The organism is Natronorubrum bangense (assembly GCF_004799645.1).
Taxonomy (GTDB): domain Archaea; phylum Halobacteriota; class Halobacteria; order Halobacteriales; family Natrialbaceae; genus Natronorubrum; species Natronorubrum bangense.
On record NZ_CP031305.1, the window covers coordinates 224,131 to 281,801 of the forward strand.

At 62.4% G+C, this 57,671-nt stretch carries 51 protein-coding genes (2 of these 51 only partly in view); 31 read left to right on the forward strand and 20 right to left on the reverse strand.

Annotated elements, in window-relative coordinates; translation table 11 throughout:
* From DV706_RS01130 to DV706_RS01140, 3 genes are all read left to right on the forward strand, one after another.
* Window positions 1-96 carry the 3' portion of a DUF7518 family protein gene (locus DV706_RS01130; protein ID WP_006067899.1) on the forward strand. The gene continues 213 nt to the left of window position 1, outside the view, so 96 of the gene's 309 nt are visible here — the last part of the coding sequence; its start codon lies beyond the left edge, outside the window; it ends in the stop codon at window positions 94-96.
* Between the two features lie 80 nt (window positions 97-176).
* Window positions 177-3,761 (forward strand): chromosome segregation protein SMC, encoded by a 3,585-nt coding sequence (smc, locus tag DV706_RS01135; RefSeq protein WP_006067900.1) that lies wholly within the window; start codon window positions 177-179, stop codon window positions 3,759-3,761.
* On the forward strand, window positions 3,733-4,749 hold the full coding sequence (locus DV706_RS01140) for a segregation and condensation protein A (protein WP_049890001.1): 1,017 nt from the start codon (window positions 3,733-3,735) through the stop codon (window positions 4,747-4,749). The genes smc and DV706_RS01140 overlap by 29 nt, the downstream gene beginning before the upstream one ends.
* Before the next feature lie 56 nt (window positions 4,750-4,805).
* On the opposite strand, the gene DV706_RS01145 is transcribed toward DV706_RS01140, so the two are convergent.
* On the reverse strand, window positions 4,806-5,420 hold the full coding sequence (locus DV706_RS01145) for a DUF7344 domain-containing protein (protein WP_049890002.1): 615 nt from the start codon (window positions 5,418-5,420) through the stop codon (window positions 4,806-4,808).
* Between the two features lie 315 nt (window positions 5,421-5,735).
* Between DV706_RS01145 and DV706_RS01150 the strand changes: the two genes are divergently transcribed.
* From DV706_RS01150 to DV706_RS01160, 3 genes are all read left to right on the forward strand, one after another.
* On the forward strand, window positions 5,736-7,199 hold the full coding sequence (locus tag DV706_RS01150; protein ID WP_006067903.1) for an MATE family efflux transporter: 1,464 nt from the start codon (window positions 5,736-5,738) through the stop codon (window positions 7,197-7,199).
* Between the two features lie 338 nt (window positions 7,200-7,537).
* Window positions 7,538-8,701 (forward strand): glutamate-cysteine ligase family protein, encoded by a 1,164-nt coding sequence (locus tag DV706_RS01155; protein WP_006067904.1) that lies wholly within the window; start codon window positions 7,538-7,540, stop codon window positions 8,699-8,701.
* A gap of 74 nt (window positions 8,702-8,775) precedes the next feature.
* A complete protein-coding gene (locus DV706_RS01160) occupies window positions 8,776-9,480 on the forward strand; it encodes a type 1 glutamine amidotransferase (protein WP_006067905.1) in 705 nt (234 codons plus the stop codon).
* Window positions 9,481-9,564: 84 nt separating this feature from the next.
* Here the strand turns inward: DV706_RS01160 and DV706_RS01165 are convergent, their stop codons facing one another.
* Window positions 9,565-10,266, reverse strand: a complete 702-nt coding sequence (locus DV706_RS01165) for a phosphoribosyltransferase (protein WP_006067906.1) — start codon at window positions 10,264-10,266, stop codon at window positions 9,565-9,567.
* 233 nt (window positions 10,267-10,499) lie between these two features.
* On the opposite strand from DV706_RS01165, the gene thiC reads away from it, so the two are divergent.
* From thiC to DV706_RS01180, 3 genes are all read left to right on the forward strand, one after another.
* The gene (gene thiC, locus DV706_RS01170; RefSeq protein ID WP_006067907.1) at window positions 10,500-11,945 is read left to right on the forward strand and encodes a phosphomethylpyrimidine synthase ThiC; all 1,446 of its coding nucleotides are present in this window, start codon (window positions 10,500-10,502) and stop codon (window positions 11,943-11,945) included.
* Between the two features lie 211 nt (window positions 11,946-12,156).
* Window positions 12,157-13,509, forward strand: coding sequence for an alpha/beta hydrolase (locus DV706_RS01175; protein WP_006067908.1), 1,353 nt, complete (start codon window positions 12,157-12,159; stop codon window positions 13,507-13,509).
* A 66-nt stretch (window positions 13,510-13,575) separates the two neighbouring features.
* Window positions 13,576-14,475: a PhzF family phenazine biosynthesis protein gene (locus DV706_RS01180; protein WP_006067909.1), complete on the forward strand. Its 900-nt coding sequence runs from the start codon at window positions 13,576-13,578 to the stop codon at window positions 14,473-14,475.
* 280 nt (window positions 14,476-14,755) lie between these two features.
* Here the strand turns inward: DV706_RS01180 and DV706_RS01185 are convergent, their stop codons facing one another.
* Window positions 14,756-15,472 (reverse strand): helix-turn-helix domain-containing protein, encoded by a 717-nt coding sequence (locus tag DV706_RS01185; RefSeq protein ID WP_006067910.1) that lies wholly within the window; start codon window positions 15,470-15,472, stop codon window positions 14,756-14,758.
* Between the two features lie 247 nt (window positions 15,473-15,719).
* On the opposite strand from DV706_RS01185, the gene DV706_RS01190 reads away from it, so the two are divergent.
* The 4 genes from DV706_RS01190 (at window position 15,720) to DV706_RS01205 (ending at window position 20,377) form a co-directional block, all read left to right on the forward strand.
* Window positions 15,720-16,577 (forward strand): SDR family NAD(P)-dependent oxidoreductase, encoded by an 858-nt coding sequence (locus DV706_RS01190; protein ID WP_006067911.1) that lies wholly within the window; start codon window positions 15,720-15,722, stop codon window positions 16,575-16,577.
* Between the two features lie 2 nt (window positions 16,578-16,579).
* Entirely contained in the window at window positions 16,580-18,607 is a 2,028-nt protein-coding gene (locus DV706_RS01195) for an AMP-binding protein (RefSeq protein WP_006067912.1), read from the forward strand.
* Window positions 18,608-18,713: 106 nt separating this feature from the next.
* Window positions 18,714-19,685, forward strand: coding sequence for a deoxyhypusine synthase (locus DV706_RS01200; RefSeq protein WP_006067913.1), 972 nt, complete (start codon window positions 18,714-18,716; stop codon window positions 19,683-19,685).
* A gap of 203 nt (window positions 19,686-19,888) precedes the next feature.
* Window positions 19,889-20,377, forward strand: coding sequence for a cupin domain-containing protein (locus DV706_RS01205; protein ID WP_006067914.1), 489 nt, complete (start codon window positions 19,889-19,891; stop codon window positions 20,375-20,377).
* Window positions 20,378-20,435: 58 nt separating this feature from the next.
* Here the strand turns inward: DV706_RS01205 and DV706_RS01210 are convergent, their stop codons facing one another.
* Complete coding sequence (locus DV706_RS01210; protein WP_006067915.1) at window positions 20,436-22,664, reverse strand: LUD domain-containing protein; 2,229 nt, start codon at window positions 22,662-22,664, stop codon at window positions 20,436-20,438.
* A complete protein-coding gene (locus DV706_RS01215; protein WP_006067916.1) occupies window positions 22,661-23,185 on the reverse strand; it encodes an LUD domain-containing protein in 525 nt (174 codons plus the stop codon). The genes DV706_RS01210 and DV706_RS01215 overlap by 4 nt, the downstream gene beginning before the upstream one ends.
* A 656-nt stretch (window positions 23,186-23,841) precedes the next feature.
* Here DV706_RS01215 and DV706_RS01220 point away from each other — a divergent pair.
* Complete coding sequence (locus DV706_RS01220; protein WP_006067917.1) at window positions 23,842-25,629, forward strand: L-lactate permease; 1,788 nt, start codon at window positions 23,842-23,844, stop codon at window positions 25,627-25,629.
* A gap of 187 nt (window positions 25,630-25,816) precedes the next feature.
* Here the strand turns inward: DV706_RS01220 and DV706_RS01225 are convergent, their stop codons facing one another.
* The gene (locus DV706_RS01225; RefSeq protein ID WP_006067918.1) at window positions 25,817-26,434 is read right to left on the reverse strand and encodes a helix-turn-helix transcriptional regulator; all 618 of its coding nucleotides are present in this window, start codon (window positions 26,432-26,434) and stop codon (window positions 25,817-25,819) included.
* 270 nt (window positions 26,435-26,704) lie between these two features.
* On the opposite strand from DV706_RS01225, the gene DV706_RS01230 reads away from it, so the two are divergent.
* From DV706_RS01230 to gatB, 5 genes are all read left to right on the forward strand, one after another.
* Complete coding sequence (locus DV706_RS01230) at window positions 26,705-28,483, forward strand: L-lactate permease (RefSeq protein ID WP_006067919.1); 1,779 nt, start codon at window positions 26,705-26,707, stop codon at window positions 28,481-28,483.
* 240 nt (window positions 28,484-28,723) lie between these two features.
* Window positions 28,724-30,481 carry an L-lactate permease gene (locus tag DV706_RS01235; RefSeq protein WP_006067920.1) on the forward strand — a complete coding sequence of 586 codons (1,758 nt, stop codon included), beginning with the start codon at window positions 28,724-28,726 and terminating at the stop codon, window positions 30,479-30,481.
* Between the two features lie 86 nt (window positions 30,482-30,567).
* On the forward strand, window positions 30,568-33,648 hold the full coding sequence (locus tag DV706_RS01240) for an FAD-binding and (Fe-S)-binding domain-containing protein (RefSeq protein WP_006067921.1): 3,081 nt from the start codon (window positions 30,568-30,570) through the stop codon (window positions 33,646-33,648).
* Window positions 33,649-33,726: 78 nt separating this feature from the next.
* Complete coding sequence (locus DV706_RS01245) at window positions 33,727-34,404, forward strand: LiaF transmembrane domain-containing protein (protein ID WP_006067922.1); 678 nt, start codon at window positions 33,727-33,729, stop codon at window positions 34,402-34,404.
* Window positions 34,405-34,471: 67 nt separating this feature from the next.
* Window positions 34,472-35,968 (forward strand): Asp-tRNA(Asn)/Glu-tRNA(Gln) amidotransferase subunit GatB, encoded by a 1,497-nt coding sequence (gatB, locus tag DV706_RS01250; protein WP_006067923.1) that lies wholly within the window; start codon window positions 34,472-34,474, stop codon window positions 35,966-35,968.
* Window positions 35,969-36,046: 78 nt separating this feature from the next.
* Here gatB and DV706_RS01255 read toward each other — a convergent pair whose 3' ends face one another.
* On the reverse strand, window positions 36,047-36,502 hold the full coding sequence (locus tag DV706_RS01255; RefSeq protein WP_006067924.1) for an acyl-CoA thioesterase: 456 nt from the start codon (window positions 36,500-36,502) through the stop codon (window positions 36,047-36,049).
* 132 nt (window positions 36,503-36,634) lie between these two features.
* On the opposite strand from DV706_RS01255, the gene DV706_RS01260 reads away from it, so the two are divergent.
* The 3 genes from DV706_RS01260 (at window position 36,635) to DV706_RS01270 (ending at window position 38,791) form a co-directional block, all read left to right on the forward strand.
* The gene (locus DV706_RS01260) at window positions 36,635-36,769 is read left to right on the forward strand and encodes a hypothetical protein (RefSeq protein WP_006067925.1); all 135 of its coding nucleotides are present in this window, start codon (window positions 36,635-36,637) and stop codon (window positions 36,767-36,769) included.
* 99 nt (window positions 36,770-36,868) lie between these two features.
* A complete protein-coding gene (locus DV706_RS01265) occupies window positions 36,869-38,161 on the forward strand; it encodes an NAD(P)/FAD-dependent oxidoreductase (RefSeq protein ID WP_006067926.1) in 1,293 nt (430 codons plus the stop codon).
* Between the two features lie 150 nt (window positions 38,162-38,311).
* Window positions 38,312-38,791 carry a cupin domain-containing protein gene (locus DV706_RS01270; protein ID WP_049890019.1) on the forward strand — a complete coding sequence of 160 codons (480 nt, stop codon included), beginning with the start codon at window positions 38,312-38,314 and terminating at the stop codon, window positions 38,789-38,791.
* 34 nt (window positions 38,792-38,825) lie between these two features.
* Here DV706_RS01270 and DV706_RS01275 read toward each other — a convergent pair whose 3' ends face one another.
* Together DV706_RS01275 and artA are read right to left on the reverse strand one after the other, a co-directional pair.
* Window positions 38,826-39,536: a metallophosphoesterase gene (locus DV706_RS01275; protein WP_006067928.1), complete on the reverse strand. Its 711-nt coding sequence runs from the start codon at window positions 39,534-39,536 to the stop codon at window positions 38,826-38,828.
* A gap of 2 nt (window positions 39,537-39,538) precedes the next feature.
* A complete protein-coding gene (artA, locus tag DV706_RS01280; protein WP_049890003.1) occupies window positions 39,539-40,555 on the reverse strand; it encodes an archaeosortase A in 1,017 nt (338 codons plus the stop codon).
* 176 nt (window positions 40,556-40,731) lie between these two features.
* On the opposite strand from artA, the gene DV706_RS01285 reads away from it, so the two are divergent.
* Complete coding sequence (locus DV706_RS01285; RefSeq protein ID WP_006067930.1) at window positions 40,732-41,511, forward strand: DUF7839 domain-containing protein; 780 nt, start codon at window positions 40,732-40,734, stop codon at window positions 41,509-41,511.
* Between the two features lie 57 nt (window positions 41,512-41,568).
* Here DV706_RS01285 and DV706_RS01290 read toward each other — a convergent pair whose 3' ends face one another.
* The gene (locus tag DV706_RS01290; RefSeq protein ID WP_006067931.1) at window positions 41,569-42,468 is read right to left on the reverse strand and encodes a glycosyltransferase family 2 protein; all 900 of its coding nucleotides are present in this window, start codon (window positions 42,466-42,468) and stop codon (window positions 41,569-41,571) included.
* Between the two features lie 147 nt (window positions 42,469-42,615).
* On the reverse strand, window positions 42,616-43,323 hold the full coding sequence (locus tag DV706_RS01295; RefSeq protein ID WP_006067932.1) for a class I SAM-dependent methyltransferase: 708 nt from the start codon (window positions 43,321-43,323) through the stop codon (window positions 42,616-42,618).
* A gap of 342 nt (window positions 43,324-43,665) precedes the next feature.
* Here DV706_RS01295 and DV706_RS01300 point away from each other — a divergent pair, with 342 nt between their 5' ends.
* The 4 genes from DV706_RS01300 to DV706_RS01315 all read left to right on the forward strand — a co-directional run bounded on the left by DV706_RS01300 (window position 43,666) and on the right by DV706_RS01315 (window position 46,437).
* Window positions 43,666-43,947 carry a helix-turn-helix domain-containing protein gene (locus DV706_RS01300; RefSeq protein ID WP_006067933.1) on the forward strand — a complete coding sequence of 94 codons (282 nt, stop codon included), beginning with the start codon at window positions 43,666-43,668 and terminating at the stop codon, window positions 43,945-43,947.
* A 113-nt stretch (window positions 43,948-44,060) separates the two neighbouring features.
* Window positions 44,061-44,846, forward strand: coding sequence for an MBL fold metallo-hydrolase (locus DV706_RS01305; RefSeq protein ID WP_006067934.1), 786 nt, complete (start codon window positions 44,061-44,063; stop codon window positions 44,844-44,846).
* A 29-nt stretch (window positions 44,847-44,875) separates the two neighbouring features.
* The gene (locus DV706_RS01310) at window positions 44,876-45,583 is read left to right on the forward strand and encodes a YkgJ family cysteine cluster protein (protein ID WP_006067935.1); all 708 of its coding nucleotides are present in this window, start codon (window positions 44,876-44,878) and stop codon (window positions 45,581-45,583) included.
* Window positions 45,584-45,711: 128 nt separating this feature from the next.
* Window positions 45,712-46,437, forward strand: a complete 726-nt coding sequence (locus DV706_RS01315) for a heptaprenylglyceryl phosphate synthase (RefSeq protein WP_006067936.1) — start codon at window positions 45,712-45,714, stop codon at window positions 46,435-46,437.
* 17 nt (window positions 46,438-46,454) lie between these two features.
* Here DV706_RS01315 and DV706_RS01320 read toward each other — a convergent pair whose 3' ends face one another.
* From DV706_RS01320 to DV706_RS01330, 3 genes are all read right to left on the reverse strand, one after another.
* Window positions 46,455-47,819, reverse strand: a complete 1,365-nt coding sequence (locus DV706_RS01320) for a hypothetical protein (RefSeq protein WP_006067937.1) — start codon at window positions 47,817-47,819, stop codon at window positions 46,455-46,457.
* Between the two features lie 182 nt (window positions 47,820-48,001).
* A complete protein-coding gene (locus DV706_RS01325) occupies window positions 48,002-48,406 on the reverse strand; it encodes a TRAM domain-containing protein (protein ID WP_006067938.1) in 405 nt (134 codons plus the stop codon).
* Between the two features lie 121 nt (window positions 48,407-48,527).
* The gene (locus DV706_RS01330; RefSeq protein WP_006067939.1) at window positions 48,528-50,255 is read right to left on the reverse strand and encodes a radical SAM protein; all 1,728 of its coding nucleotides are present in this window, start codon (window positions 50,253-50,255) and stop codon (window positions 48,528-48,530) included.
* A gap of 114 nt (window positions 50,256-50,369) precedes the next feature.
* On the opposite strand from DV706_RS01330, the gene DV706_RS21610 reads away from it, so the two are divergent.
* A complete protein-coding gene (locus DV706_RS21610; protein WP_006067940.1) occupies window positions 50,370-50,528 on the forward strand; it encodes a DUF7559 family protein in 159 nt (52 codons plus the stop codon).
* Window positions 50,529-50,736: 208 nt separating this feature from the next.
* Window positions 50,737-51,186 (forward strand): Hsp20/alpha crystallin family protein, encoded by a 450-nt coding sequence (locus tag DV706_RS01335; RefSeq protein WP_006067941.1) that lies wholly within the window; start codon window positions 50,737-50,739, stop codon window positions 51,184-51,186.
* A gap of 24 nt (window positions 51,187-51,210) precedes the next feature.
* Here the strand turns inward: DV706_RS01335 and DV706_RS01340 are convergent, their stop codons facing one another.
* Together DV706_RS01340 and DV706_RS01345 are read right to left on the reverse strand one after the other, a co-directional pair.
* Window positions 51,211-52,395, reverse strand: coding sequence for an NAD(P)/FAD-dependent oxidoreductase (locus tag DV706_RS01340; RefSeq protein WP_006067942.1), 1,185 nt, complete (start codon window positions 52,393-52,395; stop codon window positions 51,211-51,213).
* Between the two features lie 165 nt (window positions 52,396-52,560).
* The gene (locus tag DV706_RS01345) at window positions 52,561-53,340 is read right to left on the reverse strand and encodes a DUF7388 family protein (RefSeq protein WP_006067943.1); all 780 of its coding nucleotides are present in this window, start codon (window positions 53,338-53,340) and stop codon (window positions 52,561-52,563) included.
* 198 nt (window positions 53,341-53,538) lie between these two features.
* Here DV706_RS01345 and DV706_RS01350 point away from each other — a divergent pair, with 198 nt between their 5' ends.
* The gene (locus DV706_RS01350) at window positions 53,539-54,219 is read left to right on the forward strand and encodes a DUF502 domain-containing protein (RefSeq protein ID WP_006067944.1); all 681 of its coding nucleotides are present in this window, start codon (window positions 53,539-53,541) and stop codon (window positions 54,217-54,219) included.
* A gap of 154 nt (window positions 54,220-54,373) precedes the next feature.
* Here DV706_RS01350 and DV706_RS01355 read toward each other — a convergent pair whose 3' ends face one another.
* From DV706_RS01355 to DV706_RS01365, 3 genes are all read right to left on the reverse strand, one after another.
* A complete protein-coding gene (locus DV706_RS01355; protein ID WP_049890020.1) occupies window positions 54,374-54,964 on the reverse strand; it encodes an NUDIX hydrolase in 591 nt (196 codons plus the stop codon).
* Between the two features lie 64 nt (window positions 54,965-55,028).
* On the reverse strand, window positions 55,029-55,505 hold the full coding sequence (locus DV706_RS01360) for a DUF7109 family protein (protein WP_006067946.1): 477 nt from the start codon (window positions 55,503-55,505) through the stop codon (window positions 55,029-55,031).
* Between the two features lie 26 nt (window positions 55,506-55,531).
* Window positions 55,532-56,692 carry a glycosyltransferase family protein gene (locus DV706_RS01365; RefSeq protein ID WP_006067947.1) on the reverse strand — a complete coding sequence of 387 codons (1,161 nt, stop codon included), beginning with the start codon at window positions 56,690-56,692 and terminating at the stop codon, window positions 55,532-55,534.
* A gap of 169 nt (window positions 56,693-56,861) precedes the next feature.
* On the opposite strand from DV706_RS01365, the gene DV706_RS21375 reads away from it, so the two are divergent.
* Window positions 56,862-57,032, forward strand: coding sequence for an HVO_0758 family zinc finger protein (locus tag DV706_RS21375; RefSeq protein ID WP_006067948.1), 171 nt, complete (start codon window positions 56,862-56,864; stop codon window positions 57,030-57,032).
* 143 nt (window positions 57,033-57,175) lie between these two features.
* Here the strand turns inward: DV706_RS21375 and DV706_RS01370 are convergent, their stop codons facing one another.
* Window positions 57,176-57,671 carry the 3' portion of a metal-dependent hydrolase gene (locus DV706_RS01370; RefSeq protein ID WP_006067949.1) on the reverse strand. Its footprint extends 59 nt past the window's final position, so 496 of the gene's 555 nt are visible here — the last part of the coding sequence; the start codon falls outside the window, past its right edge; the stop codon is at window positions 57,176-57,178.

Sequence of the window (57,671 nt, forward strand, 5' to 3'; positions counted from 1 at the left end):
GACGTGGCCGAAGCCACGGCTGATGCAGACGTCGAAGACGAGACGACGACCGACGAAGCGGAAGACTCAGGTAGCGACGACATTATTGTCGCATAACTGCGTGGCGGCGTCGCGACCCACACTCGACTCGCGACCGTCCGGCCATGATTCCCTGCTGTGACGAAGTTGGCTAAAGTATGTATATCAAGGCACTCGTTCTGGACAATTTCAAGAGCTTCGGCCGCAAGACGAAGATTCCGTTTTACGAGGATTTCACTGTCGTCACTGGACCGAACGGCTCCGGCAAATCGAACATCATCGACGCCGTCCTCTTCGCGCTCGGACTGGCTCGAACCCGCGGTATTCGCGCCGAAAAGCTGACCGATCTGATCTACAACCCCGGTCACGAAGACGGCGACCGGTCGGCCGGCCCCCGTGAGGCGACCGTCGAAGTCGTGTTGGACAACAGCGACGAGACGTTGACTCGCTCGCAGGTCGTCAACGCCGCCGGCAGCGACGACGTCGGCGACGTCGACGAGATTCGCATCCGCCGGCGAGTCAAAGAGACCGAGGACAACTACTACTCCTACTACTATCTGAACGACCGCTCGGTCAACCTCTCCGATATTCAGGACCTGCTCGCACAGGCTGGTGTCACACCCGAGGGCTACAACGTCGTCATGCAGGGCGACGTCACCGAGATTATCAACATGACGCCGCATGCTCGTCGAGAGATCATTGACGAGATCGCCGGTGTCGCGGAGTTCGACGCGAAAAAGGAAGACGCGTTCGAGGAACTCGAGATCGTCGAAGAGCGGGTCGACGAAGCTCAACTTCGTATCGAGGAGAAACGCGACCGACTCGCCCAACTCGAAGACGAGCGACAGGAAGCCCTGCGATACCGACGGTTGCGGCGTGAACAAGAAGAGTACGAGGGCTACAAGAAGGCCAGCGAACTCGAGGAGAAACGCGACGAACTCGCGAGCGCCGAAAACCGTGTCGATGATCTCGAGGAGGAGTTGACGGACCTCCAGCGTGAACTCGACGAACGGCAGGGGAAAGTCGTCCGCTTACAAGAAGACCTCGAGGACTTAAACGCCGAAATCGAGCGCAAAGGCGAGGACGAACAGCTCCGGATCAAAAGCGACATCGAGGAGATCAAAGGCGAGATCTCCCGACTCGAGGACAAGATCGAGACCAGCGAGGGCGCGATCGAAGACGCCGAATCGAAGCGCCGCGAGGCGTTTGTCAAGATCGACCGCAAACAGGAACAGATCGAAGAGCTCGACGGCGAGATCCGCGAGCACAAACTCGAGAAAGCACAGGTCAAAAGCGAGATTCAGGACCGGGAGGCCGAACGCGAGTCACTCGAAGCAGAGATCGACGCCGTCGACACCGAGTTCGACGAGCTGAAAGCCGACCTCGCCGAGCGCAAAGACGAACTGGAGACGGTCAAAACCGAGAAAAACGACCTCCAGCGCGAACAGGACCGCCTGTTAGACGAAGCCCGACGGCGTTCGAACGAGATCAGCGAGAAAGAGTCGACGATCGAGCAACGCCGCGAGGAAATCCCTGAGATCGAGAGCAGACGGGCCGACCTCGAGCGCGAACTCGAGAAGGCCGAGACGAACCGCGAGAACATCGCGGGCGTCGTCGACGACCTCAAACGCGAAAAGCGACGGCTCCAGTCGGACGTCGACGACATCGACGATAAAATCCAGGCGAAACAACAGGAGTACGCCGAACTCGAGGCCAACGCGGGCAAAAGCGGCGACTCCTCGTTCGGTCGCGCGGTGACGACGATTCTGAACGCAGGGATCAACGGCGTCCACGGCGCGGTCGCCCAGCTTGGGACCGTCCCCGGCGAGTACGCCGTCGCCTGTGAGACGGCCGCAGGCGGGCGACTCGCGAACGTGGTCGTCGACGACGACGTCATCGGCCAACAGTGTATCGACCACCTCAAATCGCGCAACGCAGGCCGGGCGACGTTCCTCCCGATGACGGACATGCACAAGCGCCGGCTCCCCAACGCCCCGAGCGATCCCGGCGTGGTCGACTTCGCGTACAACCTCGTCGAGTTCGACGGCCAGTACGCCGACGTCTTCTCGTACGTCCTCGGCGACACGCTGGTCGTTGAAGACCTCGAGACCGCCCGCTCGTATATGGGCGACTATCGGATGGTCACACTCGACGGCGACCTCGTCGAGAAAAGCGGCGCGATGACCGGCGGCTCCGGCGGCGGCTCACGCTACTCCTTTACCGGGGGCGGCGAGGGCCAACTCGAGCGCGTCGCCACACAGATCACCGACCTCCAGGACCAGCGTGAGTCCCTTCGCGAGGAGCTTCGTGGCGTCGAAGAGCGCCTCGACGATGCCCGCGACCGCAAGACCGATGCCGCAGACGAAGTGCGCTCGATCGAAACCGAACTCGAGAGTCTCGCGGACAAACGCAAATCGATCGAAGCCGAGATCGACACCCTCCAGAACGACCTCGCCGACCTCGAGGGCGAACGGGAGTCCGTCGACGAACGGATGACCGAACTCTCAGGCGAGATCGAGACGAAGACAGCGGAAGTCGAGGAGATCGAAGCCGAGATCGACGACCTCGAGACCGAACTCGCAGACTCGAAGATTCCCGAACTGACCGCGGAAATAGAGGCCCTCGAGGACGAAATCGATGAGCGCGAAGACCGCATCGCGGATCTCGACAGCACACTCAACGAACTGAGCTTAGAGAAGGAGTACGGCGAGGACGCGATCGAAGACCTCCACGACGACATCGAGACGGCTCAGAATCGGAAAGCCGAACAGGAAGCTCGAATCAACGACTGTGAGGACGCTATCGCCGAAAAGCGCGAGACACTCGAGGACAAACGGGAGGCCGTTGCCGAACTCGAGGACGAACTCACCGACCTCAAAGCGGAGCGCAGTGACCTCAAAGAGGAACTGTCCACGGCCCGAACCAAACGCGACCAGCAACAGGATCGGGTCAACGCCGTCGAGAGCAAACTCGAGGATGCACGCAGTCGGCTGAGCGACCTCGAGTGGGAAATCGAGAGTCTCGAGGCCGAGGTCGGCGAGTACGACCCCGAGGACGTGCCCGACCACGAGACGGTTCTCGAGATGATCGAGGTGTTGCAGGCGGATATGGAGGCGATGGAGCCGGTGAACATGCTTGCGATCGACGAGTACGACGACGTGCGGGAGGATCTCGAGGAACTCGAGGACGCGAAAGCGACGCTGGTCGAGGAAGCCGAGGGGATCCGCGATCGGATCGAACAGTACGAGACGCTGAAGAAACAGACGTTTATCGACTCCTACGACGAGATCGCCGAGCAGTTCACGGAGATTTTCGAGAAGCTTTCGGAGGGGACCGGGACGCTGCATCTGGAGAACGAGGCCGATCCGTTCGACGGTGGGTTGACGATGAAAGCCCAGCCCGGCGACAAGCCGATTCAGCGACTCGATGCGATGTCCGGTGGCGAGAAGTCGCTGACGGCGCTGGCGTTTATTTTCGCGATCCAGCGCCACAACCCGGCCCCGTTCTACGCGTTAGACGAGGTCGACGCCTTCCTCGATGCCGTCAACGCCGAGCGGATCGGCCAGATGGTCGATGAACTCTCCGAGAAAGCGCAGTTCGTCGTCGTCTCGCATCGCTCTGCGATGCTCGATCGATCCGAGCGAGCCATCGGGGTGACGATGCAACAGGACAACGTGAGTGCGGTGACCGGAATCGATCTCAGCAGCGACGGCGATGGAGAGGAGGTGCCGGCAAGTGACTGAGGAGAACGACGATATTCCGCTGCAGATCGCCGGCCACGAAGACCGCGAGCGACCGGGACAATCTGACTCGGACACAGCTCTCGTCACCGATGCTGGCTCGAGTGACGAGGCTCGAGCATCCCCTTCAACGGTCCTCGAGTTTTCCGAAGATGACGAAAACGAAACGGGAACCGATAGCGACGACGTCGAGCCCGTCGAACTGCTGGTCCAACTCGCCAAAGACGGCGAGATCGATCCCTGGGATATCGATATCGTCGCAGTGACCGACAAGTTCCTCGAGGCACTCGACGAGGCCGACCTGCGGACCTCCGGTCGCGCGCTGTTTTACGCGAGCGTGCTTTTGCGGATGAAAAGCGACGAGCTGTTCACGCCGGACGAACCCGAGGAAGCGGAGCTACCGCCGTGGGAGGCGCCCTTTGCAGACGACGGACCGATGGACAGCGGTGATGGCGACGGCGGGCCGGCTCCCGGCTTCGACCCTATCGAGAGCCTCGAGGCGGAGATGGAACGTCGCCTCGATCGCAAACACGCCCGTGGAAAGCCGGAGACGCTCGACGAACTGGTTCGGGAGCTCCGAAGCGCCGAACGGGAGACGCGATGGAAGGAGTCTCGAAGTTACGACACGAGCGACTCGCCGCGTGGGTACGACCGCGGGATGCAGGAGCTGAACTACCACTCGGGCGATGATTTCCGCGTCGACGACGAGCCCACAAGCGACGACGTGACGCATACGACCCACGAAGAAGACATCGAAACGGTCATCGATAACGTCGAAGGAGAACTCGCTGGCCAGTACGACCAGGGCCGCGAGGAAGTGTTGTTCGCCGAAATCGAAGGCGTCGGCGGCTCACGCGTGATGACGTATCTGGCGTTGCTCTTTCTGTCTCACCGCGGTCGAGTCCGTCTCGAGCAAGACGAGCTGTTCGGCGACCTCTGGGTGCAAGACGCGACAGTGGCGACGGACTCGAGCGAATCGATCGCCGACTGATCGCACAGTAGAACCCGATTTCGCACGATCCTCCCCGCTTGAGCGACGACAAGCGGTTACTCAGCGGTTCCAGCTCCCAGAAGCGAGTCGCCGTGGTTCGTCCCGATCGTTGCGAGCACGAAGAGAATGGTGATGATGGTGCCGAGCATCACGCCGGGAAGCGCGAGCACACCAAGCAGGGAGGCGACCAGCAGACTCGTACTCGCAGCGATCGCCGTCGCGTAGTAGTCGCTGACGAAATACCCGATGATCGACCGTTCGGCGTCGTCGTCGGGTGCATCATCCCGATACGGCTCGAGATGCGGGCGAAAGATCTCTATGCGATCCGTCGCTCGAACGATACCGCGGGACTTGTTGTACTCGATGACGCCTTTTTTGTCGAGTTTCGGAAGGTGTGACTGGTACAGCGGAATGTAGACACGCTGGCGTTGGGTGGACGTCAACTCCGCAACTGTCGTCTCGTGCTCGAGGGCGGCGACGTGTTCGGCGATGTCGCGCATTTTGACGGACTCCGCATCCATATCGAGCAGGTAGCGAATGGTGTCTCGCCTGCGGTTCGTCTGTAAGAGATGAAAGATTTCGTCCTGAGAGAGTTCCGGGGACTCCTCGAGTGAGGGCGAACCAGCAGCACTGTTTGAACTGCGGGGAGGGAGGACTGATTGGGGACTCATACGCTTCACTCTGAGCAGGATTTCATGACAACGCAAACCTTTCTATATTCAGAGATTCCTTTGTACTTTTATCCTATTTCAGAAATATATCCAATCTTGAGAAGAAATATACACAATCAGTACTGTTTTCCAAAACGGACGGTCGGCCGGAGACACGACAAACACCTCCGTGCTGACGGTCTGGACAGCGGACGATCCGGTCCGTCAGTAACGTGTTGACGTAGCTGAACGAACGCCACTGCGTGACGAGTCGGTGGTGAGTGCAGATATCATATCTCACGAGTCGTGAAGTACGATGAGCCGTACTGTTGAGATATGTCCTCCGGCGAGGTGTCGGACGAGAGTAGCCTCACGGAGGGGAGTCTCGTTCGGCCGATGTTCAAGCTGGCCTGGCCGCTCGTGGTCATCCAGCTGTTGCAGGTCGCCTACAACGTCGGCGACACGTTCTGGCTCGGGGCGCTTTCGCCCGACGCCGTCGGTGCGGTGAGTCTCGCCTTTCCGCTGCTCTTTTTAGTGATCGCGGTCGGGGCCGGTTTCACGACCGCCGGCTCGATTTTGCTCGCCCAGCACACAGGGGCTGAAAGTGGCAAAGGTGGTCTCATCGCCGGGCAGACGATCTCGTTTATTTCGCTGATCGCGATCGTCCTCGGTATCGTCGGGTACTTTGCGACAGATCCGATGCTCGAACTCCTCCCTGCCGACAGCGACACGCAGACTGCGATCCTCCCACTAGCTGGCGACTATCTGCGGATCTTCTTCCTCGGGGTTCCCTTCGTGTTCGGTTTTTTCGTCTTCGCTGCGCTCATGCGGGGGTACGGCAACACCCGTGCACCGATGCGGGTGATGGTCATCAGCGTCGTCGTCAATCTCGTGCTCGATCCACTGCTGATTTTCGGTGTCGGGCCGCTGCCTCGCCTCGAGATCGAAGGTGCTGCCGTCGCGACCGTCGTCTCCCGAGGCCTCGCCACGGTGATCGGCTTCTATCTGCTGTACTACACGACGACTGGCCCCACCATCGAACTGCATCATCTCCGCCCGCGACTCGAGTACGTCACCGAGATTACCAGACTCGGCGTCCCGACAGCGCTCGAGCAGTCGATGACAGCGCTGGCGCTGGTCGCAATGACAGCGATGGTCGTCACGTTCCCGCCGGCGGTCGTCGCAGCCTACGGGCTGGGTAACCGGCTGATCTCGCTTGCTTTCCTGCCCGCGATGGGGATGGGGCAAGCGACGGACTCGATCGTCGGCCAGAACTTAGGCGCTGGGCGGGCTGACCGGGCAGCGAAGGCGACGTGGCTCGCTTCGGGCGTCATTGGGGGGATCATGGCCGTCGCCGGCGCACTCGCCATTCTCTTTCCGGAGCCGTTCGTCGCGGTGTTTCTCACGGCCGAGGAAGCCGGCCGAGCCGAAACGCTCGCCTACGGCGTCACATACCTCCAGTTTGCCGCGTTCGCCTTCGTCTTCATGGGCATCATGCAGGTCATGCTCGGGGCGTTTCGGGGGGCTGGTAACACGAAGACGGCGCTCGTCTTTTCCGTGCTGGGGCTGTGGATCGTCCGCGTTCCAGTTACCTACTATCTGATCTTCGTCGCCGGCTGGGGTACCACGGGCATCTGGACGGGCGTCGTCGTGGGCGACGTCGTCGGCGCACTCGCTGCTGTCGCGTGGTTTACGCGTGGCACCTGGAAGGAGTCGCTAGTGAATGAGGCGGACGAGGACTCGAAGACAGCGCAACTGGAGGCGACAGAGTCGGACGATACCGAATCGGTCGCGGAGTGACGCGTTCGAGACTCGGTCGATCGAAATCCTGCACACCGTAAACATCGGCACATCCGCCCGTATACCCGACTCTGTGAACAGTATTGCTGCATATAAGGACACCCCATTGAATATATACACAGAACTTATTATGACCATCCATTTCACACACAGACATGTGTGAGTAATACGCATGATTCGAGGACGAGATTCAACGACCGCGTCGACCTCTTGTACGGCTACTGGAGAGGGTCTCCCATGACCACCCCAGACGGGGTTACAGTCGAGCCCACAACGGTGGGAGAGAGGATCACATAGGCGAACACGCCGAGACTACCGCTACAATACCGTTCCAAGCCATGTCCGAACCACCCGATATCCATCGTTCGTCGAATCGGACGGGAACTACCACCTCACAGCACACCCTCGAGCCGATGCGACGCAGCATCGAAGTCGAGTACTGGGTAATCGATGAGCAGGGGCGACTGACCGATCCAGGAGACCTCGTCGAGGCATCGCCGGGGGTCGAACGGGAGTTCGTCGCCCCGCTACTCGAGATCAAAACGACACCGTGTGAGACGACGGCTGAACTCCGCGACGAACTGTTCGATCGGCTCGATCGGGTTCTCCGACGGGCCGAGGAACGGGACAAGCGGCTGGTCCCACTCGCAACGCCAGTCCAGCAGGCACCGATCGAAGATCGCCCGGGTGAGCGCACGCGGATCCAGGATCGCGTCATCGGTGAGGACTTCGAGTACGTGCGACACTGCGCCGGCACGCACATTCACGTCGAACAACAGCCCGGCCGCGAGATCGACCAGTTGAACACACTCATCGCACTCGATCCCGCGCTGGCGCTGGTCAACTCCTCGCCGTACTTCGAGGGCACACGCCTGACGACCGGCGCACGATCCCAGCTCTATCGCTGGATGGCGTATGAATCCCTGCCACACCAGGGGCAGCTGTGGCCATATGTCGAAGACAGAGCGGAGTGGGCGAGACGACTCGAGCGTCGGTACAGCGAGTTCGTGACGGCGGCTATCGTCGCCGGCTGCGACCGAGACACGGTCGAGTCGTGTTTCGGGCCGGAAAGTGCGGCTTGGACGCCGGTCAAACTCCGTGAGCGGTTCTCGACCGTCGAATGGCGCTCGCCCGACACAGCCCTCCCGAGCCAGATCGTGCGGTTGGCCGATGAGATCGTCGGGGTTATCGAACACCTCGACGACGTCGAGGTACGCATCGAGGGCGAAACGGGTCGCATAACGGACGAAGCGGTCGTTCTGCCGGAGTTCGACACAGTACAGGAGTACGTCGAAGCCGGGATCCGGGACGGCCTGTCGTCGGCCGCAGTACGGTCGTATCTCGAGCGAATGGGATTCGACGTCGAGGCGTACGAGCCGCTTTCCCACGAGATCGACACCGGCGAGGAGCTGACAGCGACCGAAGCGCGACAGCTTCGACTCGAGTACGCCGAGCGCCTCGAACAGGACCTGTCGCAGGCACGATCGATGACAGCTGACTGATCGACGATGAACACGTCGCAAACACCAATGAAACAAGACGATTCATCCACACCAACAGTTCGTATTAATAACAGATGGGACAGCTGAGTCTCGCGCTGTTGAACGCGGCTCACGAGGCTGTGGATACCCGACGGAACTTTCATCGGGAACTCGATGCTGACCTCGAGGAGTTCCACTGTCCGTCCGGCGAGTTCCCCGACGACTTTCGCTACGACGGCTTCGTCGTGACCGGCTCGAGTGCGTCGGTCTACTGGGATCGCGAGTGGATCGGACGGCTGAAAACCTGGGTCGGCGATGCGGTCCAGGCCGGGGTACCCGCGCTCGGTGTCTGTTACGGTCACCAGCTCCTCGCGGACGTTCTGGGTGGGCGCGTCGAGGGGATGGGCGAGTACGAAATCGGCTATCGAACCGTCGAACAGGACGGCGAGAACCGCCTCCTCGACGGGATCGACGAGACGATGACAGTCTTTACGACACACTCGGATCACGTCATCGAAGCGCCGCCGGGAGCGACGGTGTTTGCGAAAAACGGGTACGGTATTCACGGGTTTCGGAAAGACCACGTGTTCGCCGTTCAGTTCCACCCGGAGTACGATATGCGGACTGCCAAAGCGGTCACAAAACGGAAGTCGGAACAGCTCTCGACACAGCGCATCGAAGCGGTTCTCGAGGGAATCCACGCGGAGAACTACGAGGCCGCCTGCGAGGCAAAACAGTTGTTCGACAACTTTCTTGCCTACACGGAAGCGGTTCGGGCAGAACGGGTCGGTGTGAACTGACTGCCGGTCGCGTTCGGCGGTTCGTCGTCGAACGCATCGACTTCCGCCCGCGCCTGAAGGAGATGGGCTTTCGCTCGATCCGTGTTACGCGGTCTCCGCCAGTTGCCACTTGCCGGGGCCAGCCGACTCGAGGACGTCGCGGCGTTCCATCTCGGTCAATACTTCAGGAATCCGGTCAGGCTGGGCGATCTCCATCTCGATACGGTCGACGCCGTGGAACGTGGCGAGATAGTGGCGAATCTCCTCCTGGGTGAACGTTTCCTGGTCGGCCTGGCCCATCACGCTCGAGATCAGATCGATCATGTCCTCGATGAAGTTCCACGGGTAGACGACCCACGTCCACTCCTCGAGATGTTCGCCAACGTAGTCGGGTTCGTACTCGCTGGTACCGAGCAGTTGGAGGGTTGCGGTCCGAACCTCGCCGGCGTCACGGTCGGTGACGTACTCGTAGGCGCGCTCGATCGAGCCGCCGGTGTCGGCGATGTCGTCGATGATGAGGACGTCCTTGCCTGCGACGCTGCCCTCCGGCATGGGGTAGCGAACGGTCGGCTCGTCGCTTTTCTCTGCGGCCCCGACGTAGTGTTCCATCTTCAAACTCGTCAGATCGTCGAGTCCGAGGAAGTCACAGAGACAGCGGCCCGCAAACCAGCCCCCGCGGGCGAGTGCGACGACGACGTCGGGTTCGAACGCGTCGTCGCGAACCTCGTCGCCGACGTCGCGACACAGGCCGTAAATATACTCCCAGTTGGTGATCGTGCAGTCGAAGTCGTCCGGTAGATCGGACATGGTGCTATCTACTCGAGTGAGGGGACGCGACCCTCATAAGTGGGCTGATACGGTCTGCTGTACCGTTTTACCGCCGATCGCCAGCGGCGGAGTCAGTGATCGGCGGGACGTGACGACAGCAGTCCGTATGAAACCGCGCTCAGCAACCGATCCCGTTGCTCGAGGCGACGGTGTGCCGACGTGAGACGCGCAACACAAGCACTATATGATCCAGTAATACAACCTAGTTGTTAATGGTGCAAACCCAGCTCGAAGCCGCCCGTGAGGGAACGATCACCGAGGCAATGGCACGCGTCGCCGACCGTGAGAACCGCGATCCGGAGTTTGTCCGGGAGCAGGTCGCCGACGGACAAGCCGTAATTCCAGCGAATACCCATCACGAGGCGCTTGATCCGATGATCATCGGCCGCGAGTTCGCGACGAAAGTCAACGCGAACATCGGTAACAGCGAGACGACCAGCAACCTCGAGGAAGAACTCGAGAAACTTCACACGGCGGTCCACTACGGTGCGGATACGGTGATGGATCTCGGCACCGGCAGCGATCTCGACGACATTCGCGAGACCCACATCGAACACTCGCCGGTGCCGATCGGAACGGTGCCGCTGTACGAGGCCGTCAAGCAGGCGGGGAGTCCCGAGGATATCACGACTGATCTGTTGCTCGAGATCATCGAAAAGCAAGCCGAGCAGGGCGTCGACTACATGACCATCCACGCGGGGATTCTGGCGGAACACCTGCCGTTGACCGACGGTCGGAAGACGGGCATCGTCTCCCGTGGCGGTTCGATCATGGCGACGTGGATGGAAGCCCACGGCGAGCAGAATCCGCTGTTCCAGGTCTACGACGAGCTCTGCAGGATATTCGCCGCCCACGACGTCACGTTCAGTCTCGGCGACAGCCTGCGGCCGGGCTCGTTGGCCGACGCCTGCGACGAGGCCCAGCACGCCGAACTCGACACGCTCGGCGAGTTGACCCGGCGCGCCTGGGCCCACGACGTGCAGGTGATGGTCGAAGGACCGGGCCACGTCCCGATGGACAAGGTCGCCGAGACCGTCGAACGCCAGCAGGAGGTCTGTGACGGCGCGCCCTTCTATGTACTCGGCCCGCTGGTGACCGATATTGCGCCCGGCTACGACCACATCACGAGCGCCATCGGTGCCGCAATGGCGGCCCAGGCTGGCGCGGCGATGCTGTGTTATGTCACCCCGAAAGAACATCTCGGCCTCCCTGACGAGGACGACGTCCGCGACGGACTCGTCGCCTACCGGATCGCCGCCCACGCAGGCGACGTGGGGAGCGGTCGTCCCGGCGCTCGAGACTGGGACGACGCCCTCTCCGAGGCCCGCTATGCGTTCGACTGGCGCGAGCAGTTCCGACTCGCGCTCGATCCCGACCGCGCCCGCGAGTATCACGACCAGACGCTGCCCGAAGACAACTACAAAGACGCCCGTTTCTGCTCAATGTGTGGCGTCGAGTTCTGCTCGATGCGGATCGACCAGGACGCTCGCGACCGCGCGGACGGCGAGATGGACCGACTCGAGTCGACGACCAACCTCGAGGCCTCGCCCGCTGCGGCGGTCAACCTCCCGCCGGTCGGAACCCACGACACCGGCGATCGGCCGTCGCTCGAGGACGACGGTCGCGAGCAGGTGACTGAGACGACGGGTGACGACTGAGACAGTCTGCTGTACCGAGGTACACACCGATCGCACAGAGCTGTTGGGCGATCAGGTGTGCAGTGGCGTTCAGCGGCTATTGTGCCGTTTGGGGTGGTGAGCTATCGGCGAACGCGTGGTTCGGACCACGTCCATCGGGCCGTGTTCTCTATCAGTTCGTGTGAACGCAGTCCCGGATTCTTATAGGATATCGTGATAGTCACCACCATCTATGGCTCCTCTTCGACGACGCACCGCACTGACGGCGATCTCGACGACGACAGCGGCGGCACTGGCTGGCTGCACTGACCTACTCTCCAGCGACACCGACGAGGAGGGCGAGGACGTCGACACGGACAAACTCGAGGACGCGGCGGCCACGTTCGTCGACGACCTCGCGAACGGCCGCTTCGAGGACATTCGCGAGCAGTTCGTCCCCGAGATGAAATCGCAGTACGCCTCGCTCGGTCAACTCGAGCAGACCTGGATGGGATATACGGCCATTGGCAGCGAGTTCGAGGAGATCGTCGACACGTCGGTGACGGAACGAGAGGGGACGTACACGGCCCGCGTCTCGATGGCGTTCGAACGCGGCGACCACGACCTCCTCCTCGCGATGAACGAGGAGTACCAGTACGGGGAGTACATACCCGGCGACGAGTATGAACGGCCAGCGTACGTCGATCCAGACGCCGTCTCCGAGACGGAGGTAACGCTCGAGACCGAGATGGACGGCTGCTCACTGTCGGGGCTCGTTACGACGCCGGCCGACGCCGAGGGCGAGGTTCCGGGCGTCGTCCTCGTCCACGACGCCGGTCGGGTCACGATGGACAGCGAGACGAGAGCGACGCAGCTGTTCAGAGACCTCGCGGAGGGCCTTGCGACGCGGGATATCGCGACCGTTCGGTACAATAAACGGACCCTCGAGTGTGAGCTTGAGGACGACGAGTACGGCATCGACAACGTCGCCGTCGACGACGCGCTCGCCGCGGCCGACGAACTCCGGGACGTCGACGGCGTCGACGCGGATCGGCTCGTCGTCGTCGGCCACGGTCTCGGTGGATTGGCAGCGCCCAGAATCGCAGACCGAGACGGCGGCCTCGCCGGCGTCATCGGCTTGGCCGCGCCGGCACGGTCGTTCGCCGAGGTCGTCCTCGAGCAGGCCGAACACCAGGCGACGGTCGGCGACTACGAGTGGGAGACGCGAGCGGAGCGCGTCGACGAGTGGAGCGACCAGATCGACCGGATCACCGAGGGCGAGTACGACGCCGACGACCTCCTCGTCGGCTACTACGGCTCGCTGTGGAACAGCCTCGCAGAGTACGATCAGGTCGCGGTCGCCAGTAGCCTCGAGGTTCCCACGTACTTCTTACAGGGCGACCGCGACACGCGAGCCACCGTCGAAGACGACCTCGAGCGCTGGGCGTCCGAACTCGAGGGGGACTCGAGCGTCGAGGTCTACGACGGCCTCAACCACGCGTTCATGCCTGGCGAGGGGCCGGTGGTCCCCTTCGAGTACGACCTTCAGAACAACGCCGACGAGCGCGTCGTCGACGATATCGTGGCGTGGATTGACGAGCTGTGAGCCGCCTGTCGGTTCGAGGGAGTCGACGACCGAGGATTGATACGTCACTCGGCCGACCGATGGCGTATGAAGACGACTCGAGTCTTGCAGGTCGACGCGTTCACCGACGAACCGCTAACCGGAAACCCGGCGGGTGTCGTCCCCAACGCAGACGGCCTCTCGGAGTCACAGATGCAGTCGATCGCCGCCGAGATGGGCGTTAGCGAAACGGCGTTCGTGCGCTCGAGCGAGCGCGCCGACCGGCGGATTCGCTACTTCACACCGACCCAGGAGGTCGATCTCTGTGGACACGCGACCATCGGTTCGTTTGCACATCTCCACGACGAGGGGCTCGAACCGGGCAGTTCGACGCTCGAGACGAACGTCGGCGACCTCGAGATCGACCTCGAGGACGACGGCACGGTCTGGATGACACAGGATCGCCCGCAGGTGCGCGAGGTCGACGTCGGCTACGACCGCGTTGCCGATGCGCTTGGTGTCGATCAGGCTGCGCTCGAAGGCGCAAGCGACGATATTCCGCTGGCAGTGGCTTCGACCGGACTCCCGTTTCTAATCGCCCCGATCACGTATCTCTCCGATGTCGGGACTGCCGACCCGGAGGTGACGGCAGTCGAAGCGCTGACCGACGCGCTCGACGTGACCGGCATCTATCTGTTCACGTTCGACGCCCTCGAGCGAGAGTCGACGCTACACGGGCGGATGTTCGCACCCGGAGCCGGCGTACCCGAAGATCCAGTTACCGGAACCGCAAGCGGTGCCGTCGGTGCGTATCTCGATCACTTCGGCGCGTTCGACGACGATTTCCCAGACGAACTCCGTCTCGAGCAGGGCCACTACGTCGACCGACCGGGACTGGTTCGCGTTCGCGTCGACGGTGATGTCCAGATCGGCGGTCGAGGTGTGACCGTTCTCGACGGCTCGCTCGTCGTTCCCGCAGACGACGAGGAGGAGATTATCGAGGCCTGATACGGACTGCTGTCCGTCAGTGCCGGCGCAGTCGCGAACCCGCGTTCGGTCGCGCCGGGACACAGGGACAGCAGACCGTCTGAGCCGGAGTCGGATCGATTTCACAGGCGCTCGAGGCGAATGCCCCGGGGCTTAATACCGAGGCGATTCACTCGAGTAAGTCAGTGTCGGTCCCGTCGACAGTAGACTCGCCGCCAGCGGGAGAGTCAGTACTGTCGCTGTGTTATCGACGGTTCGGCGAACGGATAGACTGCGCAGAACGGATCCGACGTCACCACTGTCAGAGCTGTTGTGTTCCGTCCATCTCCTCGAGCGCGGTCAGTGCCGCTTTCAGGACCTTCCGTTCACTCCGCCGTAAGTTCATGGAGACGGCCGTCTTCGAAATATCGAAGTGAGTCGCCAGTTCGTCGAGTGTTGTCTCGCGTGGGGTCTCATAGTAGCCGTTCCGGGACGCAGCTTCGAACGTCTCGCGTTCGGTCTCGGTGAGTGACCGACAGCCCTCGAGCAGCCGAAGCGCGCTGTCGGAGTTTTCGAGCAGGTCAAACAGCGCCGTCGGGCCGACCTGGTCGCGATCTTCGACAGTGAACTCGTTGTGGCGCTCGAGTTCGGCGAGTGCGTGATCTTCGTCGCGGTCATCATCGAAGCCGACGTGCCAGTGTTCCCGGCCGTCCTCGATCCGGAACGGGCCGGTGATGTAGCCACCGTTTTGCTGGATCGTCCGCATCGCGTTCGTCTCTTCGATCGTCGTTCCGATTTCGGCGACGTTGTCACGCTTCGAGAGGATGTAACACTCTCGCATGTTCGGGTGGTCGCGAAGTTCGTGGAGCCCTGCTTCAAGCGTGCCTGTCGACGAGCCTTTCGCGATCAGCCGTGTCTCGAGTCGCTTATCATCGGTATCGAGTTGCCACTGGACGGCCGAGAAGGCGATATCGACGTCGTCGGTCGTATCGATAAACGGACAGTCGTACTGCCGCATGTCGATATCGAGATCGATCATACTAGCTATCAAGACACATACAAGGTATTAATACTTGCTACTAATTATGGCGTTATCGGCTGAGAGACACTATCGGAAACGTTGATTCGGAAATTTGTGAGCGATGGAATTTTAAATCAGCTAAAAGGAGTGTCCCCGACTGGAGACGCATCCGAGGACCGATTCTGCCCCATCCTCGGGGCTCCGTTTGATATGTTAACGGCTGTGTTTTAGCATGGTTCGGGAGAACGTACAGCCAGTACACGACATGTCTGAAACAGCAGTTGCACCACCAACAGTGACGCGCGAGGACATTCAGTCGATTGACGACGACTCGTTTACCGATCGAAACGTCTGTCTCGTAACGGGGGCTGGCTCGGGAATCGGCCGGGCGACCGCACTCGCCGCCGCCGGCAACGGACTCACCGTCGCGGCGACCGATATCGACGCCGAGGGCCTCGAGGGGACGATCGACCGCGGCGAAGAACTCGACCTCGAGGGGTCGATTACGTCGATCGTCGGCGATCTGACCAGCGATGACGATCTCGAGCGGATCGTCGAGGAGGCAGCGCAGTTGGGCGATCTCAAGTATCTTGCAAACATCGCCGGGATGCAACACATCGACTCGATCGAAGCGTTCCCGATGGACACCTACGATCGTATGCACCAGATCATGCTTCGGGCGCCGCTGTATCTCTCGAAGCTCTGTATTCCACACTTTCGGGAGACTGCGGACGGACAGGGCTGCGTGGGGAACATGGGCTCGATCCACGGCCACTACGTGACCAGCGACAAGGTTGGCTACAACGTCTCGAAGTTCGGACTGCGGGGGCTCACCCAGTCGATCGCGGCCGAAGGCGAGGGCGAGATCCGCGCGTACTCGGTCAGTACCGGCTACGTGAAGACGCCGCTGGTGATGAACCAGCTCGAGGACACCGCCGAACAGCGTGGCATCTCCGTCGACGAGGTGATCGAAGACGTCATGCTTGGTCAATCCCGCGTCACGGAGATGATGGAGCCGATCGACGTCGCCAATCTCTTCCTGTTCGGCTTTTCTGATCTCGGCCGACATCTCGACGGCGGGGACCTGTTGTTTGATGGGGGCATGACTCTAACCTACGAGTGACAATGACTGAGAACACAACCGATCCAAGTCTCGAGGATGTCGACGAGATCGTTCACGAACCCAGCGAGGCGTTCGTCGAATCGACCAACGTCGCCGCGTTCATGGAGACGTATGGGATCGACAGCTACGACCAACTCATCGAACGCACGACGACCGATCTCGAGGGCGTCGAGGACTCAGGCATCGACTGGTTCTGGGACGAACTCGTCGACTATCTCGGTATCGAGTTCTACGAGGAGTACGACACGGTGCGAGACGACAGCGAGGGGCCCCAGTTCACCGACTGGTATCCTGGCGGCGAACTCAACGTCGCCCACAACGTCGTCGATCGCCACGCCGCCCTTGACAACGAGCGACGAAACAAGGTCGCCACCATCTGGGAGGGCGAAAACGGCGAGATCCGAGAGATAACCTACCACGAACTCCACCGCCAGTCGAATCAGGTCGCAAACGCCCTCGAGGAACGCGGCATCGAGACGGGCGATACGGTCGGCCTCTACATGCCGATGGTGCCCGAGGTCGTCTCGATTCTCTACGGCTGTTTCAAAGTCGGCGCGATCGCCGTGCCCATCTTCTCGGGCTTCGGCGTCGACGCGGCCGCGACCCGGATCTCGGATTCGGAGTGTTCGGTGCTCTTTACGGGCGACGGCTTTTATCGCCGCGGCAGCCCGGTCTATCTCAAGGGCGCTGCTGACGAGGCGATCGAGGAAGCCGGCTACGTCGAGGAGACGATCGTTTTCGACAGGCTTGGCGCGAGCGACGCTAGCTCGGGACACGACGTTCCGTGGGACGACGACCGCGACAAGTGGTGGGCCGACGCCGTCGAATCCCAGGACGACGACTACGAGAGCAAATCGCTCGACTCGAGTCAGGAGTCGATGCTGCTGTACTCGTCGGGCACCACGGGCAAACCCAAAGGCATCGTCCACACCCATGCAGGCGTGCAGATGCAGTGTGCTAAAGAGCTGCATTTCGGCTTCGATCTCAAGCCGTCGGATCGGTTCTTCTGGGTCTCCGACATCGGCTGGATGATGGGGCCGTGGACGCTCATCGGCACGCACAGCTTCGGCGGCACGGTCTTCATGTACGAGGGCGCACCCGACCACCCCGAGCCGGATCGATTCTGGGAGATCATCGACCGCCACAAGCTCACTCAGTTCGGCATCTCGCCGACCGCGATTCGAGCGCTGCGAAAACACGGCGACGACTGGCTCGAGGGACACGACCTCTCCTCGCTGCGTCTACTCGGCTCGACAGGCGAGCCGTGGGACCCCGAATCGTGGCAGTGGTTCTACGAGAACGTCGGTGGCAGCGAGGCACCGATCATCAACATCTCCGGCGGCACTGAGATCTGTGGCTGTTTCCTGATGCCGATGCCGACCGAGCCGCTGAAACCCTGTACGCTCGGCGGCCCCGGTCTCGGCATGGACATCGACATCGTCGACGCGACGGGCGAATCCGTCAGAGAAGACCACGAACGCGGCTACCTCGTCGCACGCGACTCCTGTCCCTCGATGACCAAGTCGCTGTGGTCGGGCGACGAGCGTTACCTCGATGAGTACTGGTCGCGGTTCGAGGACATGTGGAATCACGGTGACTGGGCCCAAAAGGACGACGACGGCTTCTGGTTCCTCCACGGTCGGGCCGACGACGCGCTGAACGTGGCAGGCCGGAAAGTCGGCCCGGCGGAGGTCGAAGGCGCACTCATCGACCACGAGTCGGTCAATCAGGCCGCCGCGATCGGGGCTCCCGACGACACCACCGGCACTGCTGTCGTCACCTACGTCGTCCTCGAGGACGGCGTCGAGGAAACGGACGACCTCCGTGGGGAACTGCGCGCACAGGTCGGCGAGGAACTCGGAAAGCCGTTCCGGCCGCGTGAAGTGCTGTTCGTCGACGAGTTCCCCAAAACCCAGTCGGGCAAGATTATCCGCCGAGCCATCGAGGCCACGTATACGGGCGAGGACCTCGGCGACATGAGCAGTATCGAGAACCCCGACGCCCTCGAGAACCTCGAGGACGCGAGGTAGGCGACTCGAAGTGCGATTGTGGTACTCGGCCCCTGATAGCTGGTACCTGGCCACACGCCGCGATCGATCCCGAGCAATTCAAAGCCCTGCTCGGGTAGCTAGGGATATGACCGACGACGAGTCCCACGACCACGTCGTCCCGGGCAGCGACGAGGCGCTGTCGACGGACGACGTTCGTGGCTACGACTTCCGCGGTGAGTTCGATTTCGGCGAGTTACTCGAGTCCTACGCGACGACTGGCTTTCAGGCCACACAGCTCGCGGAGGCGATCGATATCGCCGAGCGAATGCAAGACGAGGACGCGACGATCTACCTGACGTGCACCTCGAACATCATCTCCTCGGGGCTGCGCGAGGTCGTCGCCGCGCTCATCCGGAAGGGGTACGTCGACGTGTTGATCACCACCTCCGGCTCGCTGACCGAGGACGTCATCAAAACGGAAAAACCGTTCAAGATGGGCGAGTGGGATGCAGACGAGGCCGAACTCCGCGAACGCGGCATCAACCGCCTCGGGAACATCTTCGTCCCCTCCGACCGGTACGTCTGGCTCGAGGAGTACCTCTATGACTTCTTCGACGACTTCTTCGCGGAGGAGAAGGTCCGAACGCCGACGGCGTTCGCCCGCGAACTCGGCGAGACCCTCGACGACGAGGATTCGGTCCTGAAACAGGCCGCAGACAACGACGTGCCGGTGTACTGTCCGGCGCTGACCGACGCCGAAGTCGGGAACTTCCTCTACTACTACCGACAGGGGTACGACTCGGAGGTCGGCATCGAGATCTTAGACGACTACGACTCGCTGATCGAGGACGGCCTGCTCTCCGATACGACCGGCCTCATCGCCGTCGGCGGCGGCGTCCCGAAACATCACGCAATCATGACGAACCTCTTCCGTGGCGGCGCGGACTACGTCGTCTACATTTCGACGGGGATGGAAGGCGACGGCTCGCTGTCGGGTGCCCCGCCGAACGAGGCCGTCTCGTGGGGCAAGATCAAGGAAGCCGAGACGAACTACACCCAGATCGAAGCGGAGGCGACGCTGGTCTTCCCGCTGCTTGTGGCCGCTGCGTTTAACTGACGCCGCTTGAGCCACTCGAAGACGCGATAGGCGGCGAGAAGCGACCAGGTCGGCGTCCTGTCGCCGAATCGGTCTCTCCCATCGGCGTGAAAAATCGTTATGTTCTAAGCACGCGTTTGCGTACTTGATTCAGGCCGCCTCGCATCGAGTTGGCACTTTTCATGCCGCCGCGTGACGACCCGAAATCACCACGGTGAGAGCACATGGCAACAACAGCACGGAAACAACCGGAAGCAGCTCGAGCCATCGACCTCGACCAGTTCGAAGGGGCCGATGTGAATCAAGAAGGCGACGAACGCGCCGAGCTACGCGCATACTTCCCGCTGACGCCCGGGATGCCAAACGGGACCGACGCCGGCGCGGAAGAATCGATGCTCGTCTGTATCGAACTCGAACCTGGCAACCATCTCCCCAGCCACCGGGATAGCCACGAGGAACTCCTCGTGGCGACGGCCGGAGAACTCGAGGCGACGATCGGCGACGAGACGATCTCTCTCGAGGCGGGCCAGTGTGCGGTCGTCCCCGAGATGGAACCGCACGGACTCGCGAACGTCGGCGAGGAAACGGCTCATGTCATCGGGTTCTTCCCGAACACAGCACTGACTGCAACGTTCGAGGAGCCACTCGAGCCGTTCGGAACGGCGGAGATGACAATCGAACCCGCTGCGGCCGACGAACCACGAGACGAGTAGCGAGTGGGCCGTTCACCCGCCGACCGATCCCGTTTTTATTCGACGCTATCGACGACCGTCAGCGAAGCCGCGAGCGCGGATCGAGCACTTCGACCGGATGGGACGCGTCGCGCTCGAGCAAGTCCTCGAGTTGGTCCTCACACGAGGTGCCGCTGGCGACGACCAGTCGGTTCTTCGCCTCGGGTGCGCTGAACTGCTCGGCGAGTCGGTCGCCGACGTCCATGCTCAGCTCGTAGTACTCCTGTTTATATCCGAACGAGCCGGCCATCCCACAGCACTCGACATCGCTCTCGAGAACGTCGTAGTTGAGGGCTTCGAAGACGGCCCGCGTGTAGCGATCGACGCCCATCGTCCGCTGCTGGCAGTGGGAGTGGTAGGCGATCGCCGGCCCGCCGTCGCCGGTTCGCAGTCGGGCCCCGTTGGCTCCGTTCTCGAGGCAGCCGTAGACGTACTCGATGACCTCGTAGCTGCCCGCACGGAGGCGCTCGAACGAGGCCTCGGGGAGGAGCTTCTCGTACTCGCGGTGGAACATCGCCAGATCGCTCGGCTCGATGACGACGATATCGCGGCCGGCATCGAGGTGTTCGGCCAGCGCGGCGTAGACGCGACTTGCCTTCGCGTCGGCGGTCGCGATCATCCCCTGTGAGAGCGGTGCGCGGCCGCTTTCGCTGACCGCTGGAATCCGGACGTGGACGTCCATGGCCTCGAGGACGCGGACGGCGGCCTTCCCGCGGTCGACGTCGATGTAGTTCGTGTAGGTGTCGGGGTAGAGGACGGCTTCGCGTTCGGCGTCGGCGGCGGACACGCGCGGGCCGCGCGCCTCGAACCAGTCGACGAGCGTCTCGCGTTCGAACGCGGGTAGCGCGCGACGACGGTCGATGCCGGCGGTTCGCTCGAGGAGGGATCTGACGGGCTCAAGGCCGGCGGTCCAGTTCGAAAGCGGCGCGGTCGCCGAGCCCAGTTTCGCCAGCGTCTCGTAGTTGCCAAAGAGCCGTTTCTGGAGGTCAATGGTTCCCGTCGCTTCTTCGTCGGGAACCAGTTCGTCGTAGACGAACTCGAAGCGACCATCGTCGCCCTCGCGGTTGATGCGGTCCCTGACGACGGTGTTGATCCACGGGATATCGATCTCGACTGGACAGGCCTCGACACACCGCGAACAGCCCGTACAGAGGTCGTTGAACTCGGCAGCGCTCTCCTGGCTGTGGACGCCGGCTTCCCAGCCGGTCGCGATCCCACCCGTATAGGTCTCGCCGCCGAAGGCGTGGCCGCCGACGGACTGGAAGTTTCCACAGGTGTTCGCACACGCCGAACACCGGATGCAGTACAGCGTCTCCTTGAGTTGGTCGTCCTCGCGCATCGCCATGCGGCCGTTGTCGATCAACACGAGGTGAAAGTCGCGGTCATCGTCACGGTCGGCGAAGGCGACGTCGGGGTCGTCGGGATCGACGACCGGCGAGTCGACCGGCGGCGTCAGCAACGAAATGTAGGAGGTGATGTCCTGGCCCGTTCCCGAGCGGCCGATCAGTTCGATAAACGGCGAGAGGTCTTCGACGGATGGGACGATCTTCTCGACGCCCGCGACCGCGACGTGCGTATCGGGGACGACAGCCGACTTTCGAGCGTTACCCTCGCTCGTCACGAGCATGAGCGAGCCCGAGTCGGCCGTGATGAAGTTCGCGCCGGTCATGCCGATGTCGGCGTCGGCGATCAGTTCGCCGAGCCGGTCGCGAGCGAACATCGTCAGCTCTTCGGCAGTCTCGAGTGGTTCCTCGGGGTCGAACTGCTCGTTGAACAGCCGAGCGATCTCGTCTTTGGATTTGTGAATCGCCGGCGCGACGATATGGGAGGGCGCTTCGTCTGCGACCTGCAGGACCCACTCACCGAGGTCGGTCTCGACGACGTCGACGCCGTCGGCCTCGAGGGCCTCGTTGACCTCGAGTTCCTCGCTGGTCATCGACTTCGATTTGACGAGTCGCTCGGCCTCTTTCTCGCTGGCGACCTCGCGGATGTATCGGTTGGCGTCGGCGGCGTCGTCGGCGAGATACACCGTGCCGCCGTTTGCTTCGACAGTCTCGGTCAGCTCGTCGATCAGCGCCGGCAGTCGCTCGATGGCGTCTTCTTTGATCGCACGGGCCTCGCTTTTCAACCCCTCGTAATCCTCGAGGTCGGCGACCGACTCGTAGCGACCGTCGTTGAACCCGAGCGTGTTCGCCTCGACGGCGTCGCCTTCCGTCTCGAGGAGATGACGGATGTGGTCGGCCTTCTGTTCGCGTGCGTTCCCGCTCATTCGTCATCACCGCCGTTCTCGAGGACGAGAACGTGGACGTCTTTCGGGCCGTGAGCACCCTTGACGAGTGCGCCCATATCGGCGGTCGCGCTCGGGCCAGTCGCGACGATGGCGCTCCCGCCATCGCGGAGTTGGGGACCGAGCCGTTCGATCGCCGTCGACATATCCGCGACGAGATCCGCCTCCCGGAGCACGGGGACGTGGAGGTCCGGAAAGAGACTCACCTGCTCGCTGCCGTCGGGCGTCGACGGCAACACGACGCTGCCGTAGTCCGCGATTCCCAGCGAGGCCGCGGTAACACTCGTCGTCGCCGCCTCGAGCGTCGACGGGGTTGGTTCGTCGTCGACCCACGACGGTACCGACACGCCCTCGAAGGGCAGTGGCGTTCCGACGACGGGGTCGGAAACGATCGTCTCGAGTGTCGACTCGAACGCTTCCGGAGTCGTCCTGGTTACAGGGACGTCGAGATCGGCAAGGGATGCTTCGAACCGGTTTCGGATCGAACCTGTCTCGGCGCTCATGAGACGATTCTTCGACCGTGCCTATTTGATTGTTCTGTTCGTTCACGCTGGTCGGCTGACACGCCGTGGACGGAAGCAGAACATGCCGCCGCTTTCAGCCGATATCGGATACGAAAGAGCCACTCTCAGAACCTATTCGTGGCCTAACAGGTACGCCGTCAATCTATGTGTCTTGGAAGCGCGCACCAACCGTCGTAGCCATCACAGTTGTCTGTACTGGCCTCTTCACACATGTATACTTTCCTATGCACACGTGTATACAGGTCATCGTCGGTTCTCTCGCTACCCTCCAAATCGTGGGTGGCGGTGAGTATCCGATCGGAGACACTGTACAAAGTAATTCAATAACCAGCAGACAGAGCCGGGATACACAACTGTACAGGGCAGATAAGCCGCCAACCGAACGCCCCTCATCGCATCTGTTTCCGCTCAGTCGTGGCGCAGTCAGGCGTTTTCACTATTATTTACTAATTACGTTGGTGGAAATAGCGGAATACAGGTCTCAAACACCGGTTCTGTCGGGCGCACGACTCAAACGGTCGAAGATTATATATACTGGTTTAACAGTCCTCCCTCCATGCCAGATATAATTCCACATGGCATCGGCACTGATCGCTCGGCACTGACTCCGCGGCGGGACCGCCGAGGTGAGTTACATGGTTAGCACGCTCGACGTACTGCTCGCGGCGATACCGCTCGTACTCGCGGGCGTCTTGCTCGTCGGATTCTTGTGGCCCGCAACGCGGGCGATGCCAATCGCCTGGGTCGTCGCGGTCCTGGTCGGCTTTTTCATCTGGGGGATGCCGGTTGACTGGATCGCCGCGGCGTCGATCGTCGGTGTCATGACGGCCATCCAGATTCTCTGGATCGTCTTCGGCGCATTGTTACTCCTGTACACGCTGATGCAGGCCGGCGCGTTCGATCGCATCAACGAAGGGTTCGCGAAGATCAGCAACGACCGGCGCGTGCAGGTGATCCTGCTCGGCTTCTTCTTGGCGACGTTCATCGAGGGGGCAGCCGGGTTCGGGACGCCCGCCGCCGTCGTCGCCCCGCTGTTGCTCGCACTCGGATTCCCAGCGCTTGCGGCGGTGATCGCGGCGCTGATCGGACACATCATCGCCGTCACCTACGGCGCAGTCGGGACGCCGATCATCATCGGGATCGAGAACCCGCTCGCAACGACGGAATCGACCAATACGGCGATCACCGACGCCGGGTTTACCGTCCAGGCGTACTCGGTCGAAGTCGCGGTCTGGGCAGCGACCTACCACGCCCTCGTCGGATTCGTCATGCCGCTGTTCGCCGTCGGGATGGTCGTCTACTTCTTCGGCGATCAGGACGAGCGTAGCCTCCAGCCGGCGTGGGACGTCGCGCCGCTGGCGCTGTTCTCGGGGATCGCGTTCGTGGTCCCCTACTGGCTGTCGGCACAGATCAGTGCTGAGTTCCCCGCCCTGATGGGTGCGATGGTCGGCGGTGCAATCGTCGTCGGCGCGCTCAAAGCGGGCTACTTCGTCCCCGACGAGGAGTGGGACTTTCCGGACCGGGAGGAGTGGCCGGCCCACTGGGTTGGCACGATCGAACCCGGACAGGCAAGCGCTCCGGGCGTCGAGCAGGGGGCCGATGACGGTGCGACGACCGCCGATGGCGGGCTCGTCGCCAGTCAGATGTCGCTGTTTCGCGCCTGGACACCGTACATTCTGCTGGTCGTCTTGCTCGTCGTCACGCGAGTCGTCGATCCGCTTCCAGCGTTCTTGCAGGGAGAGGCCGTTGAGGTCGCCGGAACCACGATCACGGCCCACCAACTGCTGTTCACCACGACGTGGGAAGGGATCTTTGGAACCGGTCTCGACGGTGGCATCGACTGGGTGTACGTCCCCGGCTTCTGGCTGGTTCTCTGTGCACTGATCGCGATCCCGCTGTACGGAATGTCCGGCACACAGGTGAAAGCCGCCTGGGCTGAAGCGGGTGAGAAGCTCGTCGCACCGTTCATCGCGCTGGTGTTCGTCATCGCAATGGTGCAGGTGATGCTCCAGTCCGGTGCACACGCCGAGGGCGTCGAAAGCATGATCTTCGTCCTCGCACAGGCGACTGCAAACGCCGTCGGACCCGCCTATCCGTTCGTCGCCGCGCTCATCGGCGCGCTCGGCGCCGCGATGGCCGGCTCGAACACGGTGTCGAATATCACCTTCGGCGGGTTCCAGTTCGAGGCCGCCTCGCAGCTCGAGCTGCCGACCCAGCTCATCGTCGGCGCACAGGCCGTCGGCGGCGCGATCGGGAACCTCGTCGCGATCCACAACGTGGTTGCCGCGCTCGCGACCGTCGGCCTCGTCGGCCAGGAGGGACGTGTGATGCGGTTGAACCTGATCCCGCTCGTCTACTACGCAGTCGGGGTCGGAATCGTCGCAATGGTGTTCAGCTACGTCCTCTTCCCGGGTCTCTTCTAGGGCCCGGTTTCGAACGGTCTTTTTTTGACTGAACAGCTGCCGCAGGAACCCTGAGACTGTTTTTGCTCGAGCGTGAATCCGAGCGAGAGCTGTCGCGTCACGGCACCGAACGCCAACCGGATTCAGCCCCGGACCACGAGTAGCGAGTCGAGAACGGACGGAAGCCAGCGCCGGTGTAACAGCGTTCTCAGCCGAGCGTTGGCGTGAACCGATCGTCCCCGAGGAAGTTCCAGATGTGACCTCGCTCTTCGGGCGGGTCGACGGCAGGCAACTCCTTGAGCGCGGGTTGAATCGCGTTCCACCACCCTTCCGCCGTCTCGAACTCGGCTGGGTGGTCGGGATAGACGTGTTCGAGGAACTCCGACTTGGTCGCGCTCGGGTGATCGACGATGTACTCGTAGGCTGCCCGTAACGCGTCGCGGCGCGCCTCGAGCGACTGCCCGGTTCCTGGGAGGTCGGCAGTGCGGATCGCCGTCTCGATGGCGGCGGACGACTCGTCACCCTTGGTTCGTTCTCCCGCCGGCGACGCCACCTCGGGCTGTCCTCGTTCCGGTGGCGTCTCGATCGGAATCCACCACACCCGTCCTCGAGCACCCACCTTGCGCGTCTCGAGGGTCCCGCGATCGACGAGCTCATTCAGTTTGTTGTGGGCGGTTCGGCGGGAACACTCGAGCGCGTCCATGACGTCGTCAGCAGTCAGCGGCCGACCGTAATCTGACCGATCCTCGAAGACAGTGAGGGCGGCCTCCGGGGGGATTCGATCGGTGTACTGCCCGTGTTCGTTCCGTTCTCGATCAGCACCCATACGCGCTACCAGTGCAGTCGACTGTAAATGCTTTTGCCCCGCGAGCCGAGTCGGAACTGGAAATGATACCGAATTCGGTCGGATACCCGCGTGAGGAGTACACGTTTGTGGTCTCAGTTTATATCATCGTGCGATATCCGTGGGGGGTTCCGATCCGACAACTATAACTGGTACATGTACACAGATATCATACGACATGATGCCAGGGGAACGCCAGCGGCGGGGCGCTGTAGGAGTCGTCTGTGAGACCGGTGTGACGAATTGACGAGTATGGTATCGGAACTAGACGTACTGTTCGCCGCCCTCCCCCTGCTCGTCGTCGGCGTCTTGCTCGTTGGATTGCTGTGGCCGGCGACACGGGCGATGCCGATCGCGTGGCTCGCTGCCATCGGCGTCGCCGCCGTTGTCTGGAACATGCCGCCAGCGTGGCTCGCCGCGGCGACGATCGAAGGAATCCTCACCGCGATACAGATCCTGTGGATCGTCTTCGGTGCCCTCGTGCTCTTGTATACGATGATGCTAGCGGGGGCGTTCGATGCCCTCAACCGGAGCTTCGCGACGGTCAGCGAGGACCGCCGCATCCAAGTGGTTCTGGTCGCCTTTTTCCTCGCGACGTTCCTCGAGGGCGTCGCCGGCTTCGGGACGCCGGCAGCCGTCGTCGCGCCGCTGTTGCTGGGACTCGGCTTCCCGGCGCTTGCGGCAGTGATCGCAGCGCTGATCGGCCACATCATCGCCGTCACCTACGGCGCGGTTGGGACGCCGATCATCGTCGGCATCCGGGAACCGATGGATAGCGTCTTCCGGATCAGAACGGCGCTCGAAAGCGAGGGGGTGACTGCAGCGGAGTTCTCGGTCAACGTCGCAGCGTGGGCGGCGACCTACCATCTGCTCGTTGGCGTCTTGATGCCGTTCATCGCGGTCGCGATGGTCGTCTACTTCTTTGGCGAGCGCCGATCGATCAGGCCCGCACTCGAGGTCGCGCCGCTGTGTCTGTTCGCAGGCGTCGCGTTCGGCGTTCCGTACTGGTTTTCGGCCTGGTATGTCACGCCGGAGTTTCCGAGTCTGATCGGATCGATGGTCGGCGCGACGGTCGTCGTCGGCGCGCTGCGGGCGGGCTACTTCGTTCCCGACGAGGACTGGGAGTTTCCCGACCAGTCCGAGTGGCCCGACCACTGGCTGGGCGACATCCAGCCCGGCGACCGCGGATCGGTGTTGTCCAGCGAGCCACGGATGTCTCTCGTTCGTGCGTGGACGCCGTACCTCCTGTTGCTCGTATTGCTCGTCGTCACTCGGCTGGTGGAACCGCTCCCGGCACTGTTACAGGGAGAGACGGTGACGATCCTCGGCCGAGAGCTGTCGTTGACGCTCTGGTCGATCAGTACCGGCGTGGGCCAGTTTACGATCGGCCTCGTCTCCCTCGAGTGGGCCGAGATATTCGGGACGAGAATCGGCAACGAGATCGACTTCGGCTACGTCCCCGGCATGTGGCTGCTGGGCAGCGCGCTCGCGGCGATGGTGCTGTTCGATATGGAACGATCGGACGCGACAACCGCCTGCCTCGAGGCCGCCAGAAAGCTCGTGACGCCGCTGATCGCGCTGGTGTTCGTCCTTGCAATGGCACAGGTCATGCTCCAGTCGGCCGCCCATCCGGATGCACCGCCCCAGAGCATGATCGTCGTCCTCGCGATGGCAACCGCGACCGTCTTCGGGCCCGCCTACCCGTTCGTCGCCGCGCTCATCGGCGCGCTCGGGGCCACACTCGTGGGATCGAACACCGTCAGCAACATCACGTTCGGCCCGCTGCAGTTCATCGCTGCGGAGAACCTCGGCATCTCGCGGGAACTCACCGTCGGCTCACAAGCTGTCGGCGGCGCGATCGGGAACCTCGTTGCGATCCACAACGTCGTCGCTGCGCTCGCAACGGTCGGCCTCGTCGGCCAAGAGGGGCGCGTGATCCGGGTGAATCTCGTTCCGCTCGTATACTACACCGTCTTTGTGGGCGTCTGGACCGTACTCTTCGTCTACGTCCTCTTCCCAGATGTCTTCTGACCTGTGGCTTCGACGTTTCCGCGCTTGTCTCCGAACGAACACTAAATCGACCATCCCTGGATGTATGGCCAGCAATCATCCCATATATTCATTATATATGCAACAATCATGGGAGTGCTCGACAATTCCGATAAATATACATGGTGATCCCCTCGAGACTCGACCGATGCGGCCATCTCACATTCGATGGGACGACGAGAGAACAATTCAGTGGATTGAATCTTCTGGAACGGGTCCGCTATGACCGGTCTGATCGAAGTCGGAGCGGCACTGGCACCGCTCGTTATCGTCGCTGTGTTGCTGGTCGGCCTGTTGTGGCCCGCCGCACGGTCGATGCCAGTCGCGTGGCTCGTCGCTGCGATCGTCGGGTTCGTGATCTGGGATATGCCGTTCGAGTGGATCGTTGCGGCGAGTATCCGTGGCGGCATGGCGGCGATCGAGATCCTCTGGATCGTCTTCGGCGCGCTCGTATTGTTGTATACACTGATGCGATCGGGAGCGGTCGACCGAATCAACGACGGGTTCGCCTCGATCAGTGAGGATCGCCGCGTGCAGGTCGTCCTGCTCGCCTTCTTCCTCGCGACGTTCATCGAGGGAGTCGCTGGCTTCGGGACGCCGGCGGCAGTCGTCGCGCCGCTGTTGCTCGCGCTGGGGTTCCCGGCGCTGGCTGCGGTCGTCGCGGCGCTGGTCGGACACGCAGTTGCGACAGTGTTCGGCGCGGTCGGCACGCCGGTCATCGTCGGCTTCGAGGCACCACTCGGGAGCGTCGAGGATGTAATCGCCACCGGCGGGATGTCGGTCGGCGAATTTGCCGCGTCGGCCGGCGGCTGGGCGGCGCTGTTCAACGGCATTCTCGGCGTCTTGATGCCGATGTTCGCCGTCGGAATGGTCGTCTACTTCTTTGGCGACACCGAGGAGCGATCGCTCGCCCCGCTGTGGGACGTCGCGCCGCTGTGTCTGTTCGCCGGCGTCGCCTTCGCCGTCCCCTACTGGGCGTCGGCGTGGTTCATCGGCCCGGAACTCCCCTCGCTCATCGGCGCGATGGTCGGCGGCGCAATCGTCGTCGGCGCGCTCAAAGCGGGCTACTTCGAACCGGACTCCACCTGGGAGTTCCCTCCACAAGACGAGTGGCCCGACCACTGGGTCGGGACCATCGAGCCGGGAAGCGACGAGACGGACACGGCGACGGCCGATACGCAGTCGATGTCGCTGCTGCGTGCGTGGTCGCCGTACCTGATTCTCGTCGTGTTGCTGATCGGGACCCGCGTGGTCGAACCCGCCGCGGACTTCCTGCAGGGAGAGGTGGCCGAACTCTTCGGAACGACCGTCCAGACCAACCTCGTCTTCCTCGAGTGGAATTCGATTTTCGGAACCGAAATCAGCGGGGCGATCGACTGGGCCTACGTTCCCGGCACCTGGCTCATCATCAGCGCGCTGATCGCCATCCCGCTGTTCGGGATGGATCTCGAGGAGGCCGCTGGTGCGTGGCGCGAGGCCGGGAGCAAAATCGTCTCGCCGCTGGTCGCGCTCGTGTTCGTCATCGCGATGGTCGAAATCATGCTCGAGACCGACGCCCACTTCGAGGACGGAGCCGCCGCCGGCGTCCCCGACGGGAGCATGATCGTCGTCCTGGCGGATGCAACCGCAGCAGTGATCGGGCCCGCCTATCCGATGTTCGCACCGGCCGTTGGCGCGCTCGGTGCGTTCATCGCTGGCTCGATCACGGTCAGTAACATCACCTTCAGTGCGTTCCAGTTCGAAGTCGCCCAGAGCCTCGGACTGCCAACCCAGCTGATGCTCGGCGCACAGTCTATCGGCGCGGCGATCGGGAACGTGATCGCGATTCACAACGTCATCGCCGCCCTCGCGACGGTCGGACTGGTCGGCAAGACCGGCCGAATCGTTCGACTCAACCTTATCCCCGTCGCATACTATCTGTTCGTGGGCGGTCTCCTGACGACGATTGCCGCCTACGTCGTCTTCCCGACGGTGTTCTAACCGTCGCTGGCAGTATAAGCATCGACTCCCAATACCCATCTCACGAAGCGTTCGACTGACGCTAACGGACGCCTGAGACAACACCAATGACGATAACACCACCAAACCGACTCGACCCAGCGGACGATCCCGAAGCGAACTACAACTACCAGAGCGACGACATCGAACGGCCCGACCTGCTCGCAGACCTCGAGGCCCGCGTCGATGGCGACGTTCGCTTCGATAGCTACTCGAGACAGCTGTATGCGACCGACGCGAGCATTTACGAGGTGACACCGATCGGCGTTGTCTTCCCGACGTCGACCGACGATGTTGCGAGTGTCGTCTCCTACTGTGCCGACAACGAAATTCCGGTCCTCCCCCGCGGTGGCGGGACAAGTCTCGCCGGCCAGACGGTCAACGAAGCCGTCGTCCTCGATTTCACGACGTACATGGACGACGTCGTCGACATCGATCCCGACGCCCGGCGCGCAACTGCACAGACGGGGATCTATCTCGGTTCGTTCAACGAGGCGCTCGCGCCCCACGAACTGAAGTTCGCCCCTGACCCGGCGTGGGGCGACAAGAGCGCACTCGGCGGCGCGATCGGCAACAACACGACGGGTGCTCACTCCCTGCAGTACGGCAAGACCGACGCCTACGTCGAGGAAGTCGAAGTCGTGCTCGCCGATGGAACCGTCACCACCTTCGGCGAGGTCGACCTCGAGGACGTCCCGGAACTCGCAGACGGTGACGACCTCGAGTCGGCGATCTACGCCGAAGTCGCCCGAATTCTCGAGGAGCAGGGCGATCTCATCGACGACGTCTACCCCGACCTGAAACGGAACGTCTCGGGCTACAATCTCGACTGGCTCGTCGAAGACGCCTACGGCGGCGAACGCGGCATCGGCGAACCCGACTCCGAAGGTGGGACGATCAACCTCGCGAAACTGCTCTGTGGCAGCGAGGGAACGCTTGCGATCGTCACCGAGGCGACCGTCTCGCTCGAGACGATCCCCGAGGAAAAGAGCATGGCGTTGCTTGCCTACGACAGCGTCCTCGAAGCGATGGACGACGTCGAACCCATCGTCGAACACGATCCGGCCGCCGTCGAAGTGCTCGACGACGTGATGATCGACCTCGCACGAGACACTCCCGAATTCGCGCCCGTCACCGAGATGCTTCCGGACGGGACGGCCGCGGTCTTGATCGTCGAGTTCTACGCTGACGACGTCGACGACGGCAAACGGAAGGTCGCGAACCTGCTCGCGGATCGCTGTCCGAGCGTCGAGTCGGAGGGCGAGGCCGACGACGAGGACGAGCGAACGATCACCGGTGCGGACACGCTGGCGTTCGACGCCATTGAGGCCTACGACGCCGACAGTCGGGCGAAGATCTGGAAGCTGCGCAAATCCGGCCTCCCGATCTTGCTCTCGCGGACGACCGACGAGAAACACGTCGCCTTCATCGAAGACACCGGCATCCCGCCGGCAAACCTTCGGGCGTTCGTCGCCGACTTCCAGGAGGTCCTCGAGGACCACGACACCTACGCCAGCTTCTACGCCCACGCCGGTCCGGGCGTCCTCCACATCCGCCCGCTGGTGAACACGAAGACCGACGCGGGTCTCGAGGACATGGAGTCGATCACCGACGCCGTGACCGACCTCGTCGTCAAGTACGACGGCTCCGTCTCGGGCGAACACGGCGACGGCCGCGCTCGCACCCAGTGGAACCGCAAACTGTACGGGGAGGCGGTCTGGGAGACGTTCCAGGAGCTCAAAACGGCGTTCGACCCCGACTGGCTGCTCAATCCGGGGCAGGTCGTCTACCGCGACGACGACCCGACCGATATGACCAAAAACCACCGGTTCGGCCCCGACTACGAGTTCAACGCCGGCTTCGAGCCAGCACTCGAGTGGGACAACGACCAGGGCTTTCAGGGGATGACCGAACTCTGTCACGGCTGTGGCGGCTGTCGCGGCGAGCAGTCCACGACCGGCGGCGTGATGTGTCCGACCTTCCGGGCCGAAGACGAGGAGATCCTCTCGACGCGTGGTCGGGCGAACATGCTCCGACAGGCGATGAGCGGCGAACTCGAGCCAGACGAACAGTTCGACGACGAGTTCGTCGAGGAGGTGCTCGACCTCTGTATCGGCTGTAAGGGCTGTAAACACGACTGTCCGAGCGGGGTCGATATGGCCAAGCTGAAAGCCGAACTCACCTACGAACATCACAAGCGAAACGGCGTCTCGCTTCGCGATCAGTTCTTCACGAACTTCGAGACCCTCGCAAAGCTCGGTTCTGCGACGGCCCCCGTCTCGAACTGGATGGCGAAGCTGCCCGGCAGCGGCGTCCTCACCGAGAAGTTGCTTGGGATCTCCCGCGAGCGCGACCTGCCGACGTTCCAGCGCAACACGTTTGCAAAACGCGTCGCGGACCACCGACCCGCCGTGCCCGCTCGCGAGGCCGACCGCCGCGTCGTCCTCGTTCCCGACATCTACACCAACCACGAGTATCCCGAGGCCGGAGAAGCCGCCCTCGCGGTGCTCGAGGCCGCAGGCGTCCACGTCGAGATTGCTGACCCACGCGATGTCGGTCGGCCAGCGTACTCGAAGGGGCTGCTCGGTCAGGCCGCTGAGGACGCGACCGACACCGTCCACGAACTCCTGCCGTACGTCGAGGACGGGTACGACGTCGTCCTGATCGAGCCCTCCGACGCCGTCATGGTCCAGTCGGATTATCTCGACCTGTTCGACCATCCGGAGGTCGAGGCGGTCGCCACGAACACCTACGGCGTCTGTGAGTACATCGATCAGTTCGATCTCGACGCCGACATCGAGTTCGCGGCCCCCGACGAACACCTCGCCTACCACGGCCACTGCCATCAGAAGGCCCACGCGAAAGACCACCACGCCGTCGGCGTTCTTCGACGGGCCGGCTACGCGGTCGATCCGCTCGATTCGACGTGCTGTGGAATGGCCGGCTCCTTTGGCTACGAGGTCGAACACTACTCGATGAGTAAGGCCATCGGTGAGGTCCTCTACGAACAGGTCGACGACAGCACGGCCGAGCGCGTCGTCGCTCCCGGCGCATCCTGTCGGACCCAACTCGAGGACCGTCCCGGTGCGACCGAGAAGCCGCCGACGCCGATCGAGGTCGTCGCCGCGGCACTCGCCGGGCGACGGTAGTCGGAACCAGCGCCGGGGCGAGTTTCGTCGCCGGTTCTTCCCGAGTTTTTATTTAGTTGACTGGTCTGGTCTGTATGTATGTCTTCACGCCGTCTTTCAGCCCAGGAACTCCTCGGCGGGTTCATCGTACTGCTCGGCCTCCTCCTGTTACTCGACACCACTGGCGTGTACGATACGACACAGCTCCTCCAGTTCGTCCCGTCACTGTTCGTGATTGCCGGTCTCTACGCGCTCGTCTCGAGCCGCCTCCGGAACGTCACCGGCCCGCTGGTCGTCATCGTCGTCGCTGGCGGCTGGCAACTCGCCACGCTGGGTGTCGTCGAATGGCGTGACTTCGAAGCGCTCTGGCCCCTGCTTATCGTCTTACTCGGCCTGTCCGTGATCCTCGGTCAGTACCGGGCACGGGCATACGAGGTCAGCGATGCGTTCGTGACGGCGGTCGGGCTGTTCGGTGGTGCTGACCGGCGCGTGACGACCGATGGGTTCGTCGGCGGCGAGCTGACGGCCGTATTCGGCGGCGTCGATCTCGACCTTCGTGATGCAACCGTCTCCGATCGACCGGCTCGAGTCAACGCAACGGCCGTGTTCGGCGGCGTCGACGTCCGCGTTCCGACTGACTGGAACGTCCAGGTCGACGTCCTCCCGATCTTTGGCGGTGCAGAGGACGAGCGGCCACGCCGGGCCGAAGAACACGATTCGGTCGATCTCGTCGTCACCGGGTTCGCTGCGTTCGGTGGCATCACCGTCGTCGATTGAGACTGACGGACAGCCCCTCGAGTCCGTCCCGTTACGTTTTACCCGGCCCGGCCCGAATCGTGGCGCAATGACTGCCCAGACCGTCCAGCAGGGCGACCTCGTGACCGTCATCGGCCTCGAGGTCCACGTTCAGCTGGAGACCGACACGAAGATCTTCTGTGGGTGTTCGACCGACCAGACCGACGAACCGAACGAGAACGTCTGTCCGGTCTGTCTCGGCCTGCCGGGGGCGTTGCCGGTGCTCAACGAGGCCGCCGTCGAAGCCGCCGTCAAGATCGGCAAGGCGATCGACGCCGACATCCCCGAAGAGACCCGCTTCCACCGGAAAAACTACTACTACCCCGACCTGCCCAAGAACTTCCAAATCACCCAGTACGACGAGCCGATCTGTCAGGACGGCGACCTCGAGATCAGCGTCGAGGGCCAGCGCCGAACCGTCACGATCGAGCGCGCCCACTTAGAGGAGGACCCGGGCAGCCTCCAGCACGTCGGCGGCGGTGGCGGCATCGATTCGGCCGACTACACGCTCGTCGACTACAACCGCGCGGGCACGCCACTGATGGAGATCGTCACGGCACCCGACTTCCGCAGTCCGGGCGAAGTCCGGGCCTTCTTGGCCGAACTCGAGGAAGTGCTCGAGTATCTCGGCGTGTTCGACGCCGAGCGCGACGGCAGCCTGCGGATCGACGCCAACCTCTCGATTATCCCCGAAGACGAGATCGAAAGCGACGACGTCACCGAGATCAGCGACGAGGCACTCGCCGCGGCGAACCGAACCGAAGTGAAGAACATCTCGAGTCACAAGGGCGCAGAGAAGGCCTTGGCCTACGAGGAGACCCGACAGAAGAACGCGATCCAGCGTGGACGCGCGGTCGAACAAGAGACCCGCCACTGGGACGAGTCTCGGGGGATCACGGTCTCGATGCGCTCGAAAGAAGAGGAGAAAGACTACCGCTACTTCGAGGAGGCCGACCTGCCGCCGCTTCGCGTCTCGGGCTGGAAAGACGAAATTTCGATTCCTGAACTCCCGACGGCACGTCGCGAGCGATTCCAAGAGGAGTATGGGCTGAGTGAGGAAGCCGCCTCGAAGCTCACCTCGACGAAACAGGTCGCGGACTTCTACGAGGACGTCGCCGGCGAGTTCGATCCCGATCTGGCGGCGACGTGGGTTGCAGACAACCTGCTGGGCGAACTCAACTACCGCGATATGGAAATTACGGATCTCGAGGGCCGACTCGAGGACGTCATGCGACTCGTCGAACTCGTTGCTGACGACGAGATTACGGCGAAAAACGCCCACGAGACCGTGCTGCGATCGATGCTCGACGACGGGGATGCTCCCGACGAGATCGTCGACAGAGAGGGACTGGGCAAAACCGGCGAGGATGAGGTCCAGCAAGCGGTCGTTGAGGCGATCGACGAAAACCCCGACGCCGTCGACGACTACGAATCGGGCGACGATGGTGCGATCAACTTCCTTGTCGGGCAGGTCATGCAAAAGACCGGCGGCAGCGCCGACCCCGGCGACGTCAACCAGCTGTTGCGAGCCGAACTCGAGGCGTAACCGAGTCGCCGCACAGCGGGTCTCTCACCGTTTTTTGAGCTGGCCGACCGGCTACGACGGCGAGCCGGTCTCCGGCTATCACTCACTCGAGAGTCCGCCCTGAAACGCGGCCACACCCTCGCGGAACGTCTCGGGGATAGGCGTCGGGGTTTCGGTCTCGCGGTCGACGGCAACATGGGTGACGGTGCCGTCGGCGAGACACTCACCATCCGCTGCGCGCACTGCCCGATACTCCGAGGTGAAACTCGCGGTGCCGATATCGACGACGCGAACTTCGTTGATGATAACGTCGCCGAACTCGGCCGCATTGCGGTAGTTCAGTTCCGTGTTTGCGACGTGGACCTGCCAGCCGTTCTCGTGCATCCGATCGTAGCCGTAATCGATCTCCCGAAAGAGCTGCGAGATCGCCTCGTCCTGAAACGTAAAGTACTCGCCATAGAAGACGATCCCTTGCTGGTCGGTTTCGGCGAATCGAACACGGTTTTCGAAGACGGGTTGGAACTCGGGCTGTCCGGTGTTGTCAGTGGCACCCATACGACGTACCGCCGCTGCGATCGTTAAAGCCGTACCGGCCACGGCAACCAGTCGGACGTGTCTCGAGTTGGGTTTTTGTGACGCTGTCAATGCCGGCCACAACGCTACCTATCGTCATCACGACACTGTTGTATGGTCAGAGTCTCGACAATTGTGATCCTTGCCGGTATCGTACTGCTGTTCATTCCAATCCCACCAGTTGCGACGATCCTTGGGATTCTCGTGATTCTTCTCGGGGTCGCACTCAGACTGCTCGCGGGTCTCTGACAGCCCATCGTTCGGTGGCTCGAGGTTGGCACCTGAGTCGGAAACCGCCAGCCACCGTTTGGCCCTACGCCTTTGTGCGTTCCTGTCTATCGTTCGAGCATGCAGTCGACTCCACAGGTCGTCGTTGTCGGTGGTGGGCTCGCCGGGCTGGTTGCGACACGCCGGCTTGCCGACCACGGTGTTGATGTAGCGTTGCTCGAACGTCGTGACACCGTCGGCGGTCGTGTTCGAACACACGACCAGAACGGGTATCGGTTCGATCGCGGATTCCAGGTTCTGTTTCCGACGTATCCGGCCGTTCAGCGTGAGCTGGACCTCGAAGCCCTGGAGCTACGTCGGTTCACGTCGGGGGCGACCATCATCGGCACTGACCACCGGACAGTGCTCGCAGATCCACGCCAGAAGCCGAGTACACTCCCCGCGACGCTGACGAACGACGACGTAACAATGGGCGATCGACTCCGCGTCGCCCGGCTCTGGTTGGAACTCCGCCGAGTCGATCCGGACCAGTTTTTCGACGGCAAACATGAGGCAGACGAGTCGATCGAACGCTATCTTCGCAAACGCGGCTTCTCCGACCGCTTTATCGAGCGCTTTTTCGCACCGTTCTACGGCGGGATCACCCTCGATCGGTCGCTGTCGACCTCGAGTCGCGTCTTCGAGTACACGTTCGCCACCCTCGCCGACGGCGGGGCTGCAGTCCCGGCCGCGGGGATGGGTGCGATTCCAGCCCAGCTTGCAGGTCACGTCCGAGACGCCGGCGGGCGGCTCGAGACCGGAGTCGAGGTCGAAGCCGTCTCGAGTGCGGACCAGTCCGCGACAGTGACGACAGCCGATGGGGAGACAGTCGAGGCCGACGCGGTCGTCGTCGCGACCGATCCGCCGGCCGCTCGTGAGCTTACCGGCCTCGAGTCGATACCAACCGACGCGCGGGCCTGCGTGACCCAGTACTACGCGTTGCCAGCGGAAGCGGACCTCGAGACTGGGAAACGACTGCTGCTCAACGCAGTCGATGACGACGCGCCGAACCACATCGTCCCCCACAGCGCGGTCGCCCCGGAGCACGCTCCTGATGGCACGACGCTGATCAGCGCGACCTATCTCGGCGAGCCCGACCACAGCGAGTCGGAGCTGGCCGAACGGACGCAGCTGGCGCTCGAGACGTGGTATCCCGACCAGCGGTTCGACGCGCTCGAGACGCTTCGGACCGACCGGATCGAGTTCGCTCAGTTCGACCAGCCACCGGGGGTTCATAACGGACTCCCCGACACGCGAGATCCACCGGGAACCGTCTATCTCGCCGGCGACTACACCCGCTGGTCGTCGATTCAGGGTGCGATGCGAAGCGGCCAGGACGCAGCGCAGGCAGTGCTCGAGGATTACTCGCTGTAGCGTCCTGTGTTGATCCGGCGCCGGTCGACCGGTCGTCTCGAGAGCCGCACGAATTCGCGTATCAGTGGGCCCTCGCTCCGGACGCAACGCCGTGTGATCGACGGCGAATCCGAATAAACGACTATGATCGCTGGCCTGGTAGCCTACCTCATGTGCCCTGTGAACAAGGACGAACTCGAGTGGACAGCGCTCGAACACGGTGCGATGCACGTTCGGCGAAAGCAGTTGAGTGAGCAGACAGACGGTGACCAACTGGGCTGTAGCCTCTATGAACTCCCGGCTGAACACGAATCGTGGCCATACCATTACCACACCGCAAACCAAGAGGCGATGTACGTGCTCGCGGGCACGGGAACGCTTCGGCTGGCTGATGAAACCTATCCACTCACCGAGGGCGACTACGTCTCTTTTCCAGCCAACGAAACGGGTGGCCACAAGGTGATCAACGACTCGGAAACGCCGCTTCGATATCTCATGGTCTCGACGATGAACGAGCCGGACGTGACAGTGTACCCCGATTCGGAGAAACTGGGTGTGTTCGTCGGCACACCGCCTGGCGGCCGAGATGAACGGTCACTCCACGGCTATTATCCCATCGACGACGACGTCGATTACTGGGATGGAGAGTAGGACGCTCGTTCCGGTGTCGCTGCCAGTACGGCCACTACAGCAGCCGCCGACACGCTCCCAGCGGCGGAAACCACAGCAGTTCCTCGCTCGAGTCATCCCAGACGCCCGGGTGAAACGCATCTGCGTCGGTGACCAGCGGTGACTGGAACGCTCGAGCACGCATTTCGTTGACCGTCGCGCCCCCAGCAAGCGTCGTGAACGCTGGGCAGACGATCACGTCCGCTCCCTCGTAGACGGTCGGCCCGTAGAGAAAGCAGGGCCGTTTGCGTCCGTCGACGGACAGTGCGGGATGGTCGTGGCCGATGACGTACCGCGTCGCGTCCGTCTTGGGTCGTTCGTGGCCATGACAGACCACCGTCTCGTCATCCGCGAGCCGGTACTCGCCGACCATGGTCCCATCGAACACCGTCTCGAGCATCGTGTCGTGGTTCCCTGGTGTGACGACAAGCGAGGCATCGGCCGCGTCGACTGTGTCCTCGAGCGCCGCCAGATCGCGTTCGACACCGCATGGCACGCCATCGAAGGCGTGTAGCACGTCGCCGGCGACGACGACCGTCTCCGGGTCGGTTCGGGTGAGCAGGGACTCGAGTCGATCGCGAATCGCTTTGGCGTCGTCGATCGGTGCGTCAACGCTCGAGGCAGCCCCGCGGCCGAGGTGGACGTCGGCAATGACGAGCGTGTCGGCTGCAGGCACGAAGAGTGCGCGTTCGATCGGCGAAAACGGGAGGTCGACGCGAGGAGGCACAGTTAGTTGTCGTGACCGGAACCACCGTCAGCGCGCACGCGATCCTTGCCGAGAGCGTCGAAGAGGTCGTATTCGTTGCCAGTGAGAATAAAGAGGACCTCCTCGAGCGGCTCGAGCACTTCGGGAAGGATCTTGACGACGAGGTAGGTGATCCCGACCAGTGCGACGATCGATAGCGACTGAGCGATGTAGTTGTGGGCGACGAGAAAGGAGACACGACTCTCTTCGGCACCCATGTAAGTAGTCATAATGGAGACGAGCCACTCCTGTTGGAACCAGCCCCACGGGGAGGCCAGGCCGATGAAGACGTTCCGGAAGAGGTTGAGCAGCCAGATGATGCCGATTGCGGCGGCGAAGGCAGTCGCCTTCCGTCTGAGCGGCGCTTTCACGGCAGCGATCAGGCCACCGAAGATGGCCATGCTCCCGATACCAGTACAAGCAAGGATGATGTAGGTCGTTCGTCCAGTGACGGTCTCGTCGGGGTCGAAGTCGAACCGACTCTCGTAGCCGTTTGCCCCCTCATTGATGCCCGGACTGTGACCGAGCAGTTCCATCCCATAGTGGGTCTGGACTGCCGTGGTTTCGATCAGCCACGCTCGGAAGACCGGGATCGTTTCGGCTGGCAAGTAGATCAGCCCCATAAACGCGATCGCTTTCGTGAGGAGAAACAGCGAGTCACGCCCGCCCCAGAGGAGATAGCCGGCGTACGCACACAGCGGCAGCGCAACGAGCGCCAGCACCGTCTGCAACGGGCTCTGCATCTCGTAGTAGTAGTATGGCACCATCGTCAGCCAGAACCCACCGAAAGTGATCCAGGCACCTGTCGCGAGATACCGTGCCGGCTCGAAAGCCCCCTGCCAGCGGAGAACTAACGCCACGAAAAACGCAGCGATAGAGACCCATGCTAACACGTCTGTTAGTTGAATGGAACTAAAAATCGCCGGCGTCAGTGCGGTCGTGCCTGCACGCTCGAGGCCGACGACCGACACCGTGTCGGTCCCAGCAGGTAGGGACGGCATATTCGTGAAAGACTGAAGGACGCGTTCGCTATCAACTTGACGCCTTGCGTTCCAGCCGGCGATTCCCGCACTCGAGAGTGCGCTGGCACCGCCGAGCCACCACAGACGCGTCGAAAAGCCGGAACAGCTGTCGCCGACCGCGTACCTTTTTGCCTCGGTCGGGAAAGAGTAGACGTATGGTCGACGTCCTCGATAACAAGCGGACCGCGACGCGATTTCGGATTCTCGTCCAGATCGCCGAGCGCCAGCCCGCCGTCAGTCAGGGAGAGATCGCCGAGGAAGTCGGCGTAACGAGTCAGGCCGTCAGCGAGTACATCCGCGAACTCGTCGATGACGGCCTCGTCGAGAAAGAAGGCCGCTCGCGGTATCGCGTCACGAACGAAGGCGTCGACTGGCTCTTCCGGACCGCCGACGACGTCCGCCGGTTTGCCGACCACATCACCGGAGACATTCTGGGTGCGATGAGCGAGGCCGCCTACATCGCAACCGACGACATCGAAGAAGGCGACACCGTCACGCTCTCGGTGAAAAACGGCTTACTCCACGCAAGTCCCGGTAGTGAGGGGCCAGCGACTGGTGTTGCAACGACCGACGCCGAGGCTGGGACCGACGTCGGCGTCACGAGCTTCGAGGGCGTCATGGATCTCGAGCCCGGCTCCGTTACCGTCCTTCAGATACCTGCCGTTCGGACTGGTGGCAGTCGAGCAGCCGACTCAGAGCTCGTCGCCGAACAGTGTGCCGATGCCGATCTGGTCGTCGCGGCGGGTGTCGAAGCCGTCGTCGCCTGTCGACAGGATGGGGCTGAGCCAACCGTAACACTCGCCGCCGGTGAGGTTGCTGCCGAGGGTGCCAAACGAGGGCTGGATGTGACCGCAGTTGCGACGACCAACGAGGTCGGCCGCGTCACCGATACGCTCCGCGATGCCGACGTTTCGTACGAAGTCCTCGAAGGATAGCGTGAAAGGTCGAAACACGGAGACTCGAGTTGTCGTCGGACTGGTTTGCAACGCCCGTTACCGACGATCGTAGACGTGGACCGCTCGATCGTGTCGGACCGACAGCCCGTTCGGATTTCGTTGACTCGAGCGATCGGTGTAGCGAGCGGAGAGCCCATCTCGCAGTCCACGTGCGGCGTTCGAGACGACATCGGTCCCGTCCGACACCCAGCCCGTCGGCGTCTCCTCCCCGGTGAGAACACCGCGAACTCCCGCCGACCCGTCACGAAGGGCGCTGCCGATCGTCCGCCCGAGGACGGTCGGTCGAGGGCCGTAGTTTTTCGCGAGTCGATAGGACAGTGATCGATACGCTGTCCCCCAGTTGCGATCCGTCTGGCCACCATCAGTGCCGACTTCGCGTCGAGCAGCCATCTCTGCGTCCCAGTCAGTATCGAAGCCGAGCCCGGCCACACGGTGGGCACAGTCCCGTTCGCCGCCGTCTTCGAGATACTCGTCGAACCCATCTAAGGCCTCGAGGACGGTCCGGTCGAACGCGACGTTGTCGCCGTCGAAATGAACCACGCGACGGCCGGCGACGGTCCGCGGCGTCCGAGGATCGTGGTCCCGCTGTTTACCAGTCACGGGGCCAGTGACGACGTCGGTGCCGGTTGCGATCGAGCGTTCGATGGCGTCGTACCAGCTGTGTTCGATCGCACACTCGCCACCGAGGAAGGCGATCACATCGCCCTCGGCAGCCCGGAGACCAGCGTTTCGCGAGACGCTCGGGTTCCGTTCGGAGATTTCAACGAGCACATCGACGTCGGTGCGTTCACGGACGACGCCGGTCGTGCCGTCCGAAGACGGGCCGTTGACGACGATGAGTTCTGTCGACGGTGGCGTTCGCTCCGCGAGCGCGTCGAGAGACGAGAGTAACTGCTCTCGGTCGTTGAGCGTCGAGACGACTACCGAGAGCTCCATACTCTCTGGTAGAATCCATCGATAGTAAAATTACGGGGATTCGTCACCGAGAGACGAACGTCTCGGAGTCGACACCAGTAGCCGGGGTGCCGCGATGACAGCGACACGCGCACCCCCGTTCAGGAGATGGCAGCGGGCTGTCTGCTGTCAGCGGACTCGCGTGTTCCAGTAGGACACTGACGCGAGATGGTCGCTGACTGGAAGCTTGCCGATCGTCTTATCGAGCGTTCGGATCGGCGAGGCGAGTTTGTTCGGGATCGCGCGGTAAAGTCCGTACGGCGCGATGAAATCGTCCTCGACGTCGATCAACGTCAGGTTCGTCTTGGCAAGCAAGACGCTCACTTCGCTCTTCGAGTAGAGTCTCGACCCCATCGGCAGTGCCCAGTTGTAGATACTGCGGGCGCTGAACCGATTGAACGTGTCGAAGACGATCTGGTCTCGAGAGACCCGGCGCATCTCCTCGAGGAACGCTTCGGGATCGTCCGCAAGGTGGAAAAACCGCATCGCGATGACGGTATCGAAGTGATCGTCCGGGAACGGCAGTCGTCCCGCATCACCACGAAGGAACTCAAGCGTTCCCTCGAGTGTTTTGTTCTGCGCTTTTGTACGTCCCTGTTGTAACATCGCCGCCGAAATATCGAGTCCTACGACGTCGGCGCCGTGCTCGGCGAGCATCACCGTAAATCGCCCGGTACCACAGGCGATCTCGAGGATGTTCTGCCCCTCGATAGGCATGATAGCCTCGAGGACAGCCTTTTTCTCCCGGCGGTCGATCAGCTGGCCACCGCGGGAGAACCGCTTATCGTCGTATTCCTCGGCGACGTCGTCGGCTTGGTACCACTCCTGTCCTTTCACACTGGGCGAAACTACAGGAGCGGGAGGATAAAACGATACTGGAGTCTATCGGCGAGCCGGAGACAGATCGTCCCACCAACGGACGATCTCCCAACAGACTAACATATCTATCGCTGAGGGAGGAGTCGGTTCGGTCCGACAAACCGGTCTCGCGACGAGATTGTTGACAGTCGACCGGTCTGGGATGGTCGTTTCGAACGTGCCATATATAACTCGAACCCAAAGAGGGAGCCGCAATTCGACAATCGGTATTAATACTCTATGGGTAGACCTTATACAAACTGGACTGTTCGTATCCACATATAGGGAAGCTTTACCATTGGCGATTCCGGTGACGTAGGTATGAGTACGACGACAGCTGAGGACCGCGGTGTTGCTGGTGAGGAACCGCTTTCAGAGGACGAATACCGTGACCGCTTGCGTGAGTTACCACCGAGTGCGAAACTCGTTGCGAAGGTCCTGGAAACCGATTCGCCGCTCTCTCAGGGTCAACTCGCCGAGGAATCGCTGCTGCCGGATCGAACTGTTCGCTACGCTCTCAACCGTCTCGAGGACGTCGGCCTGATCGGCTCCCGATACAGCTTCCGCGACGCGCGCAAACAGGTCTACTACCTCAACTACTGAGTCTGTCGACCCCCGGCTTACGCCGACGGGGTTGGGAGAAACGTGACACCGTCGGACCTGCCAGGACAGCCGTTCTCGTCAGTGATTTGTGCCCACCTGTCGACTGTCGAGCTATGAATGTCACCCGGTGTTCGGTCCCGGTCACGACGCGTGCGCCAACTGGGACAACCAACGCCTATCTGCTTGGCTCGGAGCCGGCAATGCTGGTCGATCCGGCGGCACGAACCGACGACCTCGACCGACTGGTTCGAGCCCACACCGTCGAGCATATTCTCGTCACCCACACCCATCCAGACCACGTGGGTGCTGTCGCCGCCTACGCCGAGGAAACGAACGCGACTGTCTGGGCTCGAACCGGCCGCACTGACCGCTTCCGGGACGTGGTCGGCTGTGATCCAGACCGAACGTTCATGCCGCGGGCGACGATTCCACTCGGTGACGACCACGTCCGACTGCTCGAGACGCCTGGCCACGCCCCCGATCACATGTCGCTGGAGGTTGGGCGTGGCGGTCCGATTCTGTGTGGCGACTGTGCCGTCCGCGAGGGGAGCGTCGTCGTCGGCGCGCCCGAGGGCGACATGCGGGCGTATGTGACGAGCCTGCGTCGTCTCCGGGCGATCGACCCACCGACGCTGTGGCCCGGTCACGGCCCCGCGATCGAGGCGCCCAGAGACACCACAGAGCGACTGCTCGCCCACCGACGACGGCGGGAACAGCGCATCCTCGAGGCGGTCGAAACCGGTTCGACAACGCTCGACGAGATCCTCGAAACCGCCTACGAGAAAGACCTCACTGGCGTTCGTGACCTCGCGCGAGCGACCGTCGTTGCCCATCTCGAGAAACTCGCCGTCGAGAGACGACTCGCATGGGACGGGAGCCGTGCGACCGCGAGCGACTGACTTTTGCCCGTTGGCGGGTATCTTCAGGTGTGCAATCCCTCGAAGCCGAACTCGACACGGCGCGCCAGCTGTCGATCGACGAACTCGCCGACGCGATCGAATCGATTGGCTTCGAGTGTACCCGCTGTGGGGCGTGCTGTACGGGCGAGGCCGAGGACGACCATACGGCAACCGTCTTTCCCGACGAGATACGAGACCTCGAGGCGAGTGACACACACGACAGCGCAGCCGACTGGCGTGACATCGCTCGCCCGATGCCCTACGGCCTCGCCGAGACCGACGACGGCGACCTCGAAGGCGAAACGTTTGAGTGGGCGCTCCAGACTGACAGCTGTGGTGACTGTGTGTTTTATGAAGAGACCGACGGCGTCGGCGGCTGTACGGCCCACGACGATCGCCCACTGATCTGTCAAACGTATCCGTTCAGCGTGGCGCTTGCAGGGACCAGTCAGCCGATGGGCGAGGCCGTCGACAGCGTTGCGCTCCCGGCACAACGGGAAGCCGACGACGAGGAAGGGGTCCTCCGCGCCCACGAGTGTGAGGGGCTCGGACGGGAGATCTCCCGCGAGGACGCCGAGGAACTCGCCGGGGCGCTCAAAGAACGGGCCGTTCGTGAACTCGAGGAAGCGATCGCCGTCCGAGATACCTACGCGCCCGCCACGCCGGCTCCCGGCGAGGTTGTCGTCCACGACTCCGAGGGCCCAAAGCGAGTCGATGGGACGCCACTCGAGGAGTAAGCGGGGCGGGCTGAGAGCGGTGGTGACGGCAGGCCGGCGCACCCGCGACCGCCGATTGACTCTGCGGGAGACAGCGACAGGGTGTGACCACCGACAGAGAGTTGCATTACGTCACCGAACTGGTTAGTATGGATACCGACTGGGACGAGATCGATCACGTCACGAAGGTCGATCCGGCGAAACCACTGCCGGCTGCTCTCGACGCACTCGAGGGAACCGATCTGGTGGTCGTCGGTGGCTCTGACGGCGTCACCGCGGCCAACGCACTCGAGACGATTCGAACCATCACGGACGCGCTCCCGACGACACCGGTCTTTCAGGAGCCGTCCAGTCCGACCCACGTCTCCCAGAAAACGGTCGACGCCGTCGATGCAATCGCCGTCCCAGCGGTCTACAACGGCGACCGCGACCATTTCGTGGGCAAACACGTCGACATGTTCACTGAACTCGGGCGCAACGTGGCGTCGGTGGCCGGCGAGGGGACGACCGCGCTCCTCGAAACGCCCATCCTCGGCGAGGGGTACGTGATCCAGCATCTCGAGTCGACGGCCGCAGCCGCGTCAGGCGTCGATGCGGCGTACACACCTGAACAGGTCGCTGGCGCTGCCCTTGCGACGGAGCTGTTGTACGACTTTCCGATCTTCTATCTCGAGTACGCTGGACGCTACGGCGGCCCAGAAGACGTCGAAGCCGCCGCTCGCGTGCTCGAGGAGACGACGCTGCTGTACGGCGGTGGGATCGACAGCCGCGAGAAAGCGACCGAGATTCTCGCGGCTGGTGCGGATGCGATCGTCGTCGGTGACTGTTTTCACGACGATCTCGAGCGGTTTCGAACGACGATTCCGACGGAGTAGCGAGTCGTTGTGGACGGTTAGAGGTAGCCGAACAGCGTTCCCACGAGGACGAGCACCCACATCGCGACGCCAGCGAGTAGCATATCGTTGACCGGTGACGTCCGTGTTGCGCGTTTGGCCGCCCCGCCGGCGATCAATCCGAGCGCGATCACAACCAGTATCCGCTGGAGCACGACGTCGATCGGGAGCGAATTCAGGTTGACAAAGCCGTAGTCGAGCCAGATCGCCACGGCAAGCGAACCCGACGCGGCGACCGCAGCATCGAGTCGACTGGTGAGCCCGCGAGCGATCAGGTACGTCGAAATCGGTACCCCGAGGGCGATAAACGGGTACAGCAGTGCTGCGATCATGTGGACCGACAGGAATCCGACGTGACGGTCGAGGGCGACACCCATAACCCGAACCCCAAGAATAATCGTAATGATCGTTCCGAGGAGCACGAGGTGGCCGGCTTCGATCCGGTCAGTAGCGGCTTCGATGCGTGTTCGATCGGTCTCGGTGAGCTGTGCATCGAGTTTCGATTTCGCTGGCTCGAGCAACCCGTCACGACGGGTGGCAAGGCCAACCGTGAGCAGGACGGTCGCACTCATGAGGTTGACTTTCGTTGCCCAGCCGTCGGCATCGGAGGGGCCGCTGTTTCCGAGATTGATCCGGGCCACGTCTTCGCGTTCGTCGACTGCAGGAATCGACATCAAGTCCTTCTCGAGGCGATACTGGGCCTTTTCGACGCCGTCAACGCGGTGTCGAAGGGTGAACCAATCGAAATGCTCCGAGTGGGTCTGCATCACGACCCACTGATCGTCCTGGTTCGGACCCTCGTACATCCGGATGTGATACCGGTAGCCGTAGTACTCACCGTCCTCCAGTTGAAGGGTTTCGGTCGTCCAGTAGGCGTCGTCACCGGTTCCTGGGTCGAAGTAGGCAAGCCGGGTCGCACCGTCGGCTTTCGACCACGGCACTTCGGTGGGTGAAATGAGCTGTTCCGAATCACCGTTTTCGGAGGCGAGATCTCCACCGACGGTTTCGTTGTCTTCGTGACTTCCGTTGGCCACCGAATCGACGAGTTCTGCAGCATCGAAATGGTCGTGATCTGTCTCCTCCCAGTCTTCGTCACCGTGGTCTTTCAGTTGCTGGACGATCGTCTCGGTATCGCCCCGAACGACGACGTTCAGCGGACTCCGCTTCTCGTGGGCCTCACGAGCATTGAGATACGGCCAGAATCCACTCTCGCTGCCATCCGGAGTGACGATCTCCGGATCCGACGCGTCGTCTTCTTCCGGTGCAATGTCGGCCGTTGATGGCGAAAACAGGAGCGATGGGCCACCGATGAAGAGCAACGCGATAGTGACGAGTACCGCTGCGACAACGATTGAGCGACGCATTCGTCAAACGCACTCTTTCGATAGTATATAGTTCTGCTGTCGGGACAGTGTCCCTGTGAGAACGGTCTGACGTATTCAGAGCGTCGCGTACGGCCCGCACAGCGAGTGCTGTGTGACAGACTGGTGTGAGGCGTGGGGTTGGTGGCTGTAACACCAGCCAACTGCCTCAAAACGGTCGTTCCTCAGAACGTCTCTTCGATGATTTCGCCGACAGCGAAGTTCGATTTGACTTCGGTGACTTTGACCTTGACGCGCTCGCCGACGTCAGCACCCGGAACGATGATGACGTAGCCACGTTCGACGCGGGCGATACCGTCGCCTTGCTTGCCGATGTCTTCGATCTCGACGTAGCGTGTTTCGCCGACGTCGACCGGTGGCTGTGGCTCTGACGGCGCGCTCTGTGGCTGTGCCGTCGGCGTTTCGGTATCAGTTGCCTCGTCACGGGAGATGAGTGCGACGCGGTAGACGTCCTCCGGGTCGATATCCCCAGTTTCGACTTCTTGACGTGGTACTTCGATGACGTATCGGTCCTCCTCTGCCGAGACCTCCGTACTGAACAGACACAGGAGTTTTTCAGATATTTCCACAGGTAGACCCTCAGTCTCACCTCTGACGGGCCTCCATAATAGAACTACCGACTGGAAACCGTTATTTTCACAGCACCTTCCTTAGTATTTACTCGAGCAGGCCAGTTCTGCCGCAGTTGGGTCAGTCTGCGTGCTCGAGCGATCGCGTCGTCATGAACTGGGCAAGGTCGAACTCGGTCTCGAGGTCGGCATCACCGACGGAGTCGTAGGGACGGTTGATGACGAGATCGCCTGCGGTCCGGTCGCCGATACCGGGGATCGCGGTGAGTTCATCCATCGAGGCGTCGTTGAGATCGAGCGGATACGGAACGCCGGTGACGGATCGATAGCCGTGGTCGACGACGGCGACGTCGATCGTCTGCCCGAGGTCGCGTTCGCCCGGCACCCCGACCAACAGCGGATAGGTGCCGAGTTGGCGGCCGAACGTCGTCCCGTCCTGATGGTACTCGAGGTGGACGTCCGGAAGCACGGTTCCCGGCGGCGCGACACGTTTAAGCATCGGCTTGTCGATCTCCTCGCGGACCTGCTGTTTGTAGCGTTTGAACAGCTTCTTGTGCTCGTTGGCGATCTCGGCACCTGTATCGGACATGTCGGTGCCGTCGAACGCCATCACCTGTCGGATATTGATACGGCGGAGCATGTACCCCTCGTCGTAGACTCGTTGAAGGAACTCGAGGTTGCGCTCGTAGGTCTCCTCGCGTTCGCCCTTGAGGCCGTGGAGGAGGTTGATGCCGGGAAGCAACTTGGGGAGTCGCCGTGGCGCGTCATCGCCGACGGTGGGCGCCTCGGCCGGATCCTCTCCGGGTCGCCAGCCCCCCTCCTCGTTGACGATTTTGACCGCCTCGAAACACTCCTCGGCGCTAACGTTCAGGTTGTTCTCTTCCTGGACGATGGGGTCAGCCGACTCGAGGCCGAATGCAGCCGTATCGCCGGGCGTGTTGTACTCGGCGATAATTCGAATCCCCTCCCGGCTCTTTTCCGGCCAGTTGACAACCGTGATCGGGTTCATATTGTCCAGATGCAACGTCTCGAGGTCGGGTGCGACCTCGCGGATGCCACTGTAGAGTTGGCGGAGTGCGTCGGGGTTTGGTGCCTCGCCGTCGCCGCCGTAGGCGAGGATGTCAGCCTGCCGGCCGATTCGGAAGTGTTTCACGTCGTGATTGGAGAGCGCATCGACTTCGCCGACGACCGACGGCGGCGGCCGGAACGAGGGGTTGCCATAGAGGGGTTCCGTGCAGAACGAACAGCGATACGCACAGCCACGGGAGGTCTCGAGTTCGGCGATCAGATGATCGGGGTGGTTGGGGTGTTGGTCGACAATGAAGGCGCCGCCCTGTGCCCACCGTGTGACTTCCTCGACGTCACGCATCCGATTCGAGAAGCCCTCGAGGCCGTTCTCGACGAGGTCGTAGACGGCAGCCTCGACGTCGCCTTTGGCGACGAAATCGAAGTCCAGGTCCTGGCGTTCGGTCTCGGTCGCGCCAGCGTTTTCGTCGCCGACACCGAACTTGACGGGGCCACCCATCAGGCTCGTGCCGGTGGCGGTCCAGGCGAGCTTTCGCACTTCGTCGGGTTCGGCTGGCGTGCCGCCGACGTACTTGCCGGGAACGGTCATTCCGCCGAGATAGATCAGCAGGTCGGCCTCGTCGACGTCGCGCCACTGATCGGGCTGGTCTCGAAGCCGGTCGATTGTGTGGTATGTGATTTGTTCGCGTGGGACGCCCGCATCGACGAGCGCGCCGGCCGTATACCGCGGGTACGTCGAGATGTACGGCGGCACCCCGAAGTGGGCGGGCTCGTCGACGTAGCCGTCGACGATCGTCACCGACAGCGTCTCGGGGGCAGTCATAGCTCCCGGTAGCGCCTCGAGTGATAAAACGGTGACTACACGCTCGAGCGCACGCCATCGTGCTCGAGTCGCCGAAACCCCGACGTTGATGCGTGTCGTTCTCCTACACGGGGTATGCCACTGACCGAAGAGTTCGTCTGCACTGCCGAGGACTGTGTTCTCGATCTGTTCGAGAACCACTACACGTACGACGTCCCCGACGATCTCGACGTGACAGATCTCGCGTGTCCCGTCTGTGGCGGCACCGACTGTCTCGAGAAAGTGTCGCTGTGACAGGCGGAGCCAGGGAACGCGAAACCGCCAGCGGAGAGCGGAGAGGCCACAGGTAATAACTAATGAACAAAGAACGTGTCAGACGTTTCTTTTGTTCTATCAAAAGAGATATGAATGCGGATCGTGTAACATTTTGACAAGCCATGGCCTCGACGCACCTCCAGGTCCCCTCTGCGGCCCCGCAAGCAGCCAGTACGGGTGACTCCCAGTGAGCTTCAGAGATCTCCACAAGTCGGTTGGCGACGCCCTCTATCGGAACATTGGTCGTGCCCACAGTCAGGTTCAGAAACACCGATCGTTGCCTGTTGATATTCTGGAAAACGACACGGCGTATCTGGTCATCTTCGACGCTCCGGGTGTCGAACCCGACGACGTTCAGGTCAGATATCTCGAGGGCACTGTCAAGATCCGAATCAACAGATTTCGCCAGTTCCGCGACAGCTACGAGATGCGATTCCCCGGCCGTGGGATGGAACTCGACGGCGAAGCCGAACTCCCCGACGACGCGGTCGTCGATCCGGACGCAGGGAGGGCAACGCTGACCGAAACAGGGACGCTGCGGATCGACATTCCAAAAGATTCCGCAGTCGAGAACGGCGAAGCTGAATCGGAGATCGAGGCTGACTCCGAAACCGACGAGTTGACTGTCGACGAGTGAACTCGACTGCTGGCGACGACACACTCAGCGCTCTGTGTCAACTGCCATCCCGTCGATGATCTCGAACGACTCGTCACCATCGAATCGGGTCGGATCGAACGCATCGATCCCTTCACCGCCGCACACTTCTGTTGCGAGACGCGCACCGATCGCCGGCGAACGCATGAAGCCGTGTCCCTGAAACCCAGTTGCGACGTACAGCCCCGGCTGTAGCTCGCCGACCAGCGGCTCTCGATCCGGTGTCGCCGTACAGAGTCCAGCCCATGCCCGCTCGAGGTCGAGGTCGACGTCGGGAAGCCGATGGCGAACGCGTTCGAGCAGCCCTGTCGCGAACTCCGGGTTGGCCTCACGGTCGTACGCATCAGGGTCGGCCTCGACGTATTCGGTCCCGTCGCCGGCGAGCAGTCCCTCAGGATGTGGGCGCAGGTAGAACTCACCGCTCGCATCGTAACACATCGGCTCGTCAATATCGCCCCTCGCGACGAGCGCCTGTACGCGGTATGGCTTCATCGCGATCGAGATGCCGGCGTCGGCTAGCAGCTGTTTCGTGTGTGCACCGGCCGCCACGACCACTGCGTCGACCGCGTGTTCGGTGCCGTCCTCGAGCACGACACACGAGGGATCGGTTCGGATCTCGACGGGTGTGTTCGGCTCGAGTGTTGCACCGGCTCCGTTCGCGGCGGCAGCGAGACAGGCCGTATACGCAGCGGGATCGGTGTAGCCAGCCGCGCCGGCGATCCCGGCGACAGCGACGTCGTCCGTGTACAGCGCTGGGAACCGGTCTGCGAGCGCGTCGGCATCGACCTCGAGTGCGATGGTGCCGTTGTCCTGCATACGCTCGATCTGGTCGCGAATCGCGTTGGCTCGATCTGGCTCCCCCTCTCGGGCGAGCCAGACGTAGGGACATTCGACGAACGGAAAGGTGTCGTCGCCCGAGAGATCCCGAAAGCGTTCGATGGCCTCACGACCGATTTCGGCGTCGAGCGGGCCTGCAAAGGCGTTGTAACAGACGCCCGCGGCTCGACCGCTCGCACCACTTGCAATCGACTCGCGGTCGTACAGCGTTACATCGGCCCCCGAGCGAGAGAGGTCGTAAGCCGTCGTCGCGCCGATCGCACCCGCGCCGACCACGGCGACCTCGAGGCCGGCGCCGTCCTGGGTGAACGCATCCGCGCCGACGGCGAGTGCTGGCTCGTCGGAATCAGTCATCGACGATCACCGGTGGGCACGGTTCGGGCCTGCGATTGGCACTGCTCTCTCACACCGACTGTGGAAGCGACAATCCTCGTCATGAGCGCTACTGGGTTCGGGGGCCACTTACCTCTGGGTGGTTATTGTCGCCGTTCGAAACGCAGTCACAAACAGCGGTGGTGGTTACTCGAGAAACGGCTCGAGTCCCTGTGCCGGGTAGCCGACAATCGTGGTCGCACCAGCCTCGTGCAACATGTCGGTCTGTTCGCATATCTCGTCTGCATCACCGATGAGGGCGTAGTCGCGAGCGGCTTTGAGCAGGACCTCTCGAGCACGGCCGGTTGCACTCGCATCGGTCGCGGCGTCCTCGGGGAGCGCTCGAGCGACCGGTCGTCGTCGCGAAACGTAGTCACCGACAGCATCGAGGACGGTGTCTTCGTCGTCAGTCAAAACCGTCGGGGCGTAGAGGGCAATCTCGCCCTCGAAGCCGACTGCTCGCAGCGCCTGCAGTTCAGCAGCGGTTCGTCGAGCGAGCAGTTCGTACTGTGTCGCCCCTGTCGCCATCGCGAGTCGCTCGACGCTTTCGGTGCCGACCCAGGCGTCTGGGTCGGTCTCGAGGGCTGCATCGAGTCGGGGAGCAATGGAGCGCTCGCGCTCTTCATCGGTGAGATAGGCACCGTGGCCCGCGACGAGGACGCGGCCGACCGCGTCGGGCAACTCGTCGACCAGCGAGTCGTCACCCAGCGGGTCAAAGCCATCAACCCGGACGGGCGTCGTCAGCAAGACTGCTGTGTCGTCTGCGAGGGCCGTGAGCGTCTCGTGACTGGGGAGATGATCACGTCCTTCGTAATCGATCGCGATCGTTTCGACCGGAATCGACGCGGCAGCCGAGAGATCACATTCGGCGGGTTTGAGGGCGATTGCATCCAATCCAGCACGGGCGACGGTACTCGTTGTTAACATCGAAACTCACCTCGCGCGACGACCCGCCCGACGATGCCAGTTCTGGCGTCTATCATGGTGTGGGTCGTCTGCGCGACTCTAGCCGTGTTGTGACTGCTGTGTGGAAAAACCTGGCGTTCTCTCGAAGCGGGTTCGGTCGCGTAAGTTCACAATCTACTCGTAGGAGGCCCGCATGAATCTGGGTGTGAGCGTGGCTTCATGAGCTCGGTGAAAGGTGATTTCGGACGCGGACTCATCCTTATCCTCCCGATTCTGGTGACGGTGTTTCTCCTGTATACGCTCTATTCGTTTCTGGCGAGTGTGACGCCGGGGATTATTCTCAATGCCGACACGCTCGAGATCGTTGCTCCCGGCACCAGTGAGTTCGCTCGCGAACGGGTGGCTGGCTTCCTGCGGGTACTCACGTTCGTCGGATTTCTCGCCCTCACGATGTACGCCATCGGCCAGGTAACCGAGACGACGACCGGCGAACTTCTCGAAGGCCTTGTCGATTACGCAGCGAATCGTGTCCCCGGCATTCGAGTGATCTACAATGCGTCAAAAACCGCTACTGAGACCACATTCGGGTCCGAAGGCACCCTCCAGACGCCGGTCAAACTCGAGACGTGGGATGGGTTTCGGATGACCGCGTTCAAAACCGGGCGAACGACCCGGGATGGGCGTGTAACGCTGTTTTTGCCGACATCGCCAAACATCACCACAGGGTTCATCCTCGAGGTGTCGCCAGAGGAGATCACTGAACTGGACGAAACCGTCGAAGAAGCGCTTACACGCGTCGTCAGCGCCGGCTTCGGTGATGCAGACCGCGCGGAGACGGATCTCGAAGATGGGGTCACTGTCGTCGGAGAACTCCAGACGGATCGCAAGCGCCAGCAGTAGGGGCGTCACCATCGCAAGCGGTGGTGGGAAACGACACTCGAGGTATCGCTCAACGGACTGGTTTGCAGGGAGAGTCGGGACACATTGCGTGTCCACGACAGCCACCACTGTTCGCGTTCAGAACAGCGTATCGGACCTATCCCCACAGTCGCGACTAATACGAGCGATCGACTTGCTCCGGCGGCTCGAACGATGTCGTCAACTCGAGCAACTGGACGAGGATACGGCCGGTTGCGCCCCAGACGGTGTAGCCGTCGACGTGGAAGTAGTGGATGATGATGTCGCCGTAGTAGGGGTGGTCACGGCGCTCGTACTCGTAGTTGTCGGGGTCGAGCAACCCTGATAGCGGGAGGACGACGATCTCTGCGACCTCGGAGTCGTCGCGCTCGTACTCCCGGTCGGGAACGCGGGCGACGAAGGGCGTGACGGCATACTCCGTGATCGTCCGAATATCGTCGAGTTGCCCGATGACCTCGGTTTCGTGGGGCTCGAGGCCGATCTCTTCGTGTGCCTCCCGGAGTGCGGTGTCGAGAATCGTCTCGTCGATCGACTCGGTGCCACCGCCGGGGAAACTCATCTGCCCGGGGTGTTCGCCGAGATGGTCTGCCCGCCGGGTAAACAGCAGGTGGTCCTCGCCGTCGCGCTCGATAATCGGTGCAAGAACGGCTGCGTCGTACTCTTGATCGTCAATCTCGAGTGGGACGTGTGCCGCGACCGGCTCGAGGGTCATCGTCGTCTGTGGCATGTTGTCACACGCGTCTCTCATACGGTCGGGATTGAGTCGTCGGTCGGGTGCTCGGTCCACGAGGTCACGCTATCGCCGCCTCCAGTCTGTTCCGTTCGGCCGTGAGGTCGATCGGTGCCCACGCCTCGAGGTCGTAGCTGACATCGAGTAAGTGATCGATCCGGTCGTCATCGCCAGCATCGATCGCTGCCTCGAGTTGCTCGACAAACTGTTTGTGGGCCGTCTCACCGAGTGCATCGCGGTCGGGATCGCGCGGGTCGACATCAAGGATGTGGGGGACGTCCTCTGCATGGGTTGGGACCGATGGAAACGCCGTCGGACCGGCGACCAACAGCGGCTGGGCGTCCTGGTGTGGTCGCTCGTATCGGACGAGTGCGAACGACTCGAGTGCGTCATCGATTGCCGTCTCGAGGGCTGACTCATCGACGGACTGGCCATCGGCCCGGAACGCGGCTTCCGAGAGCGCTCGCTCGAGTTCGGGCCGTGTCAAGCCGCCGAAGAGGTCGACCACGCCTGCCAGTTCGTCGGCGGTCGCATCCATATCCGCCACAACGGGGGGTGGTCAGATTAGTCTTGTGCGCTAGAGTCGAGTTGGTCCGACTCGAGTCGTTCGTCGTGTCGGTCTGAGACAGGTTCGGTCGCCTCGAGGACGTCAGCTGGTTCGAACGGTGCGTCGATCCAGCGTGGCAGCCGGCGGTCAGGGCCTGGTGGGGCGATCGAGTCGACGTAGCGATCGAGCTGGTCGCGTTCACCCGATGGATCGTACGTGAGGCCGTTGATCGCTGCGTCGGCGCGGTACTGGTCGATCATGCGGTCGCCGGCCGTACGGTAGCGTTCCTGAAGGGTCGTGTAATCGAGGTCGACACCCCGCTCTTCGATGACACGCAGCAGTTCTCCGGCGACCGTCCGGCTCATTCCCTCGAGGCCGGTCTCGCCGGCGACCGCACGGTGGTCGTGTTCGTGGCGGCCGAGGTCGACCTGTGCGGAGCCGTCGAAGCCGGCGTGATCGAAGGCGTCACCGAGTGTCCCGACCTCGAGTCCCCAGGCACGTGGCGCCCGAAGCTGGCGGGTGAGATCCGCGGTGGCAGCGAACTCGCCGGCGAGTGCATACCGGAACGCGCCGAGGTAGTCGATGATCGGTGCGTCGTAGTCGGCCACGAGCGCACGGATGAGTGGAGCATAGAGCAAGCGGAAGAGCCGCCCGTAGAGCTGCTCGTCTTCGATGCGCGCGTAGTAGCCCTTTGAGAAGTCGAATCCCATCGAAAGCGGCGCGAGAAGTCGAGTGACGTGTGCTGCCTCGTAACTCCGGGCGTCGGCGTCGTGGACGACGACATACTCACCGGCCGCAGCGGCGGGCCCGAGAGCGAGCCAGACGTCTCGCCCTTTCCCGAAGCCGTCAGCCAGGCCGGCGCTGGTGAGAAGTTCCTCGACCGCAGGCGCATTACACCAGAGGACGCGAGTCGGAAGCGCAAACGACTCGAGCCACTCCCGAAACGGGCCGATCTGGTCGGCATCGGCGCGAACCGGAACGAAGACGCCAGCAGGGTCTGGCTCGAGCGTCTCGAGTTCCGAGAGCACGCGCTCGGCGGCCGGACTCCCGTGTTCGCGTCCAGCCATCGGAACGACGATCGTTGTCTCGGCGACTGCGTCTGCGGTGGGGACCGCTGGCGGGCCAGCCGTCCCGCTAAAATCGTGGAGCGTCGCGATTCGCTCCTGTACGTACTCCATCGGTGGATTGTTCGGCCGAATCGATAAAACGGCCACGACTCCGGCGAGATAGACTGTCACCGACCGCCGCTCGAGCTGCCGATTGATTGTCGACTGCTGTTGTCTGAATGATAGTACAGTTCAGATAAAGCACCGGTCTTTTTCTCCCCTACGTTCGTAGTAGACGAACATGAAATCTGTCCGGAAGGCACTCCGCGAAGGCGACCTCGAGAAAGACACGTACGATCGACTCGTCTGTGCCGAGTGTGGCAAGCCGTTAAAGACCGAGAACGATCCGGACCAGATCAAGACCGTCCGTATCTGTCCGGACTGCGATGCGGAGTGGAAAGAGATCCGGTAACGCGTCGTTTTTCAGCGTTGCCGTTCCGGATTCGGTCGATAGCGATCGCCCCGTCTCCAGCGACGGCGTTGTGTGCAGTCGAGCCGTGACGAGTCATGTTCGGTTCCGGCGACCGCCAACGAGGTCCAGCGCCGCTGTCTCCGTTATCCCGGCGTCGGCCACACCCGCCCGAGGGCAGTCCAAACCGGCTCGAGTCCGGGGTAGCCGTCACGACGCCAGAGTACGAACGCGATCGCGGCGAGGACGAACTCCGCGAGGAAAAACGGCTGGCCCAGTGAGTCCTGCAAGAGCGCGAGGATGGTTGGCGGCCCTTGTTCGTACTCCTCGACGGGCACCACCGGCCAGAGGAGATGTGTTGCACTCTCGTTTGGCCCCCAAAGTGCCGGCAGCGCATCGACAAGGGCGTGTGAGAGCGCACCGATCGTAAAGGCGATCCCGTACTCGCCGCGGTCGTAGTGGCTCGAGATAGCGAGGACGGCGACCGAGAGCGGGACGAGGAGGAGCAACGAGTGGGCGAGTGTTCGTCCCGTTGGGATAACGCCGAGATACCACGCCAGTGGCTTGTCCACGAGGTCGGGAAACTGGCTCCCGAAGACGAGGAGCAACGCCGGGATGTGTGCTGGCGGCGCGTCGAAGCGG

What these genes read in the sequence shown, in the direction of transcription:
- smc (WP_006067900.1), top strand. Translation starts at nt 177, where the DNA reads ATGTATATCAAGGCACTCGTTCTGGACAATTTCAAGAGCTTCGGCCGC.
- DV706_RS01140 (WP_049890001.1), top strand. Translation starts at nt 3,733, where the DNA reads ATGGAGAGGAGGTGCCGGCAAGTGACTGAGGAGAACGACGATATTCCG.
- DV706_RS01145 (WP_049890002.1), bottom strand. Translation starts at nt 5,420, where the DNA reads ATGAGTCCCCAATCAGTCCTCCCTCCCCGCAGTTCAAACAGTGCTGCT.
- DV706_RS01150 (WP_006067903.1), top strand. Translation starts at nt 5,736, where the DNA reads ATGTCCTCCGGCGAGGTGTCGGACGAGAGTAGCCTCACGGAGGGGAGT.
- DV706_RS01155 (WP_006067904.1), top strand. Translation starts at nt 7,538, where the DNA reads ATGTCCGAACCACCCGATATCCATCGTTCGTCGAATCGGACGGGAACT.
- DV706_RS01160 (WP_006067905.1), top strand. Translation starts at nt 8,776, where the DNA reads ATGGGACAGCTGAGTCTCGCGCTGTTGAACGCGGCTCACGAGGCTGTG.
- DV706_RS01165 (WP_006067906.1), bottom strand. Translation starts at nt 10,266, where the DNA reads ATGTCCGATCTACCGGACGACTTCGACTGCACGATCACCAACTGGGAG.
- thiC (WP_006067907.1), top strand. Translation starts at nt 10,500, where the DNA reads ATGGTGCAAACCCAGCTCGAAGCCGCCCGTGAGGGAACGATCACCGAG.
- DV706_RS01175 (WP_006067908.1), top strand. Translation starts at nt 12,157, where the DNA reads ATGGCTCCTCTTCGACGACGCACCGCACTGACGGCGATCTCGACGACG.
- DV706_RS01180 (WP_006067909.1), top strand. Translation starts at nt 13,576, where the DNA reads ATGAAGACGACTCGAGTCTTGCAGGTCGACGCGTTCACCGACGAACCG.
- DV706_RS01185 (WP_006067910.1), bottom strand. Translation starts at nt 15,472, where the DNA reads ATGATCGATCTCGATATCGACATGCGGCAGTACGACTGTCCGTTTATC.
- DV706_RS01190 (WP_006067911.1), top strand. Translation starts at nt 15,720, where the DNA reads ATGTCTGAAACAGCAGTTGCACCACCAACAGTGACGCGCGAGGACATT.
- DV706_RS01195 (WP_006067912.1), top strand. Translation starts at nt 16,580, where the DNA reads ATGACTGAGAACACAACCGATCCAAGTCTCGAGGATGTCGACGAGATC.
- DV706_RS01200 (WP_006067913.1), top strand. Translation starts at nt 18,714, where the DNA reads ATGACCGACGACGAGTCCCACGACCACGTCGTCCCGGGCAGCGACGAG.
- DV706_RS01205 (WP_006067914.1), top strand. Translation starts at nt 19,889, where the DNA reads ATGGCAACAACAGCACGGAAACAACCGGAAGCAGCTCGAGCCATCGAC.
- DV706_RS01210 (WP_006067915.1), bottom strand. Translation starts at nt 22,664, where the DNA reads ATGAGCGGGAACGCACGCGAACAGAAGGCCGACCACATCCGTCATCTC.
- DV706_RS01215 (WP_006067916.1), bottom strand. Translation starts at nt 23,185, where the DNA reads ATGAGCGCCGAGACAGGTTCGATCCGAAACCGGTTCGAAGCATCCCTT.
- DV706_RS01220 (WP_006067917.1), top strand. Translation starts at nt 23,842, where the DNA reads ATGGTTAGCACGCTCGACGTACTGCTCGCGGCGATACCGCTCGTACTC.
- DV706_RS01225 (WP_006067918.1), bottom strand. Translation starts at nt 26,434, where the DNA reads ATGGGTGCTGATCGAGAACGGAACGAACACGGGCAGTACACCGATCGA.
- DV706_RS01230 (WP_006067919.1), top strand. Translation starts at nt 26,705, where the DNA reads ATGGTATCGGAACTAGACGTACTGTTCGCCGCCCTCCCCCTGCTCGTC.
- DV706_RS01235 (WP_006067920.1), top strand. Translation starts at nt 28,724, where the DNA reads ATGACCGGTCTGATCGAAGTCGGAGCGGCACTGGCACCGCTCGTTATC.
- DV706_RS01240 (WP_006067921.1), top strand. Translation starts at nt 30,568, where the DNA reads ATGACGATAACACCACCAAACCGACTCGACCCAGCGGACGATCCCGAA.
- DV706_RS01245 (WP_006067922.1), top strand. Translation starts at nt 33,727, where the DNA reads ATGTCTTCACGCCGTCTTTCAGCCCAGGAACTCCTCGGCGGGTTCATC.
- gatB (WP_006067923.1), top strand. Translation starts at nt 34,472, where the DNA reads ATGACTGCCCAGACCGTCCAGCAGGGCGACCTCGTGACCGTCATCGGC.
- DV706_RS01255 (WP_006067924.1), bottom strand. Translation starts at nt 36,502, where the DNA reads ATGGGTGCCACTGACAACACCGGACAGCCCGAGTTCCAACCCGTCTTC.
- DV706_RS01260 (WP_006067925.1), top strand. Translation starts at nt 36,635, where the DNA reads ATGGTCAGAGTCTCGACAATTGTGATCCTTGCCGGTATCGTACTGCTG.
- DV706_RS01265 (WP_006067926.1), top strand. Translation starts at nt 36,869, where the DNA reads ATGCAGTCGACTCCACAGGTCGTCGTTGTCGGTGGTGGGCTCGCCGGG.
- DV706_RS01270 (WP_049890019.1), top strand. Translation starts at nt 38,312, where the DNA reads ATGTGCCCTGTGAACAAGGACGAACTCGAGTGGACAGCGCTCGAACAC.
- artA (WP_049890003.1), bottom strand. Translation starts at nt 40,555, where the DNA reads ATGCCGTCCCTACCTGCTGGGACCGACACGGTGTCGGTCGTCGGCCTC.
- DV706_RS01285 (WP_006067930.1), top strand. Translation starts at nt 40,732, where the DNA reads ATGGTCGACGTCCTCGATAACAAGCGGACCGCGACGCGATTTCGGATT.
- DV706_RS01290 (WP_006067931.1), bottom strand. Translation starts at nt 42,468, where the DNA reads ATGGAGCTCTCGGTAGTCGTCTCGACGCTCAACGACCGAGAGCAGTTA.
- DV706_RS01300 (WP_006067933.1), top strand. Translation starts at nt 43,666, where the DNA reads ATGAGTACGACGACAGCTGAGGACCGCGGTGTTGCTGGTGAGGAACCG.
- DV706_RS01305 (WP_006067934.1), top strand. Translation starts at nt 44,061, where the DNA reads ATGAATGTCACCCGGTGTTCGGTCCCGGTCACGACGCGTGCGCCAACT.
- DV706_RS01315 (WP_006067936.1), top strand. Translation starts at nt 45,712, where the DNA reads ATGGATACCGACTGGGACGAGATCGATCACGTCACGAAGGTCGATCCG.
- DV706_RS01320 (WP_006067937.1), bottom strand. Translation starts at nt 47,819, where the DNA reads ATGCGTCGCTCAATCGTTGTCGCAGCGGTACTCGTCACTATCGCGTTG.
- DV706_RS01330 (WP_006067939.1), bottom strand. Translation starts at nt 50,255, where the DNA reads ATGACTGCCCCCGAGACGCTGTCGGTGACGATCGTCGACGGCTACGTC.
- DV706_RS21610 (WP_006067940.1), top strand. Translation starts at nt 50,370, where the DNA reads ATGCCACTGACCGAAGAGTTCGTCTGCACTGCCGAGGACTGTGTTCTC.
- DV706_RS01340 (WP_006067942.1), bottom strand. Translation starts at nt 52,395, where the DNA reads ATGACTGATTCCGACGAGCCAGCACTCGCCGTCGGCGCGGATGCGTTC.
- DV706_RS01345 (WP_006067943.1), bottom strand. Translation starts at nt 53,340, where the DNA reads ATGTTAACAACGAGTACCGTCGCCCGTGCTGGATTGGATGCAATCGCC.
- DV706_RS01350 (WP_006067944.1), top strand. Translation starts at nt 53,539, where the DNA reads ATGAGCTCGGTGAAAGGTGATTTCGGACGCGGACTCATCCTTATCCTC.
- DV706_RS01355 (WP_049890020.1), bottom strand. Translation starts at nt 54,964, where the DNA reads ATGCCACAGACGACGATGACCCTCGAGCCGGTCGCGGCACACGTCCCA.
- DV706_RS01360 (WP_006067946.1), bottom strand. Translation starts at nt 55,505, where the DNA reads ATGGATGCGACCGCCGACGAACTGGCAGGCGTGGTCGACCTCTTCGGC.
- DV706_RS01365 (WP_006067947.1), bottom strand. Translation starts at nt 56,692, where the DNA reads ATGGAGTACGTACAGGAGCGAATCGCGACGCTCCACGATTTTAGCGGG.
- DV706_RS21375 (WP_006067948.1), top strand. Translation starts at nt 56,862, where the DNA reads ATGAAATCTGTCCGGAAGGCACTCCGCGAAGGCGACCTCGAGAAAGAC.